This window comes from Lentzea nigeriaca, from assembly GCF_016907955.1.
Classification (GTDB): domain Bacteria; phylum Actinomycetota; class Actinomycetes; order Mycobacteriales; family Pseudonocardiaceae; genus Lentzea; species Lentzea nigeriaca.
The window spans coordinates 115344-159214 of record NZ_JAFBCX010000016.1 but is presented as its reverse complement, the minus strand read 5'-3'; the positions used below and the strand labels follow the sequence as shown (position 1 = coordinate 159214).

Genomic DNA, 43871 nt, shown 5'->3' with positions numbered 1-43871 from the left:
AGCCGGATCAAGAACCAGACACGGACCTGCGCTACGCTTCACCTGCGGAGTGCCTTCCTGTTCGGTGTATCTGATGTCTTCGCAAACACCAGTTTTCCTTACAGGACAGGCACTTCCGCGCGTTCAGGGGCGTGTCACCTCAAATCACGCGAAATTCCGAGGCTAGGGCCTGTATCGAGGTCCATGTTCGCGATAGCCGGGCCTGAGGCGACCCCTGGCGGCACGGCCGGACGGCCCACATACGACACCGGCATGCGGGCCGTCCGGCCGCACCATCAGAAACCACCTCAGGCGCGACTCTCATCGAACGGGACCTCGATACAGGCCCTAGGTCGTGATGAACTTCGTGGGGTCCGCGACCGGGGACTCGACGACCAGGTCCTTGTACTCGTCCTCGATGCCCTTGTTGTGGATCTGGATCGCCACCGGCGCCTCGCGGCCCGCGGGTTCCTTCTTGTCCTCGAACTTCAGGACTTCCTGCGCCTTGCACTTGGTCGCACCGTCGGGCAGCGGACAGCACGCCATGCGCGCGATTCCGGTGTCACCGTTGGCAAGGATCTCGCACTGCGCCCACTTCTTCACGTCCCAGTTCGGGTGCGGGTACTTCGTGAAGAGGCCCTTGCCGCCGTTGTTGTGGCCTGGCCGGTAGTCCCACGCGCCACCGTTGGGCGGCTGGAACTGGATCGCGCCGAGGCCGTTCAGCGGCGGGGTCTGGATCTTGCCCCAGATCAGCACGGTCGGCTTGTGGTTGCCGGACACCTGGCGCAGCTTGAAGATCCAGCGGAAGCTCTTGTACTGCTGCTTGTTGTAGTAGATCCAGCCGCGCGAGGCGTCTTTCTGGCTGTGGATCGCGCCGTTCTTGACGACGAACGCGTCCTTGGCGTGCATGGTCCAGCCGTCGAGGGTCTTGCCGTCGAAGATGGGCACCAGCACGGGATCCGCGGCCCGCGCCGGGGTCGTTCCCGCGACGAGCGCCAGCACGAAGGCAGCGACTATCCACAATGGACGACGAAACATCTGTTACCGTCCTCGGCTCCGAGGTTTTCGGCAGCGACGGTGCACTCACCGTAGAACCGAGTCATCGGAGGAGTCAACGGAATCGCGTGTTTCTGAAAACGGACAACCCCTAGCGCGACAACACCGCCCTCCAGAGCAGCCGAGCGAGTTCCGGGTGACAGATGTCGTTGTGGGCTCCGGCGATTCCGTCGATACGGCGGATCACCGACGTGCAGTCGACGTTGTGCACCTGCCCCCTGGTCAGTTCGCCGGGAGATCCGATGTTGTGGCCGTGGGCGTAGGTGCCCTGCACGCCGTGCGAGCCGATGCCGCCGTACTTCGGGTACTCGTCGAGGTCGATCTGACGGCCCGAGCGCGCGGCCAGCGGGTAGAAGCGGCCGATGGCGTAGTCGTGCGAGGAGGTCGTGACGATGATCGGACCGGGCACGCGGCCGAGCACGCCGCGGAAGTAGCCGGAGCCGGGCTCGCCGGGCAGCCGTTCCGCGAACGACCACAGCGACATCGCGCCCTGCACGAGCGTCAGCGTCGCGGGCTGCACGGCGTTCGCCATCGCGGTCGCGGTGATGCAGCCGAAGCTGTGGCCCATCAGGTGGATGCGTGCCTGAGGGGCGGCCTGGGCGACGTCGCGGGCGATCCGCGCCGCACCGCTCTCCCCGAAGACCTTCGCGCGGCGCTTCATCTTCCAGAACGTCAGGATCCGCAACGGCGACAGGATCCCGCCCAGCGCCGGGTCCTCCAGGCACGCCCGGTAGAGCTGCTCGGCGTCGAACGCCATCCCGTCCTCACCCGGCAGGTCCGGGACAGAGCTCTCCAGGTAGTCGTAGGCCTGCTTGACCGCGGCCGACATCCGGCACGGGTGCTGCCGCGCGGCTTCGACGATCGTGCGCACCGCGGCGGTGCGGCCGGCACCTCCCCCGAGGCGCTGAGCCTGCGCCTTGATGAACTCGTCGGACCGGACGTCCTCGTCGCCCCACGCCTTCGACGGCCAGTGCAGGCCGACGAGCAGGGCCTTGAAGCCGCCGGGAAGCCGGTGCGCCGCCTCACGTTCGGCGCGGCAGTCGGCCATGGTCCTCACCCACTGCCCGTACTGCTGCCGGGCGGCGGGCACATCGCCGTTCCACCCGTGGATGAAGAAGAACACGTCGGTGACACCGCGGCGGGCGTCGTACAGGACGTCCGCGCTGTCGCGCCCCCGCTCGTTGCCTGTCTCGTCGAAGCAGACGAGGTGATAGCTGATGTCGTGGCCTGGCACGGATTCTCGGGACATCGCGGATCACCACCACACAAAGAGCGCGCCCTACTGTTCTCCGGTTATCGGAACTGCGGCGGCTCATGTGTAGCCCCGGCGATCAGGAAAACCCGTTCGGACCAGGCGATTCACCCCGATTGCGCCGGTAGTGTCGTGCCGCGCGGACCCTGTTGCCACAGGCCGGCGAACACCACTCGCGGCGCGGGTGGTCCTTCACGAAGTAGAGCACGCAGCCCGGCGCATAACAGGCGCGCAACAGCACCCGGTTCTCGCCGGTGAAGAGCTCTACGGCCTCGGCGGCGATCGCGGCAAGCGCTTGCTGGGCGGGCGGCCCCTCACTTTCGTTGTCCCGCAACAGTTCCCCGTCACGCACCGCGAGCTGCGGCCACTGCCGCGCACTCTTCGCCGCACGGTTCACCTCGGCCACCGCGCGCTCCAGGTCACGATTCCGCGCGACCGCACGCGTGTCCTCGGTGAGCACGCCGGCGAGATCGCGGAGCGCCTGCCGCAGCGCGCGAAACGCCGCGAGGTCGGCCTGGTCCGCGGGCACGCCCAGGAAGTCGCGAAGCCCGCGGACCGTGGTCAGGTCGTCGTTCACCTGCGACCGGTTGGCCCAGATCGTGTTCATCAGCAGGACCGGACGGGGTTCGTCGGGGGTCAGCACGTCTAACGGTAACACAGGCTTGCATCCGTTAGGCTCGCGTTCTAACGTTTACAGCGTCGCCCAACCGTTGGAAGGACTCCTCGTGAACCTCGTCCCCCCGTTCGACGCCGACACCGCCCGGCTCAAGGTGCAGGCGGCCCAGGACGCCTGGAACACCCGCGATCCGGAACGGGTCGCCCGCGCCTACACGCCGGATTCGGTGTGGCGCAACAGGTCCGAGTTCATCCGCGGCACCGGCGAGATCGTCGCGTTCCTGACGAAGAAGTGGGAGCGGGAGCACGAGTACGTGCTGCGCAAGTCGCTGTGGGCCTACGGCGACAACCGCATCGCCGTGCGCTTCCAGTACGAGTGGCACGACGACGAGGGCCAGTGGTGGCGCAGCTACGGCAACGAGAACTGGGAGTTCGCGCCGTCCGGCCTCATGAGCCGGCGCGAGGCGAGCATCAACGACGTGCGGATCGCGGTCGAGGATCGCCGCATCGACCCGAATTCGACCAATGACCTCCCGACGGAGTAACGCGATGCATGTCGAGGCGCTGTGGCGCTATCCGGTGAAGTCGCTCGGCGGCGAACCGCTCCGGGAAGCCGAGTTCACCCCCGACGGCGTGGCGGGCGACCGCGTCGTGCACGTGCGGGGACCGCGCGGAGTCCTGACCGGACGCACCCGCTACGGCCTGCTCACCATCCCGGCGACGACCGGCGAGAACGGCCCGCTGGTCGACGGACACCCGTGGGACAGCTGGGAAGCCCACGCGCTGGTGCTCCCCCACGGCGGCAGGCTCACCCGCTACACCGGGCCGGAGCGGTTCGACGTGCTCAACGTCCTCGTGGCCACGGACGGCCAGATCGAGGCGGCCGGGGTCGACGTGCGGCGGTTGCGGCCCAACATCCTCGTCGGCGGTGTCGAACCGGGCGAGGAGGACGGCTGGCCGGGGCACGCGCTGGTGATCGGCGACGTCGTGATCGGCATGTACCAGAAGCGCGCCCGGTGCGTGGTCACGACGATCGACCCGGACACCGGCGAGCAGGACCTGGACGTGCACCGGCGGATCCGGCGCGAGTTCGGCGGGGTGCTGTGCCTGGACAGCTGGGTGGTCCGGCCGGGTGTGGTGAAGGTCGGCGATGCCGTCGAGGTGGTGCCGACCGACGAGCTGCCCAACCGCGTCGGCGGGTGGATCGTCGGGGCTCCTTACGCCGTTTGAGGTCCGCCGCCGTCTGAGGTCCCGAGTCGGCACGGAGAGACGTGGGTCACCGTACACTCCGGACCGTCGAGCGGACTGGGGATTGGGGGCCGCGGTGAGCGGTAGCAGGGTGCTGGTGGCAGGGGCGAGCATCGCGGGGCCCGCGCTGGCCCACTGGTTGCACCGGCGGGGAGCCGAGGTGACCGTCGTCGAGCGGGCTCCCGGCCTGCGCCCCGGCGGCCAGGCGGTGGACGCGCGCGGAGTGACCAAGGAGGTCATCCGGCGGATGGGGCTGGACGAGGCGGTGCGCGCCGCGTGCACCGACACCGCCGGCGCGCACACCGTCGACGCCGATGGCAACGTGCTGCAGACGTTCAGCGCCGAGGACGACGGTGGCGACGGGTTCATCGCGGACATCGAGATCCTGCGCGGAGACCTGGCCCAGGTGCTCTACGACGACACCCGCGCCGGCGTCGAGTACGTCTTCGACGACCGGATCGCCGAGCTCACCCAGGACGCGGACGGGGTCGACGTGACCTTCGCGAGCGGCGCCAAGCGGCGCTTCGACCTGGTGATCGGAGCCGACGGGCTGCACTCGGCGCTGCGCGCGATGGTCTTCGGGCCGCGCGAGCGGTTCGTCCGCCACCTCGGGCTCGTGCTGGCCTTCTACAGCGTGCCCAACGAGTTCGGGCTGGACCGCTGGTTCATCGAGTACCAGGAGCAGGGGTCGGGACGTTCCGCCGCCCTGCGCCCCATCCAGGACGCCACCAGGGGCATGGCCTTCTTCTCCTTCCCCGCGGCCGAGTTCGACGTCGACCACCGCGACATCGAGGGCCAGAAGCGCCTGCTGCGCGAGCAGGTGGCCGACCTGGGCTGGCTGACGCCACGCATCCTCGCGCACCTGGACGACGCGCCGGACTTCTACCTCGACCAGGTCGCCCAGGTGGTGATGGACCGCTGGTCGGACGGACGGGTGGGCCTGATCGGCGACGCGGCGTTCTGCGCGTCGCCGATGTCCGGGCAGGGCACCGGGCTGGCCCTGGTCGGCGCCTACCTGCTCGCGGGCGAACTCGCCGCCGCCAAGTGGGACCCCGTGGCCGGCTTCGCGGGCTACGAGGAGCGGATGCGCTCGTTCGTCGAGGCCAACCAGGAGATGGGCCGGCTCCACGTCGAGTTCCGCAGCGCCACGGGACCGGCCGCCGAGCCCGACGTGGAGGCGCTCATGCCGCTGATCGAACGTGCGCTCAACGGCATCGAACTGCCCGACTACGCCGGGGTGCCGGACTCCAGGGCCTGAGAGACTGTCTCACCGGGCTGTTCCGGCGCCGGCAGCGCAGCGCGGATCCTGGTCCTGCTGCAGGCCCTGGCCGATGCCGCTGGGCGGACTCGATCGCGCGGGGCGGAAGCCGCAGTCGATCCTGCTGACAGCCGGGCAGCGCGGCGACAGCCCGCAGTTCATCCCCGTCCTGCGAGGAATCCGGGTGCCTCGGCTGACCGGCTGCGGTTCGCAGGTGGCCCGTCAGGCGCCGGCGAGGGCGTCCTTGTGCGCGTCGACCCACTGTTCGAAGGTTTGCAGCTCGGGGTTGAGGCTGCGCACGAGGTCGAGGTCGCGTGCGGCGACGAACTGCGGCACCTCGGCGTAGTACTGGAACATGTTGCCGTTCTCGACGGCGCCGGGCCACGGCTGGGCGCGCAGGGCGTCGAAGGGGACGGGCACGTAAGTGACGTCCTCGCCGAGGGCCTTGCCGAGGACGGCCACCATCTGTGCGCCGGTCAGGTGCTCGCCGGCGATGCTCACGGTCCGGCCGATGAACTCCTGGCCGCGCTTGAAGATCCCGTAGGCGGTGCGGCCGATGTCCTCGACCGCGATGCCGGCCAACGGGCTCTCGCCCATCGCCAGGGGCAGGAACAGCCGCCCGTCCTGGTCCCGCTGGACCCTCATGAAGTTGGTGAAGTTCTCCCAGTAGAACGTGGTCTGCAGGAAGGTGGCCGGCACTCCGGCGTCGGTGAAGAACTGGTTGGCCTCCGCCTTCGCGTCGAAGTGCGGCACCTTGTAGCTGTCGAGCAGCGTCGGCATGCGCTCGTCGCTGAGCGGGATGTGCTCGCGGGTGTCCTCCAGCGTGGACCAGATCACGTGGCTGAGACCCGCGCTCTTCGCCGCGCCGGCCATGGTGGCCGCGTCCGACTTCTCCTTCTGCGGGGACGCGTGCTCCCAGAAGTTGGTCACCAGGTATGCGCCGTACGCGCCTTCGAATGCCTTGACGAGGCCGGCTTCGTCGCTGATGTCGGCCTCGACCACCTCGACGCCCAGTGCGGCGAGCTCTCGGGCCTTGTCCGAGGCGGCGTCGCGGGTCAGGGCGCGCGCGACGAACCCGCCGTCCGGGTCGGCGAGGATCGCACGCACGAGGCCGCCGCCCTGGGCGCCGGTCGCGCCGACCACCGCGATGATCTTCTGTTCGGTCACGGGTTTCTCCTGGAGTTCCGGGAACGATTTGGTTGATGTGTCATCCAAACTACCACCGAAGGTTAACGCGTCAACCAAGTCTGGCATGGATGTGACGAAGACCCGACGCGACCCGAAGTGGTTGACGCGTTAACCAAGTGCCGCGTACGGTCCGGTTAACGCATCAACCACTTCTCCCCAAGGATTCACCATGTCCATCGCCGCCGCCGTCCTCAGCGCCCTTCTGGCATTTGCCGCGCTCGGGGCGGGTATCCCCAAGATCACCCTGAAGGGCAGCGTGCCCGAGCTGCTGCAGGAGCACCTGGGAGTCAGCGCCTCGCTGACCCGGCTGATCGGCGTTGCCGAGGCCGCCGCCGCCGTGGGCCTGGTCGCGGGAATCTTCTGGCACCCACTGGGCATCGCCGCGGCGGCGGGCCTGGTGATCGTCTTCGCCGGAGCCGTGGTCTATCACGGCCGCGCGGGGGACTACGCCGACCCCAAGGCGCGCGGCGGGGCGATCGCTCCGATCATCCTCGGCCTGGTCTCGGTCGCCGCGATCGTCACCAGCGCGCTCTGACCCGGACCCCGGACGAAGGGCAAAGGACCACCGTCATGGAAATCGGCATCTTCGGCGTGGGCGACATCCACCCCGATCCGAACACCGGCCAGGCGCCCACCGAGTTCGAGCGCATCCACGCGATCACCCGGATCGCCAAGCACGCCGAGGATGCCGGATTCGACGTCTACGCCATCGGCGAGCACCACAACCCGCCGTTCATCAGCAGCGCGGACTCCACGCTGCTCGCCTACATCGCGGCGCGCACCGAGCGCATCACCCTGTCCACCTCGACCACGCTGATCACCACGAACGACCCGGTGAAGATCGCCGAGGACTTCGCCACGCTCCAGCACCTGGCGAACGGCCGGGTCGACCTCATGCTCGGACGTGGCAACACCGCCGAGGTCTACCCCTGGTTCGGCCAGGACATCCGCCAGGGCATCCCGCTGGCGGTGGAGAACTACGCCCTGCTGCGCCGGCTGTGGCGCGAGGAGAACGTGAACTGGAGCGGCCGCTTCCGCACTCCGCTCAAGAACTTCACCGCCATGCCCCGCCCTCTCAACGACACCCCGCCGTTCGTGTGGCACGGCTCCATCCGCAGCCCGGAGATCGCCGAACAGGCCGCCACCTACGGCGACGGCTTCTTCGTCAACAACCTGTTCATGTCGATGGACTACTTCAAGCAGTACGTCGACCTCTACCGGGAACGCTACGCACACCACGGCCACGGACACCCGGAGGACGCCATCGTAGGAGCCGGGGCGGCCGTCTTCGTCCGTCCCAACTCCCAGGACGCCTGGACCGAATACGCCCCCTACTACTACGGCCACCCCATCAACCAGGGCGCCGACATGGAACACGCTGTGGCCAACACGGGCCTGACCGTGGGAAGCCCCCAGCAGGTCATCGACAAGGTGCTCCGCTTCCCCAAGTACTTCGGCCGCACCTCACGCGTCCTGTTCGGCCTGGATTTCGGCGGCGTTCCCGAGAAGACCGTCCACGAGCAAGTCGACCTTCTCGGCGAGCAGGTACTGCCCGTACTGCGCCGCGAACTCGGCGAGGCGAGTGGTTCACGTGTCAACCATTTCGTATCATGGACTCATGGGTGACGGCGACTGGCTGAACGAGCGCGAGCAAAGGGCCTGGCGGGGGTTCATCGAGCTGGCAAACTTCCGTGACCAGTTCGGACGGGAACTTCAGGCCGAGACCGGGCTGTCGGGCGCGGACTACGCGATTCTGGTAAGCCTCTCGGAGGCTGCGGACGGCCGAATGCGCGCGATCGAACTGAGGAAGGCGATCAACTGGGAGAAGAGCCGGCTCACCCAGCATCTGAACCGCATGGCCAGCCGGGGCCTGGTCACCCGGGAACCCTGCCTCACCGACAATCGCGGCATCCAGGTCTCTCTGACACAGGCGGGCCGCGAGGCCATCGAGGCGGCCGCGCCCCGCCACGTGGGCCACGTTCGCCGCTGGTTCATCGATGCGCTCACCCCCGACCAGCTCGACACCTTCGCGGATCTCACCAAAGTCGTCCTGGATCACATCGCGGCGCAGGATCACACGGCGCAAGCAGACTCGGACTAGATTTGCCATAGGGTGCGTATTGCATTTCTCTCTCTTGTGGTGGGCACTATTTTCACCCGAACGAGGCTATTTCGTGCTTGAAAAGCAAGCAATAGCGTCAATGCCATGGCCACTGGCATTCCATCCACGGTGTACAGCAGGGATCTCGGCGACGAGCTTGGGAATACGAGAAGGCAATGCCGGTGGCGTTCGTCGACACCGATCTCGCGAAGGTGTTCGTGCAGGATCCCGGGGCCATCGTGCGCACCCGGCTGCTCTTCAACCGTCTGGATGAGGTCGCATTGGATCCGGAACAATCGCGGACGAGGCTGGCGGAGTACGTCAGCCCACCGCGAGAGGAACTCGATGACCCAGGAACGCGCATGGCGTAAGAGCAGCTACAGCGGTGGAACGGAGGACAGCAACTGCGTCGAGGTGTCGCTCGCCCAGGACGCGCTCGTGCGGGACTCGAAGAACGCGAGTGGTGACGTTCTCGCGTTCTCCGGTCCCGCCTGGCGTGCCCTGATCAGCTGGCTCTAGATGTTGCGCCGGTACTGGCCACCCACCTCGAAGAACGCCTCCGTGATCTGACCGAGCGTGCAGACGCGGGCGGCGTCCATCAGCACGGCGAACACGTTCTCGTTCGTCTGCGCGACCTCGCGCAGACGGGCGAGGGCCTTCTCTGCCTCGTCGCGGTGTGCCGCCTGGAACGCACGGGTGCGGTCGACCTGCGACTTCTTCTCCTCCTCCGTGGCGCGGGCGAGCTCGATCTTCACGACCTCGCGCTCGCCGCCCTCGGGCAGGAAGGTGTTGACGCCGATCAACGGCAGCGAGCCGTCGTGCTTGCGCTGCTCGTAGAGCATCGACTCGTCCTGGATGCGGCCGCGCTGGTAGCCGGTCTCCATCGCGCCGAGCACGCCGCCGCGTTCGGAGATGCGGTCGAACTCCGTCAGCACGGCCTCCTCGACGAGGTCCGTCAGCTCGTCGATGACGAACGAGCCCTGCAACGGGTTCTCGTTCGCGGACAGGCCCCACTCCTTGTTGATGATCATCTGGATGGCCATCGCGCGGCGGACCGACGACTCCGTCGGCGTGGTGATCGCCTCGTCGTAAGCGTTGGTGTGCAAGGAGTTGCAGTTGTCGTACAACGCGCAGAGAGCCTGCAGGGTCGTGCGGATGTCGTTGAAGTCCATCTCCTGCGCGTGCAGCGAACGGCCCGAGGTCTGCACGTGGTACTTGAACTTCTGCGAACGCTCCGCGGCGCCGTAGCGGTCGCGCATGGCCACGGCCCAGATCCGGCGGGCCACGCGGCCGATCACGCTGTACTCGGCGTCCATGCCGTTGGAGAAGAAGAACGACAGGTTCGGCGCGAAGTCGTCGATGTTCATGCCGCGCGCCAGGTACGACTCGACGTAGGTGAACCCGTTGGCTAGCGTGAAGGCGAGCTGGCTGATGGGGTTCGCGCCGGCCTCGGCGATGTGGTAGCCGGAGATCGACACCGAGTAGAAGTTGCGCACCTGCTGCTGGATGAACCACTCCTGGATGTCCGCCATCATGCGCAGCGAGAACTCCGTGGAGAAGATGCAGGTGTTCTGGCCCTGGTCCTCCTTGAGGATGTCGGCCTGCACGGTGCCGCGCACGTTCGCGAGCGCGTACCGGCGCAGCTGCTCGTACTCCTCGGCAGACGGCTCGCGGTCGTGCTCCGCGCGGAACTTGTCGACCTGCTGGTCGATCACCGTGTTCAGGAAGTACGCGAGGATCGTCGGCGCCGGACCGTTGATCGTCATCGACACCGACGTCGTCGGCGCGACGAGGTCGAAACCGTCGTAGAGCGCCTTCATGTCGTCCAGCGACGCGATGGAGACGCCGGAGGTGCCGATCTTGCCGTAGACGTCCGGCGGGGTGTCGGGGTCGCGGCCGTAGAGCGTCACCGAGTCGAAGGCGGTCGACAGGCGCGTGGCCGGGTTGCCCTTCGAGAGGTACTTGAAGCGGCGGTTGGTGCGGAACGCGTCACCCTCGCCCGCGAACATGCGCGCCGGGTCCTCGCCCTCGCGCTTGAACGGGAAGACGCCCGCGGTGTACGGGAAGAAGCCCGGCAGGTTCTCCTTGCGCAGGAACCGCAGCAGCGAACCCTCGTCGTCGTAGCGCGGCAGGCTGACGCGGCGAACCTGGTTGCCGGACAACGTCTCCCGCGTCAGCCTGGTGTGGATCTCCTTGTCCCGCACCTTGAACACGAGCTCGTCGCCGGAGTACTGCTCGCGGGTCTGCTCCCAGCCGCTCAGCAGCTCCACGGTGTCGCGGTCGAGTCTGCGCTCGGCCTCCGCCGCCAGTTCCGCGATGTCGGCGGTCGCCTTGTCGGCTGCCTCCAACGCCTTCTGCGCGGCGGTGAGCTGCGTGTGCGCACGGACCGCCTCGACCTGCTCGTCGGTCTTGCGGTGGTAGGCGCGCACGGTGTCCGCGATGTCGGACAGGTAGCGGGCACGGGACGCGGGCACGATCGTGGACGCCGACGTCGACGTCTTGCCGTTGACCTTCGCGAGAGCGCCTTCCTCCACGGCCAGACCGTGTTCGACGAGACCGTCGCGCAGGAACTGGTACAGCGCGGTGACTCCGTCGTCGTTGAACGTCGCGGCGGAGGTGCCGAACACCGGCATGTCCTCCCACTTGGCACCGAACGCCTCGCGGTTGCGCACCAGCTGCCGTGCCACGTCCCTGCGGGCGTCCTCGGCCCCGCGGCGCTCGAACTTGTTGATCGCCACGGCGTCGGCGTAGTCGAGCATGTCGATCTTCTCGAGCTGTGACGCGGCACCGAATTCCGGCGTCATCACGTACAGCGAGAAGTCCACGAACGGCACGATGGCCGCGTCACCCTGACCGATACCGGGCGTCTCGACGATGACCAGATCCGCACCGGACGCCTTGCACGCCACGATGGCCTGCTCGAGACCGTCCGGGATCTCACTGCCCGCACGGCGCGTGGCGAGCGAACGGAAGAACACGCGGTCGCCGTCGAGGCAGTTCATCCGGATGCGGTCACCGAGCAGCGCGCCACCACCGCGGCGCCGGGTCGGGTCGACGGCCAGGACGGCGATGCGCAGCTTGTCCTGCTGGTCGAGCCGGAAGCGGCGCACGAGCTCGTCCGTGAGCGACGACTTGCCGGAGCCGCCGGTGCCGGTGATGCCGAGGACCGGGACCTTGCGGGTGGTCTCGATGGTGTCTGCGACACCAGCCTCGATGTGCGTGATCGCGCGGGCGAGGGCCTCGTCCGCGCCCGTCAGCAACGCGTCGTGGCTGAACGGCTGGGTGAGCGCGTGGTCGCACTCCTCGATCATCAGGTTGATCATGCGCGCGAGACCCAGCGTCTGCCCGTCCTGCGGCGAGAAGATCCGCGCGACGCCGCGGGAGTGCAGCAGCTCGATCTCCTCGGGGACGATCACGCCGCCACCGCCGCCGTAGACCCTGATGTGGCCGGCGCCGCGCTCGTTCAGCAGCTGCACCAGGTACGAGAAGTACTCGACGTGCCCACCCTGGTAGGCGCTGATCGCGACACCCTGCACGTCCTCCTGGATCGCGGCGTTGACGACCTCCGCCACCGACCTGTTGTGGCCGAGGTGGATGACCTCCGCACCCTGCGACTGCAGGATGCGCCGCATGATGTTGATCGCCGCGTCGTGCCCGTCGAACAGGCTCGACGCGGTCACGAAGCGGACCGGGTTCACCGGCCGGTGCAGTGAGGTCGCCATGAGAATAGTTTGACTTCCTACTATCGGACGTGCAACCGAGGGTGGCTCACGTCTCTGCATCGAGCAAGACGTGAGCGGCTGTCCGTGATTCCATATGTTCGAGAAACGAAACTGCGCGTATCCGAGAATGCGTTCCAAATTCCCGCACTCCCATTCGGATGCGGCGAGCATGGTTCAACAGCACCGGCCACCTCTACGTGGACGGCCACCTCGGGACCGATCCCGGCTCCCGGCTGACCGGGCCGGACGCCGCCGGCACCAACGCCCAGCAGAACGCGGCGGTTAGCGGGCCGCGCCCCACTCGTGGGCCAGCGCGGCCGCCTCACCACGCGACCCGACCCCCAGCTTGTCCAGGATGTTGGCCACGTGGAACTTCACGGTGGACTCGCTGATGTGCAGGTCGGCCGCGATGTCGCGGTTGCGCCGGCCGCGCGCCAGCTGACCCAGGACCTCCAGCTCCCGTGCGCCCAGCACGGTCAGCGGGTCCTCGCGCGGGGTCTCCGGCGGCCCGAGTGGGATCTCGAACGTCACGGTCGTCCCCCAGCCGGGAATGGCGTCGATCTGCCCGCGGCCGCCGAGCGGCCCCAGACGTTCGGTGATGCGGCGCGAGTCAAGATTTCCGCAGGTCAACGTGCCGGGACCGTCGTCGCGCACGGTCGCGCGGAGTACCGTCGTGGCCACCTTCCAGCCGACGTGGACGCGGTGGACGCCGCGCTGGTCGTCGAGCATCGCGTGCACGGTGGAGCGGACCACGGCACGGGCGGTGGAGGCGACGTCGACGGGCAGCACGCGGTCGGCACCCTCCTCCGCGCCCGGTGTGCCCAGGTCCAGTCGCACGCCGGTGCCGCGCAGGACCCTGCGCAGCGACTCGGCGAGCCGGTCGAAGGCGTCACCCGAGCGTTCCTCCGAGAGCGACCGGTCGAGTTCGGCTCGCGAGCGCAGTTCGACCAGCGTGGTCACGGCGAGGTCGACGGCGCGGGTGCGGGCGGAGGCGTCGTCCGCGGAACGGTCGCGCAGCACGGCCAGCAGTGCGGTCAGCGCGGTTCCGTAGACGTCACCGAGGTCCGAGATCGCCACGGCACGGGCCGCCGCGGCCGCCCGCGACACGGCGAGCGTCGCCGGCACCGCCTCGTTGCGCAGGCCCTCGCGGTGCGCGGTCACCAGGTCCCACAACGCTTCGGCCGCCTTCAGGTGCTCCTCCGGCACCGGGGTGTCCTCAGTGCGCACGAGGACCATCAGCGGCGCCGGCTCGCTCGCGTCGCTGGACACGGCGAGCACGGGCACCTCCACACCGGCCATGACCGCCCTGCCCTGCCAGGTTCCCCGTGTGGGCACCAGCGGCCGCAGTGCGGCGAGGTCGGCGATGGAGACCGACGACCCCGGCGCGCCCGGTGACACGCCACGGACCTTGAACGGCGCGAACGAGCAGTTCGCGGAGAGCTCGGCGAGCGCCTGGTGGGGAACCGTCCCGGCGAACGCGGCGGACAGCCGCGGCAGCGTCTCGCTCAGCGGTGCCCGGATCACGTCTACGGCCGTCAACAGGTCCATGACCCCAACGTAGTCCGTGTGAGGCCCGAGGCGGCTAGCCGTTCGGCCAGGACGAACTAGCCGAAGTGATGGCCATGCCCTGGCCGCTCGCTCCCCAGGATGGAAACCACATCCGACAGAGGAGCGAGAAGATGAAGGCGATCACGTACACCGAGTTCGGCGGTCCGGAAGTCCTGCGCCTGGAGGACGTCCCGGACCCGCACGCCGGGCCCGGACAGGTACGGGTGAAGGTCGTGGCTGCCGGGGTCAACCCCATCGACTACAAGATCCGCAACGGGTGGATGCCGCAGCTGGCCCCCACGTTCCCGGTGATCCCCGGCATCGAGGCGGCCGGTGTCGTCGACGAGGTGGGCGAGGACGTCACCGGGGTCTCGGTGGGTGACGAGGTGCTGATCCAGGCCTTCACCGGCACCTACGCCGAGTACGCCCTGGCCACCGACTTCGTGCTCAAGCCCGCGGACCTCGACTGGGACACGGCCGCCGCGCTGCCCGTAGCCGTCGAGACCGCGAGTCGTGTGCTCGACGCGCTCGAGGTACGGGACGGCGAAACGCTGCTGCTGCACGGGGCCGCCGGCGTGGTCGGCGCCGTCGCGGTGCAGCTCGCGGTGGCCCGCGGCGCCACAGTCATCGGCACCGCCTCCCCCGGCAACCACGACTACCTGCGTTCCCTCGGGGCGATCCCGGTCGCCTACGGTGCCAGGCTCGCCGACCGGGTCCGCGCCGCCGCACCGCAGGGCGTCGACACCGTGTTCGACGCCGCCGGGCGGGGAGACCTGGAGGTCTCGATCGAGCTGCGTGGCGGCACCGACCGGATCGTCACGATCGCCGATCCCCGCGCCGCCGAGTTCGGCGTCCCGTTCTCCGCGGGAGGCCGCCCGTTCGACGCGGAGTTCGCCGAGTACATCCGCCTCGCCGCCGACGGCAAGCTCCAGGTGCGGGTCGCGCGGAGCCTCCCGCTGGAGGACGCGGCGAAGGCACAGGAGCTCAGCGCGAGCGGGCACGCCGGAGGGAAGCTGGTGCTGCGGTTGTCGTCGTGAGGCGATAATGACGCATGACTCAACGTGTCGCGGTGACCGGAGGCAGCGGCAAGCTCGGGCGTGCCGTCGTGGCCGACCTGATCGAGCACGGCTGGGAGGTCCACAACCTCGACCAGGCGACTCCCCCGACGCCCCAGGGCTGCGAGTTCACCCGCGTCGACCTGACCGACTACGGCCAGGTCGTGGAGGCGATCAGCGGGATCGACGACAGGTACGCCGGGCTGGACGCCGTGGTGCACCTGGCGGCGATCCCCGGCCCCGGCGTCGCGCCCAACGCCAGGACGTTCCACAACAACGTGACCAGCACGTACAACGTGTTCGCCGCGGCACGGCTGGCGGGCGTGCGCAACGTCGTGTGGGCGTCCAGCGAGACGGTGCTCGGGCTGCCGTTCGACACTCCCCCGCCGTACATCCCGATCGACGAGGAGTACGCGGGACGACCCGAGACGTCGTACTCGCTGGGCAAGCTGGTGGACGAGACGCTCGCCCAGCAGTTCTGCCGCTGGGAACCGGAGATGAAGATCATCGGTTTGCGGTTCTCGAACGTCATGGAGCCGCACGACTACGAGCGCTTCCCGTTCGACGCCGATCCGTTGGCGCGCAAGTGGAATCTCTGGTCGTACATCGACGCACGCGACGGTGCTCAGGCCGTGCGCAAGGCACTCGCGCACGACGCGACGGGCTTCGACGTGTTCATCATCGCCAACGCCGACACGTGCATGACGACGCCGAACGACGAGCTCGTCGCGAAGGTCTATCCGGGCGTGCCGCTCAAGAGGGAGTTCGGTCCTCACGAGACGCTGCTGTCGATTGAGAAGGCACGGCGGGTGCTGGGGTTCGAGCCCGTTCACACCTGGCGGTCGTGACGGACCTCGAGCCCGGCCGGCTCCTCCGCCGCCCGCGCCCTCGGCTGCACCTGACGCAGGTGGTTGAGGGCGCGGGCGAGCAGCAGCTCGGCCTGCTGTTCGCACCACCTGCGGCCACCTGCCTGCTCGACCCGGTCGGCCAGCTCGGAGGGTTCCGCGTCGGTCGCGTAGACGTCGATGCCCGCGTTGATCGCGGCGACCACGGGCAACGTGCGGCGGCGGTGCGCGAGGTCGTCGTAGAGCGGGCGGCCGCTCACGGGCGCGCCGCCCCAGATGGCCTGCACGTCGTCCACGTGCTTGCGGGCGAGACCTACGTCGTCGCCGAACTCCCTGAGGTGGTCGGCCTGGCTGCGGGACGCACCGGCGGCGAGGGCGCCTAGCTCGCACGCGCAGGCCGTCAGCGCCGAGTGCTTCGCCGCCGCGACGCCCAGATACTCGGCTATGTCGACGTCGTCCCGTTCGTCCATCTCGACGTCCTGGACGTAACCGTCCACAACGGACAGCAGTGCGGCGTTGAGGATCATCGCCTCGGGCTTGGCGAGTTGCCAGAAGGCGAGTGACACCAAGGTGTCCGCGGTCGAGACGACCCTGTCGTCGCCGAACTCCACCCACGCGCTCGGCTGGTGGTCACGGCTCAGCGCACGGGTCATCAGGTCCGCGTGCAGCGCTTCGTGCCGGTGGGCGAGTTCGAGCGCCAGCGCCACCTTGGTCGCTCGGGTGGCGTCGCCGATGGCGTCGGCGGCGAGCAGCGCGAGTGCGGCCGTCGAGAAGTCGGACCGGTGGTACTCGACGACCTCACGGGTCTCGTCGGGCAGCGTGGCGAGCGCGGCCGTGAGCGGCGTATCGATCATGGCGCGACTCCACGCCAGTACGTCCCGCGGCCGCGCCACCACGTCGATGCTCGTCATGCACTTCCTCTCAAAAGGCAGGAATGACGCTAAACCCGCAGCTCAGAGCTAGCGGCAGAATTGCCACCGTCGTGTTGAGAAGGGGCACGATCCGGCGAGCGCGACTAGGTTGATGTTGAACGGGTTGTCGCCAACATTCACCCGATGAGTAACCGTCGTTTTCCTGAGAGGCTGACCGTGCGTTACACCAAGCTCGCCGGCATGGACGTGTCCGAGATCTGCCTCGGCATGATGAGCTACGGAGATCCGTCGCTGGGGAACCATCCGTGGTCGTTGCCGGAGGAGGAGTCCCGGCCGTTCATCAAGGCCGCGATCGATGCCGGGATCAACTTCTTCGACACCGCGAACGTCTACTCGGCCGGTTCTTCCGAGGAGATCACCGGCCGTGCGCTGAAGGACTTCGCGCGGCGCGACGAGATCGTGCTCGCGACGAAGGTGCACGGCCGCATGGGCCGCGGCGCGAACGGCGCGGGGTTGTCGCGCAAGGCGATCTTCGCCGAGATCGACGCGTCCCTGCAGCGGCTCGGCACCGACTACGTCGACCTCTACCAGATCCACCGCTTCGACGGGACGGTTCCGCTGGAGGAGACGCTCGAAGCGCTGCACGACGTCGTGAAGTCCGGCAAGGCCCGCTACATCGGCGCCTCGTCGATGTACGCGTGGCAGTTCGCCAAGGCGTTGTTCACGCAGAAGCAGAACGGCTGGACGCGGTTCGTGTCGATGCAGAACCACTACAACCTCCTCTACCGCGAGGAGGAACGCGAGATGCTGCCGTTGTGCGCGGACCAGGGCATCGCCGTGATCCCGTGGAGCCCGCTGGCCCGCGGCCGCCTGACCCGTGACTGGGACGCCACCACCGCCCGCACGGAGACCGACGAGTTCGGGTCCACTTTGTACGTCGAGTCGGACCGCGCGATCGTCGAGCAGGTGGCGTCCGTGGCCGCCGCCCGCGGTGTGTCACGGGCTCAGGTCGCGCTGGCGTGGCTGCTGCGCAACCCGGTGGTCACCGCGCCGATCGTCGGCGTGACGAAGCCGCACCACCTGGACGACGCCGTGGCAGCGCTGGACTTCGAGCTCACGGACGACGAGGTGGGGCTGCTGGAATCGGCGTACGAGCCGCACCGCATCGCCGGGCACGCCTGAGGAAGGTCACGCGGGCTGCTCGCGGAGCTGGGCGAGCAGCTCGTTCTGGCCCACCAGCAACTCGGTCAGGATGCGTCTGGCGGCCCTGAGCAGGTCGGCCACGTCGGCACCGGCGAGGGCGTAGACGACCGTCGATCCCTCGCGGGTCGCCGTGACGATCCCGGATCTGCGCAGCACGGCGAGCTGGGCGGAGAGGTTGGACGGCTCCACCTCGATCTCGGCGAGCAGCTCGCGCACCGCCTTCGGCCCGTCCTGGAGCAGCTCCAGCACCCGGATGCGAACCGGGTGCCCGAGCATCCTGAAGAACTCGGCCTTCGCCTGGTACAGCGGAACGGGCACGGGGGTCACCGCACCCCGTGCTCGGCGGCCAGGCGCTTGAGGTTGGCGAGGTCGGCGCCGTGCACCTCGGCGGCGTACGCGTCCTGCCGTTCCACGGCCTGCCGCACGGCCTCCTCCGCCTGCTCGATGCGGGCGAGGAGGTTGTCCCTGAACTCGTTCACGGCATCACTACCTGTCGAATTGAAGAAGTCTTCAATTCGACAGGTTACCCCAGCTCGAAGACCTCGACGAAGTCCGGGATCCGGGCCCTGAGCGCGCCGGTCGCAAGTTGAGAGTTCCGCAGACGCGGAGATAGGCTCCGATTCGTGCCGAATCTGCGGATCAGCGAAGCCGCCGCGCTGCTCGGGGTCAGCGACGACACCGTGCGCCGGTGGATCGACCAGGGACGCCTGCAGTCCGTGGTGCTCGACAACGGGCGCAAGGGCGTCAGCGGGACGGAGCTCGCCGAGTTCGCCCAGCACATGACCGAGGTGGCCGAGCCGGGCACGACGGTCGCGGCTTCGGCGCGCAACCGCATGAAGGGCATCGTCACCCGTGTCCTCAAGGACGGGGTCATGGCGCAGGTCGACATGCAGGCCGGGCCCTTCCGCATCACGTCGCTGATGAGCCGTGAGTCCGCCGACGAGCTCGGCCTGGAGGTCGGCAGCGTCGCCGTCGCGTCCATCAAGTCCACGCACGTCGTCGTCGAGATCCCGGAGGCCTCGAGTTGAAGAGGGTGCTTGCGTTCGTGCTGCTGCTGGCAGGCTGCTCGACCGCGCAGCCGAGCCCGTCGACGCCGAACATCACGGTGTTCGCGGCGGCGTCGCTGACGGAGTCGTTCCAGAAGCTCGGCAAGGAGTTCGAGGCGGCGCACCCCGGCACGAAGGTCACCTTCAACTTCGGCGGCAGCTCGGCGTTGGCGCAGCAGATCAACCAGGGGGCACCCGCCGACGTGTTCGCGTCCGCGGCGCCCGCGAACATGAAGCAGGTGACCGACACCGGGGCGATCACGGCGGCGCCGACCACGTTCGCGAAGAACACGCTGCAGATCGCGGTGCCGCAGGGCAATCCGGGCAAGGTCACCGATCTCGCGGACTTCGCGAAGGCGGACCTGAAGATCGCGTTGTGCGCGGAGCAGGTGCCGTGCGGTGCGGCGGCGAAGAAGGTGTTCGCGGCAGCCGGCGTCACGGCCGCGCCGGACACGCTGGAGCAGGACGTGAAGGCCGTGCTGACCAAGGTGTCGCTGGGCGAGGTCGACGCGGCGCTGGTCTACCGCACGGACGTCAGGGCCGCGGGGGCGAAGGTCGAGGGCAAGGACTTCGCGGAGGCTTCCGGCGCCGTCAACGACTACCCCATCGCGCCGCTGGCCAAGGCACCCGCCGAGGCCAAGGACTTCGTGAACTTCGTGCTGTCGGAACGGGGTCGCGCGGTGCTGACCGAGGCCGGTTTCGCGGCGCCGTGAGGTCCAGGCTGCCGGTCGTCCTCGTCCTGCCCGCGATCGCCGGGCTCGCGTTCCTGCTCGTGCCGCTCGCGGGGCTGCTCGTCAAGGCGCCGTGGGCTTCCCTGCCGACTCAGCTCTTCAGCGCCGAGGTCGGGCAGGCGCTGCGGCTGTCGTTGGTCTGCGCGTCGCTCGCCACGGTCGTCTGCCTCGTTCTGGGGGTGCCGCTCGCGTGGTTGCTCGCGCGCGGCGACCTGCCGGGACGCGGACTGCTCCGCGCGCTCGTCACGGTTCCGCTCGTGCTGCCACCCGTGGTCGGTGGCGTGGCGTTGCTGCTGGTGCTGGGACGGCGTGGTGTGGTCGGTCAGCACCTCGACCAGTGGTTCGGGATCTCGTTGCCGTTCACGACGGCGGGTGTCGTGCTCGCCGAGGCGTTCGTCGCGATGCCGTTCCTGGTGATCTCGGTAGAAGGCGCGTTGCGGGCGGCTGATCCGCGGTACGAGGAGGCCGCGGCCACGCTCGGTGCGTCCCGCTGGCTGACGTTCCGGCGCGTGACGCTGCCGAGCGTCATGCCAGGAGTCGTTGCGGGGACAGTGCTCTGCTGGGCGCGGGCACTCGGCGAGTTCGGCGCGACGATCACGTTCGCCGGCAACTTCCCCGGCAGGACGACGACCATGCCGCTCGCCGTGTACCTGGCGCTGGAAACAGATCCGGACGCCGCGATCGTGCTCAGCATCGTGCTGCTGCTCGTGTCGGTGGCCGTGCTGGCCGGGCTGCGGGACAGGTGGATCCGCGCATGACCCTGCACGCCGAGCTCCGCGTCCAGCGCACCGGCTTCAGCCTCTCGCTCGACCTCACCATCGAACCGGGTGAGGTCGTGGCGTTGCTCGGGCCCAACGGCGCGGGCAAGACCACCGCACTGCGTGCCCTGGCGGGACTGGAGGCCGGGGGCGCCATCAGCCTCAACGGGTCCACTTGGGACGGTCTGCCCGCCGAAATGCGGCCTGTCGGCGTGGTTTTCCAGGACTACCTGCTCTTCGCGCACATGAGCGTGCTCGACAACGTCGCGTTCGGACTACGGGCGCGCGGCACCCGCAAGGCCGAGGCCAACGCCATCGCACTCCGCCGGCTGGACCAGGTGGGGCTTGCCGGCTTCGCTCACGTCAAACCCCGCGCGCTGTCCGGCGGCCAGGCCCAGCGCGTGGCCCTGGCCCGCGCCCTCGCCACGTCGCCTCGGCTGCTGCTCCTCGACGAGCCACTGGCCGCCCTGGACGCGAGCACCCGGTTGCGCGTGCGATCGGAGCTCGGCAGGCACCTCGCCGACTACCCCGGCCACACCCTGCTGGTCACGCACGACCCGCTGGACGCGATGGTGCTCGCCGACCGGCTCGTCATCCTGGAGAACGGCCGCGTCGTGCAGGAGGGCTCGCCGCGTGCCGTCGTCCGGCAGCCGCGAACCGACTACGTGGCGCACCTCGTCGGCCTCAACTTCTACCGGGGTGTCGCTCGTGGCACCGAGGTTCAGCTCGACGACGGCGGAACTCTCACCATCGCCGAACCCGCGGAAGGTCCGGTGCACGTGGTGTTTCCGCCGTCCGCGGTCAGCCTGTTCCCTTCGAAGCCCACTGGCAGTCCGCGCAACACCTGGCAGGCGACGGTGTCCGGCATCGAGCAGCACGCGCATACCACCCGCGTGGACCTCGACGGCTCTCCTGCCGTGCTCGCCGACATCACCACAGCGACAGTCGCCGAGCTGCGGTTGCAGCCCGGCGACGCGTTGTGGGTTTCGCTGAAGGCGACGGAGATCCACACCTATCCGCAGTAGGTCACGCGAAGCGCTCTGCCCCGTGATGGCCTTGCCGACGATCAGCGTGGTCATCTCGCGGGTGCCCTCGAACGAGTGGATCGCCTCGGCGTCGGCGAAGAACCGGGCGACGTCAGCTCGTGTTCGAGGTCCTTGATCCTGGCCGTTCGGATCATCACGTGACCAAGCCCGCCAGCTTCCTGGAGGCTTCCGACTCACCCCACCGGAACCCGATCCGCCGCGACAGCTCCACCGCCTCGCGGTAGGACGCCTTCGCTTCCTCCGCCCGGCCCGCCAGCTCGTGCACGATGCCGCGATCCAGCAACACCCCTGCTTCGATCTGCCTGTCCCCCACCGATCGCGCCAGCCGCAGCGCTTCCTCCGCCAGCTCAAGAGCGCGGTCGAGCGAGCCCATCTGCCGGTGCGCGTCGGCCATGTTCGCCAACGCGTGCAGCTCACCGGACCTGTCGCCGCACGCGCGGAACGTCGTCAAAGTCTGCTCGTAGCAAGCCACAGCCGCCTGGAGGTCGCCCCGTGCCGCGTGCACCAGACCGAGGTTGGTGCGCACGTAGGCCGCGCCCTGCGCGTCGGAAAGCTCCTCCCGCAACGTCAGCGACGCTTCGAGCGAGGTGACGGCGGCGGGCAGGTCGCGGCGGCGCCAGTGCACGATGCCGAGGTTGTTGAGCGTCACGGCTTCGAGCTGCCGGTCGCCCGACGAGCGGGCCAACGTGAGCGCCGCCGCCCAGTGCTGCTGCGCCTCGGCGAACTTGAAGCCGCGCTCGCAGGCCGCGCCGAGTTCCTTCAACGCCAACGCTTCCGCGCGCGTGTCGCCCAGGGACCGCGCGGCCTCCAGTGCGAGGGTGTTCAGCGCGGCCCAGTCCGCCACCTCGGAGCGGCGCCGGAAGTACCACGACAGACCGGCGGCGAACTCGATCGCGTCGGCGGGAGAAGCCTGGTGGGCGGCGGCGATCAGGTTGTCGCGTTCCTCCGCGAGCCAGAGGTCGGTCGGGTTGTCCGCCAACGCTTCCAGGTAGTGCTTGTGCAGGCGTTCCAGCGCCAGCGACCGTTCGGCCGACGACTCCGAGCCGCGGCACCGCTCCCGCGCGAACAGCCGCAGCAGGTCGTGCAGGGCGAAGCGGCCGGGCACCGGTTCCTCGACGAGGTGGGCGTCGACCAGCTCGGCGAGCAGTTCCTCGACGTCCGGCACGTCGGTCAGCGCCCGCGCGGCCGCGACGGAGAAGTCCGGGCCGTCGAGCAGGCCGAGCAGCCGGAAAACCCTTGCCACGGCCGGAGATCCGAGTTCGGCGTAGCTCACCTCGAACGCCGACCGCACCGCCACGTTGCCGACCCCCAGCTCCTCGAGGCGACGGGTTTCGTCGGCCAGCCGCACGGCGAGCGACAGCGCAGTCCACTGTGGACCGGCGGAGAGCCGGGCACCCGCGATCCGCAGCGCCAGCGGCGAACCTCCGCACCAGCGCAGGAGTTCCGTCGCGTCGTCGACCTTCCCGGCGACGCCCGTCAGCAGCTGCAAGGCGTCCTCCAGCGGCAGGGCGCCGAGCTTCACGCAGGAAGCGCCGTGCAGCGCGGTGAGCGGACGGCGTGACGTGATGAGCACCGCCGAGCCCGGCCCGGTGGGCAGCAGGCGGGTGACCTGGGCCGCGGTGGCAACGTTGTCCAGCACCACGAGCAGCCGGCGTGACGCCGTGAGAGAGCGGTAGCGCAGGGCTTCCTCGTCGCCGGGACGTTCGCCGAGCGCGCGCAGGAACTGGCTCAGGATCCGGTCCGACGCCCCGTCGGAGAGGTCGGCGTAGAGCTGGCCGTCCGGGAACTGCGCGGCGATCTCATGGGCCGCGCGCACGGCGAGGGCCGACTTGCCGATGCCCGCCTGCCCGGTGATCACGCACACCGCGACCCTGTCCTGCCGGGTCTGCGCCTTGACCAGGTTCAGCTCGCGCGATCGTCCCGCGAACGTGACCACGTCCGGCGGCAGCTGCCGGATCGCCGCCGCACCAACGGGTTTCGCGCGCAGGATCTCGGCCTGCAACCGCCGCAACGACTCACCGGGCTCGACGCCCAGCTCGTCCATGAGCACCCGGCGGCACTCCTGGTACGCCGCGAGCGCCTCGGCCGGCCGTCCAGCCCGGTGCAGCGCGACCAGCTGCTGCTCGCGCAGACGTTCGTTCAACGGATGTTCGCGCACCCACTCGTTGAGGTCCGCGACGATCTCGACGTGCCGCCCGAGATCGAGCTCGGCCTCGGCGCACTCGACCCGCGCGGCCAGCCGCAGTTCCTCCAGCTGCGCGACGACCCCGCGCAACAGTCCCGACGCCGCGAGATCGGCGAGCGCGGGCCCGCGCCACACCGCGAGGGCTTCCCGGTAGCGCTGCGGGGTGCGTTCCCCGCGGGCGACGTCTAGTAACTCGGTGAACCGGGTGAGATCGAGCTCGGCGGGATCGATCGACATCAGGTAGCCGGGCGCCCGCGACAGCAACCGCGAGCCGACGATCTTGCGCAGCTGGTAGACGTAGACCTGCAGATTCTTCAACGCGGTCTTGGGCGGGGCGTCGTCCCACAGCACGCTGATCAGCCGGTCGACCGACAGCACCCGACCCGGCTGAGCCAGCAGCAGCGCGAGCACGGCCCGCTGCTTGGGCGGCCCAAGGCTCAGGCGCACGCCATCGTCGGCGTAACACTCCACCGGCCCGAGCACCCGGAACTCCACAACTCCCGATCGTAACTACCGATCGCATACCGGACACATGTCACACGCCTTGACGTTTGATCCATGACGAGAACCTCACCGGCCTGGGTGGTGGCGCTCGGCGCTGCGCAACGCGCCGAGTCCCTCGACGCGACGCACGGCATGGTTCAGGAGCAGCCCGCCGAGGTGGTCGCGGTCGTCAACGCGTTCATCGCGAGCTGAAGAGCCGGTCCAGCGCCTTGCGGGCGCGGGCGGGGGCCGCGCTGTCGTGTTCGAGCTGCAGGAAGTGGTTGAGCGCCAGCATGATGCCGATGATCTCGTAGACCAGCTGCTCGACGTCGGTGTCGGCCGGCAGGTCGCCGTCGCTGATGGCGCGGCGGGTGTGGATGCGGAGGTCCCTGCGCCACAAGGCGTTCATGCCGGCCAGGGCGTCGCGCACGCGGCCGCTGCGGCCGTCGAACTCCGTCGTGGCCGCGGTGAAGAAGCAGCCGCCGGGCAGCACCTCGCGTTCCAGGTACGACACCCAGGCCTCGCAGACCGCCTTGAGGCGCGGCAGGCCGGACGGGAGCTGTTTGACGCGCTGCGGCACCTCGCGGGCGAAGACCGCCGCCGCCTCGTCGACCACCGCGAGTTGCAGGCCCTCCTTGGTGCCGAAGTGGCCCAGCAGACCGGCTTTGCTCATGCCCAGCTCGTCGGCGAGCCTGCCGATCGTCAGGCCCTCCAGGCCTTCCGCGGAGGCGATGGCGAGGCTCCTGTCGAGGATGCGCTGCCGCGTTTCGAGGGTGTCGGCGACAGAACGACGTGGGCTCACGCACACATCCTAACCTCTTTAGCTACCGATCGATCGGTTGCTATATTCGCCGCGTCGTCGCCTCGCCAAAGGAGCACACCTTGTCCGGATCCCGTGTCGTCGCGCTCGGGCACCACCAGCCGCAGCGCGTGCTGACCAACGCCGACCTGGAGAGGATGGTCGACACCAACGACGAGTGGATCCGCCAGCGCACGGGCATCGCCACGCGCCGCATCGCGGACGACGAGTCGGTCACCGACATGGCGGCCGCAGCGGCGGCCAAGGCCCTCGCGGCGTCCGGCCTCGAACCCTCCGACATCGGCCAGGTCATCGTCGCCACCTGTTCCGCGATCGACCGCTGCCCATCGATCGCCGCCCAGGTCGCGAACCGCCTGACCATCCCCGCCGCGGTCTGCTTCGACCTCAACAACGCCTGCGCCGGCTTCTGCACGGCACTCGCCACCGCCGACCACACGCTGCGTGCGGGCGCCGCCCGGCACGCGCTGGTCATCGGCGCAGAGAAGATGTCCGACCTCGTCGACTGGACCGACCGCGCCAGCTGCATCCTGCTCGGCGACGGCGCGGGCGCCGCGGTGATCAGCGCCGCCGACGACGCCGAGATCGGGCCCGTCACCTGGGGTTCCGACCCGACGCGCAACGGCGCGGTGCGGCTGCAGGACGCGTGGCAGCCGCGGTTCGCCCAGGAGGGCCAGGCCGTGTTCCGCTGGGCCACCAGCGAGCTCCCCGCCGTCGCGGCGCAGGCGTGCGAGCGGGCGGGCATCGCCACCACAGACCTCGCCGCCATCGTCACCCACCAGGCCAACCTGCGGATCATCGAGGCCATGACCCGCAAGCTCGACCTGCGCGACGACGTGGTGATCGCGCGCGACGTCGTGGAGTCCGGCAACACCTCGGCCGCCTCGGTGCCGCTCGCACTGTCCAAAATGGTCGAACGCGGCGACCTGCCGTCCGGTCGGCCGGTGCTGCTCTTCGCCTTCGGCGGCGGGCTCTCGTGGGCGGGCCAGGTCGTCACCCTCCCGTAGGGTCGTCGAACCGCTGGTGCGCCTCGTCCTGGGCAGCGAGGCTGGAACTCCTTCAGGCAACAGGCCGGTGTGGCAGCTCGGGAGCCCGCCGAGCCGCCACACCGTTGGTGACGCACGAGAAGGAGGTTCGCCCACCGGCGCGGGAACGAGCGCATCGCCGCGTGGCGTCATCGGTCCGCCACCTGGCCAACGCAGCGACGTCGGAGTTCGCCGTCCCCGCTTGCCCTGTGCCGGCGGGCAAATTCCTCCTGACCGGGTTAAGGCCTCGCGCGTCCTCCGCCCACTCGCACCATCTCCGGCCTCGACCGTGAATGCCGCCGCCGCTGCAAAGGCGGGGACATCGACGACGAGACGGACGGGGGAACCGATGATGCGTGGGCGGCGACTGGTTCGGGGACCGGGAGCGCGGTGGTGGGCTGGGCTTCCGGTGCCGCGGCGACCTTGGTCTCCTCGGCCGGCTGGGTCCACACCGTGAGGCTCTCCTGGACCGTGTTCTGGCGGAACAGTTCCGGGGTCTCGGTGATGATGCGGCCCGGCTGCTCCAGACCCACGATGCCGACGAGCTTGCCGTTGGCGATGAAACCCGTGAGTCCGTTCACGTCCGTGGTGTCGGTGCCCAGGACGGGCAGGCCGGCGCCCTGGACGCGCATGCCGTACTGCTCGGTCCAGAACCGCGGAACCGGCGTGTACGTCTTGGCGTGGTTGCGGCCCACCAACAGGTTCTCGGCGGCGGCACGGCCTCCTTCGACCGCGTTGAGCCAGTGCTCGACGCGGCGCACGGCGCCGTTGAAGCGCATGTTGGGCCAGCGGGCCACGTCACCGCAGGCCACGATGTTCTCGGCGCCGACCACGTGGTTGGTGGCGTCGCACAGCACGCCGTCCGAGATGTCCAGACCGGAGCCGCGCAGCCAGTCGACGGCCGGTGCCGCGCCGACGGCCAGCACCACGCAGGAGGCGAAGAAGACCTGACCGTCGGAGAGGTGGATGCCGATGCCGCCGGGCTGACGCACCCAGTGCTTGATGCCGACACCGGTGGCGAGCCGCACACCGTGGTGGATGTGCGCCTCGGTGATCTTCTTGCCGATCTTGTCGCCGACGACACCGCCGAGAAGCGCGGGCGAGCGCACGATCAGCGCGACGTCGCGGCCCATGTGACGAACCGAGCACGCGAGCTCGCAGCCGATGAAGCCACCGCCGATGACGGCGACGAGGCCCTGCGACTGCCGGATGTTCTTGCGGATCGCGACCGCGTCGTCCAGCGTCCGCAGCACGTGCACCCGCGGGTCGTGGCGCGGAGCCCCGCCCATCGCCCTGGCGTCGACACCGGTGGCGATGATCATGCCGTCGTACTTGATCTCCTCGCCGCCGGGGACCCAGACCGACTGCTTCTTCGGGTCCAGGTGCAGGGCCGGGGAATTGAGCCGCCACTCGGCGTCGAGGTCGCCGGAGAACGACAGCAGCGAGTCGTCGGGGTGCCATTCACCCGTGATGATCTGCTTGGACAGGCATGGGCGGTGGTACGGGAGGTGCCGCTCCGCGGACAGGATCGTGATCTGCCCGTCGAAACCCATCTCCCGAAGCCGTTCCGCGGAACGGACTCCTCCGAGCCCGCCGCCGACGACCACGATCCGTTCGCTCACTTCACTCGCTCCCTGATCTCGATAGCGCGCATCGGGCACGCGCGCTGTGCCGCTCTGGCCTGAGCGAAGTGCTCCTCCGGCGGGCGGCGGTTGTAGGTCAGGCGGTTGTCTTCGATCAGCTGGAAAACATCCGGGGCCTCCGCCTGGCAGGTGCCGTAGCGGTGGCATTTCTCGTTGTTGACGCTCACGTCCATCGCGTCGCCCTCGCCGACGCCGGGTTCCTTGCCGCGCTCGGAGTCGAGCATGCCGATGCGCATCAGCACCTCGGGCGGCAGGAAGCGGGCCAGGGCCAGGGTCGCGGTCGGGACGAGGACGGTGAGGCCGGCCAGCCAGAGAACGGACAGGTTTCCGTTCGCGATGGCGCCGAACCAGGAGTGGACCACGGTGGCCCCGACGACGATGTACGCCGTTTGATGGAACCTCAGCCACTTGCGGTAGAAGACTTTGTGCCGCATGGACGCCAGGATTGCGATCGCGGCCATGACCTCGAGTCCGATGATGCCGAGCGCATGCCGGAAGAGGCCGCCGTCGACGAACGGCAGCACCAGCTTGACGAAGCTGAAGGTGCCGGTCTGGATCAACGTGAAGGCGAACGCGTGGATGCTGCCGAACGCGATCGTCAGCGAGGCGAGCACCATGTGCCCGTTCTTCAGTCCCTCACGGCCGGTGAGCTTCTCGGCCCATCCGGTCGCGATGAGCACACCCCAGGACAAGGTGGCGCACATCATGACGTAAGCCAGCCTGGCAGACAGCTGGGCCATCTTCTTGACACCCGAGTCGAACTCGGAGGCCTGGGCCACCAGGAGCGGAATCTGGCTGGACAACAACTCTTCCTCCGGAAAGAACTTCTCGCGGGAACCCGCCCGGTCCTGTCGTGCAGGAGTGGACACTTTCAGGGCCGGGCGGGTGGGAACAGGTCCGCGTTGGAGTGCCTCTGACCTTGGGACACCACCTCCGTTTCCCGTTGTCTAACGGGTCTTGCTGAACTACCGCACCGGTCGTCGCGGGCGGAGTACTCGGAGCAGGAGGACCGTGAGAACGGCTCCCGCGGCGGTGACCGAGATGATCACCCACATGTTGGGCCCCTCGTTGGAGGCCAAAGTCGCGTTGATGATGCCGCCGGCCGGCTGGGGCTCCGCGAAGGACGAGTCGCCTGCGAGTCCCGTGCTCTCCAGCAACGTCATGTGCTTCATCACCACGTCGATGCCGGCCTGCGCGAACCCGCGGATCACGTCGTTGCGGGTCTGCGTGCGCACCTTCGCGATGAAGTTGAAGACCTGGCCGTGCGCGGCGCGCAACCTGGCGACGAACGCCTGGTCGAACGCGTCTCCCTCGAGACCGTTCAGCTCGTCCATCCACGACTGCTGCGAGGGGTTCGGCACGTCGGGGGTGGTCAGGTTGAACTGGGCGGCCGTCTTCTTCGTCAGGTTGTCCAGCATCATGTGGTCGAGCATGATCATCTTGCCGATCTGCTTGACCCGTGCGTTCGACGCCTTGGTGGCCGTGAGCTCACCCATGGGCATCTCCCACAGGCCTGCCTGACGCACCTTGTTCAGCAGTTCCCGGTCGTTCGCGGTCAACGGACCCGACGGGGTGTCCTGCACTCCACCGGTGTCCGCAGGTTGAGCAAGAGCTGCGAACGGAGCGGCGAAGAAGAGGAACAACATCGCCAAGACGGTGGCGAGGGCTCTGGTCATCGTCTTGATGTCCTCGATGTTCAGGGGAAGTCGGTAGGGGGCTGGAGATCAAGCAGTGGGCTCAGTAGCCGGGCGCCGCCGACGTCGGCGTGGACTGCGGTGTCCCACCGGCCGGCGAAGTGGGGGACGGGCTCGGCGTGCTGCTGCTCTTGTTGCTGTTGTTCTGCGCTTTCCCGCCGGTGATCTTGGCTCCGTTCGGGGCGACGACCCACCAGGTCCCGCCCTTTCCCTGGCCCTTCATGTCACCGGCCGCCTTGTCCTCGGCGTAGGTGTACATCGGAAAACCGGCGATGGTGAGCTGCTTGGTGCCGTCCGGCCTGGTCAGGACCCCCATGGAGATCGGGTCCACCCCGGTCGCCATCGGCGTCTTGTCCGCGAGGACCGGCTTCCAGGCCTTGAGGCACTCACCCTCGCAGTTGGACTTGGACGGCTTCGGGGTGTCCTTGTCGAAGCGGTAGAGAGGGAGCCCGTCGGCATCGGTGACGAACCAGCCCATCTGGTCGTTGTTCGCGATGAAGTACATGTTCGCGCCGCTCAGATCAGCGGGTTTCGCCTGCAAGCCGCCGGTTGCCGCCCCGCCGGGAGGGGTCGAGGTGCTGCCACACGCCGTGAGGCTGATAGCCAGTGCCGCCAGGGCGGTGATGGCTGGTCCACGTCGCATCGGCAGGTCCTTTCTCGGCTGGGGTACCGAGGAGTACGGACACGATCCGGCAACGGTTCACGAAGTTCGTGAGGAATATTTGCCTCTCGACTTGAGACGGTTCATGGGGCAAGGATGTCCCCCGTGGCGCGGCATAGACGTCAACGTGAGTTAGACGAACAATCACCAAGACCGGGATCCCTCGAGGAAGAGTTGATCCGTCGGCTGTACGAGGAATTCGGCAGTGCCCTGCTGGGACACTGCATGAGGTTGACGGGCCATGATCGTCAATGGGCCGAGGACATCGTGCAGGAAACCCTGGTCAGGGCATGGCGCAACGCCGAGAAACTCGAACGTGACCCCGTGCTCTTGCGATCGTGGTTGTTCACGGTGGCAAGGCGGTTGGTCATTGACGACAGACGAAAGAGAAGCGTCCGTCCGCAGGAGTTCGAACTGACCCCTTCGGACGAATCGCCATCGGGTGGCGAGGAGGATCGCACCCTCGCTGCGATCGTCGTCGCCGAGGCGATGAACGGTCTCTCCGAGGAGCACCGGGAGGCTATTCTCGAGACATATCTGCGGGACCGCACCGTCGGTGAGGCCGCGGCGGCACTGGGTGTGCCACCGGGAACGGTCAAGTCGAGGGTGTACTACGCGCTCCGTGCGTTGCGGCGTGCGTTGCACGATCGGGGAGAGACGCGGTGACAACGGCACCAGATCACCTCGACGTCGCCGCCTACGTGCTCGGCATCCTCGATGCCGATGAGGTGGAGGCGTTCGAGAACCACCTGACGGAATGTCGCAGGTGCGCTCTTGACCTGCGCGATTTCGCGGTGGTGCCGGACCTCATCGACGAGGCCGACGCGGGCGGAATGCTGCGCGGAACAGCTCCGGAACGCCCGGACGGCAAGTCGGTGCGGGTCATGCTCGACGCGGTCGCGGCACGCAGGAAGCGCAGAAGGTGGTTCGTCGCCCAGGGTGTCGCGGCCGCCGCCGCCGGCATCGTGGCGGTGACGGCCGTCGTCACGACGCTGGTCGTGCGCGGCAGCGACAACGGGTCCAACCAGGCCGCACCTCCCAACCCCGGCACGACGACGTCGCAGACGCGGGTGGCGAACAACTCGACGGACTCGTCGATGAAGGTGCAGCAGCAGGACCCGAACAGCGGTGTCTTCACCAAGATCACCGCCTCGGACGAGCCGTGGGGCACCTCGATGGACATCGAGGTCAGCGGCATGACGGGCCCCACCAAGGGGGCGCTCGTCGCGGTCGGGCGCGCGGGTCGCGTCGCCCAGGTCACGTCCTGGTACGCGCCGGAGCCGGTCGCGGGCGACAAGAAGACCATCCGGCTCCAGGCCAACGTGGCCATGCGCTGGCACGAGATCGCGACGTTCCGGATCCAGGACGAGAACGGCAAGGTCCTGCTCGAGGTCGTCGCGTCCTGACACTTCCCGACACCAGCCCACTGCCCCTGCCGGATCCGTGAGATCCTGTGGGGGCAGTTGTCGTTTTCGGGGAGGCAGTGCACGTGGCGATTGGCCCGTCAGCGGTCGAGCGTTGGCTCGATCTGTCCACAGAGGAGCTGCGCGCTCAGGTCAAGCAGCTCGTGTCCGCCCGGCTACCGGGTGATCACGCTGTGTGGCAGGCGATCCGGCGTCATCCAGCGCTCGTTCCACGCGTCCGCGGTGTCCTCTCCGGACTCGCCGCGACGGCGGCGGGCAGCAAGGACGAGGCCATGCAGAAGGTCTGGATCTCCAAGGCGCGCGCCGCGCTGGACCAGACCACTCCGGCGGTCGTCAAGACCGCACGCAAGCCCGTGGTGAAGGAGGATCCGGTCGCGGAACCGGAACCCGTCATCGAGCTGAAGCAGCCGGAGCCGCAACAGAAGCAGCCGCCCAAGCCCGCACCGACGATGCTCTTCCAGGAGCCGAGCTAGTGCCGCGGCACCAGCTCGCGATGAACGACGCATTGGTTCACCTGAGGTGGACGAATGCGCCGTTCATCGGTTGGGCGTGCCACGAGACACCCGTCTGAACGGCGAAATACGAGGCAAAGGCTGGAGGCCGCGGCACTCATGGTCGTCTTCGGATCGCTCATCTCCATCTCGGGATTGCTGATCCTGCTGTTCCGCAACGCGAGCCTGGGCGGGCTCAGCCCTGCCGTCGTCGGCTGGGTGATGATCCCGCTCGGGCTGGTGTTCGCCGTGCTGGGCGTGCTGCGCAACCGGCGCAAGCGCGCCCAGAAGGGCCCCGGCCCTGTCGGCAACCCGATCCAGCGTGCGAAGGCGCTACCGCGGCTGTGGAGGGCCTGGCGCAGCGGCCTGTACCCCCAGCTGCCGCGCAGCCAGGTGATGCTGTGGGCGGTGGCGCTGGTGTACCTGGTGTCGCCGATCGACCTCGTGCCGGAGTTCCTGCCGGTGATCGGGGTGACCGACGACGCCGGTGTCCTGGTGTGGCTGCTCAGCAGCCTCTCGATCGCCTCAGGGGCCTACCTGGGCTGGGAGAAGGACCATGGCGACCCGAGTCGCGGGATCGAGTCCCCTTGAGGCCTCCTCGCGCATGATTTCGGCCAGGCCGGGCGAAGTCTCGGTCACCGGTCGAAATCCGAGGCGTTCGTAGTAGGGCGCGTTCCACGGCACGTCCCTGAACGTCGTGAGCGTCAGCGCCTGCCCGCTCCGCCGGACGTGCTCGATGAGCGCCGCGCCGATTCCCTGGCGCGCGTGCGAGGGGTGCACGCTGATCTGGTGAACGTGCTTCGCGCCGTCCACGTCGCCCACCGCGATGAACGCGACCGGCACTCCCCGATCGCCCACCGCGACCCACACTTCGTGTTCTGCCAGTGCTTCCAGCGACATCGGGTCGTCGTCGGCGATCTCGGGCATGCCGACGTCCCTGAACGGTTCACCGGACGCGTTTTCGATCTCCTGGAGGTACGGGAGTTCGGCTGGTTGGGCGAGACGGATCAACACGCCCGCCATCCTGGTAGGTCGGACGCGAACCCTGCACCTGAATAACGTTAAAGTCCGACCTGATGCGAACCAGAACCGTGCGCGTCCTCCTGGTCGAGGACGACGATGGCGACGCCCTCCTCGTCGAGGCCCTGCTCGAAGAGGCGAGGGCGCCGTTCATCCTGACGCGCGCTCGCTCGCTCGCCGAGGCGGAGCGCCTGCTCAGCGATGCCGAGTGCGTGCTGCTCGACCTCGGCCTGCCCGACTCTCAGGGCCTCGACAGCCTGCACCGGCTGCTGAGCAAACCGGACGCGCCGGCGATCCTCGTGCTGACGGGGCTGAACGACGAACGCGAGGGCATCGACGCGGTCTCGGCCGGTGCGGAGGACTACCTCATCAAAGGTCAGGTCGACGGCGAACTGCTGCTGCGCGGTGTCCGGTACGCGGTCGAACGGCGGCGCGCGGACGACGCCCAGTTCCAGCTGCGCGAGGCGAAGCTGCTCGCCGCGGAGCGGTCCCGCCTCGAACGCGGCCTGCTCCCTCCCCCGCTGCTCAAGAGCTCCGACCTCGACATCGAGGTCCGCTACCAGCCCGGCGGGCAGCGAATGCTGCTCGGCGGCGACTTCTACGACGCGGTGGGCCTGCCGGACGGCTCGGTGCACGCGATCATCGGCGACGTCTGCGGCCACGGCCCGGACGAGGCCGCGCTCGGTGTCTGCCTGCGCATCGCCTGGCGTGCTCTCGTTCTCGCGGGCGAACCTCCGGAGAAGGCGCTGCGGACCCTCGACCAGGTGCTCGTCGCGGAACGGCACGGCGAGGGCATCTTCACCACGGCCTGCGTGGTCACCGTGGCACCGGACAGACGGTCGGCGCGCTACTTCCTGGCCGGGCACCCCGAGCCGTTGCTCGTGGTGGGCCAGCAGATCCTCGACCTGCCGCAGTCCAAGATCGGCGTGCCGCTGGGCGTGCTGCCGGACTACGCGTGGACCGGTGTGGACGTGCCGCTGCCGCCCGGCTGGCAGCTCGTCTGCTACACCGATGGCCTGATCGAGGGCCGGGTACCCGGTGAGAGCGATCGGCTCGGCGTCGAGCGCCTGTGCGACATCCTGCGCGGACACCTGCGGCGGGGCTCCGACTGGCTGGACCCTCTGATCGCGGAGGTGACGGAGCTCAACGGAGGGGAACTCGACGACGACATGGCAGTGCTGCTGCTGAAGGACCCCAGGTGAAGCTGACGGAGAAGCTGCCTGCGAGCAGGCTGCTGGTTGCCATCGTCGCGATCCTGCTGGCCATGACCGCCGCGGCGATCGCCTCGACGGTCGTCGCGCTGGACTCGCTCTCCGACGCGCGCAAGCAGTCGATCGAGCGGATCGCGCCGGCCGAACGCAGGGCGAAGGACCTGAGTCGCGCGTTGCTCGACCAGGAGACCGGCGTGCGCGGGTACGCGCTGACCGACGGGCAGGACTTCCTCAGGCCGTACCTCGACGGGCAGACCTATCAGACGCAGGCCGAGCAGGCCGTGCGCGACCTCGTCGGCGACGTCGGCGGCCGGGTGAGCCGCATCGACGAGCTCTCTCGGCAGTGGCGGGAGCAGTACGCGGAACCCGTGATCGCGGGCGTCCGCCAGTCCGGTCCCGGCACCACGCCCGCACAGGCCATCGACCGCGGCAAGACCATCTTCGACCAACTCCGCATCGAGCTCGACGCGCTGCAGGTCGACATCGGCGAGCTCGGCGAGACCGCACGCCGGGACGTGGACCACGCGGCGAAGGTCGTGCTGTGGCTGGTGATCGGCATGGGCGTGCTGCTGGTCGCGGTGATCGGCGGACTGTCGTTGCTGCTGTACCGCCTGCTGGTCGAACCGCTCGCGGAGCTGGCGGCGCAGGTCCGGCAGGTCGCGTCCGGCGACTTCGAGCACGAGATCGACGCGCACGGGCCACGCGAGACAGTGATGCTCGGCGAGGACGTCGACGCCATGCGCCGCCGGATCCTGCACGAGCTCGCCACGCTGGACGCCGCTTCCGCCGAGCTGCAGCGGTCGAACTCCGAGCTGGAGCAGTTCGCCTACGTCGCCTCGCACGACCTGCAGGAGCCGCTGCGCAAGGTGGCGTCGTTCTGCCAGCTGCTGCAACGACGCTACGGCGGCAAGCTCGACGAACGCGCGGACCAGTACATCGAGTTCGCCGTCGACGGCGCCAAGCGGATGCAGGGACTGATCAACGACCTGCTGGCGTTCTCCCGCGTCGGCCGCATCACCCGCGAACGCACGCTGGTCGACCTCGGCGAGGTCGTGCGCCAGGTCGTGGACAGCTTCTCCGAGCGCATCGAGGAGACCAACGCCCACGTCGTGGCCGACAACCTGCCTTCCGTGCGAGGTGAGGCGACTCTGCTCAGCGCGGTGTTCCAGAACCTGATAAGCAATGCCTTGAAGTTCCGGGGCTCCGCCGACCCGTTCATCAACATCGAGGCCGAACGCGACGGGGACATGTGGCAGTTCTCCGTGCACGACAACGGCATCGGCATCGAGCCGGAGTACGCTGACCGGATCTTCATCATCTTCCAGCGTCTGCACCCGAAGGACGCCTATCCGGGCACGGGCATCGGGCTCGCGATGTGCCGGAAGATCGTCGAGTACCACGGCGGGACGATCTGGCTGAAGACCGATGTGGACGCCGGCACGACGTTCCAGTTCACACTGCCCGTCGCCCCAGAAGACTTGGTTGAGGAAACGCATGACTGACCCATCGTTGAACGTGATCGACGTCCTGCTCGTCGAGGACGACCCAGGCGACGCGCTGATGACGCAGGAGGCCTTCGAGCACCACAAGATCCGCAACACGCTGCACGTGGTGAAGGACGGCGTCGAGGCGCTGGCCTTCCTGCGGCGCGAGGGCGAGTACGCCGACGCACCGCGGCCGGGCCTGATCCTGCTCGACCTGAACCTGCCCCGCAAGGACGGCCGCGAGGTGCTGGCCGAGGTCAAGGCGGACGCGGACCTGCGGCACATCCCGGTGGTGGTGCTGACGACGTCGGACGCGGAGGAGGACATCCTGCGCAGCTACAGCCTGCACGCCAACGCCTACGTCACTAAGCCGGTGGACTTCGAGAGGTTCATCGAGGTCGTGCGTCAGATCGACGACTTCTTCGTCACCGTGGTGAAGCTACCCCGATAGGATTCACCGCAGCGATCACTCCTGCGCTGAAGTCGAGGCAGGACCGGCAGATCCGCGTGCCTTCGCGCTCGTGGACCGGCTTGGTCTCCCCGCAGAACGAGCACTCGCCGGGCTCGCCGACCTGGGCGGATGCGATGCAGACGTCGCAGATCATCGTGCTCGGCCCGGCCATCATCTTGTCGACCTCGTCGCCGCGGCGACCGCAGAACGAGCACAGCTCGGTGCGCTTCGAGTGTTCGACGATCTGGTGCACGCGCTGATGGCTCATCTTCAGCGCTTCCGCGATCTCGCGCATCGACCCGCCGGCCCGGTGCAGGCGCAGCACGCTGTGGTGGTAGACGGCTTTGGCGATGTCCGCCTGATCCTGTGCGGCCGCGGCGGCGGTGCCCGCCTTGCGCGCCGCCGCCAGCAACTCCTCGTCCAATGTCATGCGTCTAGGGTAGCTAGACGCGTCTAGGGTGTCTAGACAGTAGGTCAGTCGACGCTTCGGACGATCAACGGATCGTCGTCGGCCTGGACGACCCACTCCTGGTCGTCTCGTGGTTCGGGGACGACAGGCGCCCAGAGCCCGTCTCCGCCAGGCCTGTTGCTTGCGTTCGGCGCAGTCATGCTTTTTGGCTACCCGTTTGCGCGGAACGTATGCCGGACAACATGGTCGTGATGGCGTCCATGATCCGCGCGGTCGCCTCGTCCAGCACCTCGGCGGTCAGCTCGAGGTCGTAGAGGTCGGACAGGTCGACCGGCGCGCCCGCGACCACCTCGACCTTCTTGCGCGGCAACAACCTCGGCAGGATCGTGCCCTTCGGCAACAGGTCCTGCGTGCCCCACTCGGCGACCGGGACCACGGGCACCTGGCTCTCCAGAGCCATCCGCGCGACACCGGACTTCCCCTTCATGGGCCAGTTCCCGGGATCGGTGGTGAACGTGCCCTCGGGGAACACCATCACGCACTCCCCCGCCCGCAACGCTTCCACGGCGGGCTTCAGGGCTTCCGATGCTTTGACCGTCCCGCGTTCGACCGGGATGTGACCACCGGAGCGCATGACCCAGCCGATCACCGGTGTGCGCCACAACGACGCCTTCGCGAGAACGCGCGGCACCCGGCCGGACATCAGCGCGAACACCACGGCGGCAACGGTGTCCGCGTTCGACAGGTGGTTGAACGCGAGGATCACGCCGCCGTTGCCCGGCACGTGGTGCCTGCCGCGCACCCGCAGGCGCACGAACAGCACGACGATCGGCCACAGCACGTCGATCGCCAGCGAGAACCAGAATCCCCTGCCCCTGCGGGGCATCTTCCAGGTCCAGGCGGCCAGCCCAAGCGGTGTCACGTCTGATATTCGAGCACGCCGGCGTTCACCGTTCTGGTCAATTCGCCACGTTCGACCAGGACGTCGAGATGCGCGGCCGTCTCACCGATCGCGAGCACCTGGTTGAACATGTCGAGATCGTCGAACCGGCGCTGGCGGCGGGTCCAGCCGATCTTGCGCGCGGTCTCGAACGCGCTGCCGCTCACGGCCCTGAGGACCTCCTCCAGGCGCTGTTCGTGGTGGTGCAGCAGTTCGTCGACGCGGGCGTGCGAGCTGTCCGTCACGGGGCCGTGGGCGGGCAGCAGCCGCAGGTCCGGCAGCTCGCGGGTGAGCCGCAGCGACGTCATGTAGTCGCCGAGCGGCAGTTCGGGCCGCAACGGCTCGAAGCCGATCGACGGCGTGATGTGCGGCAGCACGTGATCGCCGGAGAACAACACCTTCGCGGTGTGGTCGACGAACACGACGTGGCCGCGGGTGTGGCCGGGCGTCGGGACGACCTCCAGCTTGCGGTGTTCGAGGTCGACGGTGCTGCGGACGAGCCACTCGTCGGGCTCCTCGTAGTCGCGCAGGGCGTCGTCGCGGTTGACGTGGTGCATGATCTTGATCCACGTCTCCGCCAGCTCGCTCGCCCCCCATTTGCGCAGGTCGGAGACGTGCTGATCCTCCTGCCCGTGCAGGATGTGCCGCAGTGACGGCTGCTCGCCGAGGCCGAGCCCGATCTTGGCGCCGAACAGGCGGCGCAGCGACACGGCCATGGTGAAGTGGTCGCGGTGCACGTGCGTGACGAGGAATCGGCGGATGTCCTCGAAGCCCTTGTCCAACGTGCCCAGCGCGGCCTCCAGCTGGTCGCGCGCCTCGTCCAGCGCCCAGCCGGAGTCGACCATGACGAGACCGTCGCCGTCCTCGATCGCGTAGACGTTGACCGCGCGCAGCCCGTCGTTCGGCAGGGGCAGTGGGATGCGGTGCACTCCTGGTGCCACCTCGAACGCGCCCGGTTCACTCCACACGCCCGCTCACCTCATTGTTTAGCGCTGGCAAGTAATTCCTACCGGACGGTAACACGGTATTCCGGGTGCTTGTCGATGTACTTGGCCACGAACGGGCAGAGCGGCGAGACCTTGCGGCCACGGGCCTGCGCGTCGTCGAGCGCGAACTTCGCGAGCTGGGCGCCGAGGCCCTGACCGGCGTAGGCCTCGTCGACCTCGGTGTGCACCAGCGCGATGACGTCGCCGATGAGCCGGTAGGCGAGCTGCCCGGCCAGCCGACCGTCGACGCGGAGCTCGTAGCGGTTGTCTGTCTCGTTGTTGGTGACCACGTCAACCATCTTGCCGGGAACACTGGAAAAATGGCGCGAATGGACGTCTACCTGCTGATCCTGGGCGACCACCTGCCCAACCCGTGCACGGGCGAGGAGGTGTCCCAGGCCGACCGCCTGCGGGCGATGGTCGAGCAGGCGGTGGTGGCCGAGGAGGCGGGCTTCGCGGGCGTCGCGATCGGCGAGCACCACTTCACCCGCTACATCGTGTCGGCGCCGGACCTGCTGCTCGCGGGGGTCGCGGCGCGGACGTCCACGTTGAAGCTCTCCACCGGCGTGACGCTGCTCGCGCACCGCGACCCGGTGCTGGTCGCCGAGTCGCTCGCCACCCTGGACGTGCTGTCGAACGGCAGGGCCGAGCTGATCGTGGCGCGCGGGGTCGACCAGCAGACCGACGCGGCGTTCGGGGTGCGGCCGGGTGAGCTGCGCGAGCGGTTCGAGGAGCACCTGCGGTTGCTGATCAAGCTCCTCGAGGAGCCCGCGGTGAGCTGGGACGGCCGGTTCCGCGGGCCGTTGAGCCACGTGACGACGACGCCGCGGCCGGTGCAGGCGCCGCGGCCGACGGTGTGGATCGGGTCGGGGTCGGCCGTGTCAGCCGATCTGGGCGCGGAGCTGAAGATGCCACTGATGCTGCCGTCGACGTTGCGGGATCCGTTGATCTACGCGGAGGTCGTGCAGCGGTTCCGGGAACGCTTTCCCGGCGGACGGGTCGGTGTGCCGAGCCATGTGTTCGTGGCGCACGAGAACGCGCGCGAACGGTGGCGGCCGCACCTCGCCGAATACGCGCGGTTCGCGGATCCGTGGCGCGGGGACGGCGACATCGACGTGGACGCGATCATGGACGGCGCCGCGGTGTGCGGGACGCCGGACGAGGTCGCCGAGCGGCTGAACTCGTTGGCGGAACAGCTGTCCATCGACACACACCTCGTGATGGTGGACATCGGCGGGCTGCCGCACGAGGCGGTCGTCGAGACGATCCGCCTGTTCGGCGCGGAAGTGCTGCCGAAACTTGTTTAACGCGAGCGGTGCCAAGGATTAACACACGTCCGCCAGGATTGTCGTGTGGGCATCACGGTCATCGGCATCACGCATCCAGGTCAGGTCGGGGCGCTCCCCGGCGGCACGAACGTGCTGGTGCTCGCCGATGACGGCACGTACGCCGACGAGTTCCTCGACACCGACTTCCGTGCGCATCAGCTGGTGGTGCGCGCACACGGGCGCGGGTCGGCTTTCTTCGGGGTGGCGGACAAAGCCCGTGAGTTGGGTGCGGACCGGGTCCTCTTCGGGGGTGCGCACGACACCGCCGCCTCTTTCACCGCCGGAGAGGATCCCGTGCTCGTGCTGGGCGTGCGGCCGCCGGGCGGCCCGATCGCCTGCAACGCGGCGTTCCTCGAGTGGCTGGACCGCTGGCCCCGGCCTGCCCGCGCCTACCGCGACGACGTGGACCACTGGCTCGCCGAGAACGCGTTGCGGGAAGGCCTGCGCGTCGAACTGGTTTCATGGCGAATGGAACCAACCGTCCCAATGCGACGGAAGTTGTCGGCCTAGTCACCGGAAGTCGGAAGACACTGTCCCGTCTGTGAAATACCGTTTCCTCCGCACCGCATTCGCGCGCGTACGCAGTGCAGCTGAGAGTTCTCTCAGCGTGGCGGCGGGGGACGGGTTGCCGGGGTTAATCTCAGGGTCATCTCAGTGGAAGACCTGACCCTTCGGTGTGCCCGTGTCGCCGAAGATGGTGCGCACGAGACCCACAGGAGGGGACAGACAGTGAGCGCGTCCGATGGAGTCGCGGCAAGAGCCGTTGACGTGTGGAAGGAATACGGGTCCGGCGACGCCGCCGTGACCGCGCTCGCGGGGGTGAGCGTCGAGCTGGAGAAGTCCCGGTTCACGGCGATCATGGGGCCGTCGGGCTCGGGCAAGTCGACGTTGATGCACTGCCTCGCGGGGCTTGACGACGTGACGCGGGGCGAGGTGTGGATCGGTGACACGTTGGTCACCGGCCTGAAGGACCGCGGTCTCACCGAGCTGCGGCGCGACAAGGTCGGCTTCATCTTCCAGCAGTTCAACCTGCTGCCGACGCTGACGGCGGAGGAGAACATCACGCTGCCGCTCGCGATCGGCGGCAAGAAGGTCGACCGCGCGTGGTTCGACGTCGTCGTCGACACGGTCGGGCTGCGCGACCGGCTCACGCACCGGCCGACGCAGCTGTCGGGTGGTCAGCAGCAGCGCGTGGCGTGTGCGCGTGCGCTGGTGTCGCGGCCGGACGTCGTGTTCGCGGACGAGCCGACCGGCAACCTGGACTCGCAGTCCGGTGCGGAGGTTCTGGGGTTCCTGCAGCGGTCCGCGCGTGAGTTCGGGCAGACGATCGTGATGGTCACGCACGACCCGAACGCCGCGTCGTACGCCGACCGCGTCATCTTCCTCAAGGACGGTCTCATCGTCCGGGAGCTGCTGTCGCCGTCGGCCGAAGAGGTTCTCGACACGATGAAGCACCTCGACGAGCCAAAAATCGAACACAGTGCGGTGCCGCATGTTTAAGGCCACTCTGAAGAGCTTGCTGTCACGCAAGCTCCGGCTGGTGCTGTCCGCGCTCGCGGTGGTGCTGGGCGTGATGTTCGTGTCCGGTTCGTTCGTCCTGACCGACACCCTTCAGCGGTCCTTCACCGACATGTTCTCCACGATTTACTCCAAAGTGGACGTTTCGGTGGCGCCCAAGAAGGAGAAGGGCAAGGAGCCGGTACTGCTGACGCCCCAGGCCGTCGCCGACGCGAAGTCGGTTCCCGGTGCGGCGGAGGCCCACGGTCTGGTGCAGGGCTCTGCACGACCGATCGGCAAGAACGGCAAGGTGCTCACCACCTCCGGCGCTCCGCGGTTCGGCTTCGGCTGGACCGGGCTGGGGCAGGAGGAGATGCGTGACGGCCGGGCGCCGCGAGCTGACGACGAGGTGGTGCTCGGCTCGTTCCTCGCATCGACCGGTGGCTTCAAGGTGGGCGACGAGATCGGCCTGCTCACGTTGGAGCCCAAGAAAACCTTCAAGGTCGTCGGCATCTACGGCTACCCCGGTGGCCGTGACTCGATGGGCGGTGAGCTGTCGACGGCGTTCACCGAGCCCGTCGCACAGCAGTTGCTGCTGGGCAAGAAAGACGTCTTCACCGAGATCAGGGTCACCGCTGCGAACGGGACGTCCAAGGACGCGTTGCGCGACGCCGTCGCGGCGAAGATGGGCTCCGGCTACGAGGTGAAGACCGGCGCCACGCTCGCGAAGGAGCAGGCCGACCAGATCAACGAGGGCCTGAAGTTCTTCAACTACGTGCTGCTCGGGTTCGCCGGCATCGCGTTGTTCGTCGGCATCTTCATCATCCTCAACACGTTCTCCATCATCGTCGCCCAGCGCACCCGTGAACTCGCGCTGCTGCGGTCGATGGGTGCTTCGCGCGGCCAGGTGATCAGGTCCGTGGTGCTGGAGGCGTTCGTGATCGGTCTGATCGCCTCGATCATCGGCCTCGGGGCGGGCATCGGCGTAGGTGCGTTGCTGGCCACCATCTTCAGCAAGATCGGCGGCGGCAACCTGCACCTGGCCGGCATCGGTGTGCCGATGTCGGCGGTGATCTCGGCCTTCGCCGTCGGCCTCGTCGTCACCATCGTGGCGGCGGTCATGCCCGCCCTGCGGGCGTCGCGGATCGCGCCGGTCGCGGCGATGCGCGAGGCGGCGACGCCGGACCGGCCGCTGACGAAGGTCACGGTCACCGGTGCGCTGGTGGCCGCAGCGGGTGGCACGGCGCTGGGCTTCGGTTTCAGGCAGGCGTCGCTGTCGTTGATCTTCGGCGGCATCCTGGTGGCGTTCGTCGGCGTGGCGCTGCTGACCCCGCTGCTGTCCAAGCCGATGGTGTCGTTGATCGGCCGGCTGCTGTCGTGGTCGATGCCGGGTCTGCTGGGCCGCCGCAACTCCGCGCGCAACCCGCGCCGGACCGCGATCACCGCGGCCGCGCTGATGGTCGGCATCTCGCTGATCACCGGTGTGAGCGTGGTGCTGACGTCGGCGACCAAGTCGATCGAGAAGCTGGCCGCTGGCCAGATCCAGACCGATCTGATCATCTCCGGCGAGGGCCAGATGGAGGGCATGCCCGCGACGTTCAAGCGGGACGTGCTGACGAAGGTCGAGAACACCGAGGGCGTCAGCTCGGCGTTCGGCTGGGCCTCCGACGGCGTGCTGCAGGGCGAGAACCAGATGTTCGCGATCGCTCCGACGGACGTGTCCGCGATGAAGACGATGTTCGGCCTCAAGCCCAAGACCGGCGACATCGCGCCGTTGAAGGAAAACCAGATCGCGATGCCGGAGGACCTCGCGTCCGAGAAGGGCTGGTCCGTGGGCAGCACGGTGAGCCTGCAGCTCGCCAAGGGTGAGCCCCGCACGTTCACCGTCGGGTTCATCTGGGCCAAGACCCAGGTGCTGCAAGGCGCCGTGGTGCTGCCGGAGTCGGCCAGCGAGGACTTCCGGTCCAACCAGATCGGCCAGGCGTTCCTGCAGGTGAAGCCGGGAGCGTCGGTGGCGGACGTGCAGAAGCGCATCGAGCCGCTGTTCGCCGACAACCCGGAGATCTCCGTGCAGGACCGCAGCGCGTTCGTGAAGCAGACGACCTCGCAGTTCGACACGGTCCTGCTGATGATCCAGATCCTGCTGGCGCTGGCGATCCTGATCGCGGTCCTCGGCGTCATCAACACCCTGGCGCTGTCGGTGATCGAGCGGACCCGCGAGCTGGGTCTGCTGCGGGCCATCGGCATGCGGCGGTCCCAGGTGATGCGGATGATCACCGTCGAGTCGGTGGTGATCTCGGTGTTCGGCGCGGTGCTCGGCCTCGCGGTCGGTGTGGCGCTCGGGCTCGCGACCGTGCAGGCGTTGAAGGACCAGGGCATCTCGGAGATCGGGTTCCCGTGGATGACCATGGTCCAGTACCTGGTCGTGGCCGCGGTCGTCGGTGTGATCGCGGCGATCCTGCCCGCGATCCGCGCGGCTCGGTTGAACGTGCTGCACGCGATCGCTTACGAGTGAGGGCGCACGAGTCGTGACCAGGTTCGCACCAGCCACGACTCGTACGCCTCGATCGCCTGCTCCGTCCTCCTGGTGAGCAGCGCG

Annotated in this window: 48 protein-coding genes; 28 read left to right on the top strand and 20 right to left on the bottom strand. The window is 68.6% G+C overall.

All coding sequences use genetic code 11. From position 1 onward, the window contains the following. Positions 1 to 327: 327 nt before the first annotated feature. From JOD27_RS36815 to JOD27_RS36805, 3 genes are all read right to left on the bottom strand, one after another. Entirely contained in the window at positions 328 to 1002 is a 675-nt protein-coding gene (locus tag JOD27_RS36815) for a 3-keto-alpha-glucoside-1,2-lyase-like domain-containing protein (RefSeq protein ID WP_239570596.1), read from the bottom strand. A 124-nt stretch (positions 1003 to 1126) separates the two neighbouring features. Continuing rightward, positions 1127 to 2284: a hypothetical protein gene (locus JOD27_RS36810; RefSeq protein ID WP_204766951.1), complete on the bottom strand. Its 1158-nt coding sequence runs from the start codon at positions 2282 to 2284 to the stop codon at positions 1127 to 1129. 82 nt (positions 2285 to 2366) lie between these two features. After that, positions 2367 to 2930 (bottom strand): CGNR zinc finger domain-containing protein, encoded by a 564-nt coding sequence (locus JOD27_RS36805; RefSeq protein ID WP_307830547.1) that lies wholly within the window; start codon positions 2928 to 2930, stop codon positions 2367 to 2369. A gap of 82 nt (positions 2931 to 3012) precedes the next feature. Between JOD27_RS36805 and JOD27_RS36800 the strand changes: the two genes are divergently transcribed. From JOD27_RS36800 to JOD27_RS36790, 3 genes are all read left to right on the top strand, one after another. Further along, positions 3013 to 3447 (top strand): nuclear transport factor 2 family protein, encoded by a 435-nt coding sequence (locus tag JOD27_RS36800; RefSeq protein WP_307830546.1) that lies wholly within the window; start codon positions 3013 to 3015, stop codon positions 3445 to 3447. Positions 3448 to 3451: 4 nt separating this feature from the next. Continuing rightward, positions 3452 to 4132: an MOSC domain-containing protein gene (locus tag JOD27_RS36795; RefSeq protein WP_204766949.1), complete on the top strand. Its 681-nt coding sequence runs from the start codon at positions 3452 to 3454 to the stop codon at positions 4130 to 4132. A gap of 94 nt (positions 4133 to 4226) precedes the next feature. Continuing rightward, positions 4227 to 5408 carry an FAD-dependent monooxygenase gene (locus JOD27_RS36790; protein ID WP_204766948.1) on the top strand — a complete coding sequence of 394 codons (1182 nt, stop codon included), beginning with the start codon at positions 4227 to 4229 and terminating at the stop codon, positions 5406 to 5408. 222 nt (positions 5409 to 5630) lie between these two features. On the opposite strand, the gene JOD27_RS36785 is transcribed toward JOD27_RS36790, so the two are convergent. Next, positions 5631 to 6575 (bottom strand): NmrA/HSCARG family protein, encoded by a 945-nt coding sequence (locus tag JOD27_RS36785; protein WP_204766947.1) that lies wholly within the window; start codon positions 6573 to 6575, stop codon positions 5631 to 5633. A 190-nt stretch (positions 6576 to 6765) separates the two neighbouring features. Here JOD27_RS36785 and JOD27_RS36780 point away from each other — a divergent pair, with 190 nt between their 5' ends. The 5 genes from JOD27_RS36780 (at position 6766) to JOD27_RS36760 (ending at position 9216) form a co-directional block, all read left to right on the top strand. Beyond that, positions 6766 to 7131: a DoxX family protein gene (locus tag JOD27_RS36780; RefSeq protein WP_204766946.1), complete on the top strand. Its 366-nt coding sequence runs from the start codon at positions 6766 to 6768 to the stop codon at positions 7129 to 7131. Between the two features lie 35 nt (positions 7132 to 7166). Then, the gene (locus JOD27_RS36775) at positions 7167 to 8222 is read left to right on the top strand and encodes a CE1758 family FMN-dependent luciferase-like monooxygenase (RefSeq protein ID WP_204766945.1); all 1056 of its coding nucleotides are present in this window, start codon (positions 7167 to 7169) and stop codon (positions 8220 to 8222) included. Next, positions 8215 to 8697: a MarR family winged helix-turn-helix transcriptional regulator gene (locus JOD27_RS36770; RefSeq protein WP_204766944.1), complete on the top strand. Its 483-nt coding sequence runs from the start codon at positions 8215 to 8217 to the stop codon at positions 8695 to 8697. The genes JOD27_RS36775 and JOD27_RS36770 overlap by 8 nt, the downstream gene beginning before the upstream one ends. Before the next feature lie 122 nt (positions 8698 to 8819). Then, a complete protein-coding gene (locus JOD27_RS36765; RefSeq protein ID WP_307830551.1) occupies positions 8820 to 9068 on the top strand; it encodes a Scr1 family TA system antitoxin-like transcriptional regulator in 249 nt (82 codons plus the stop codon). Further along, on the top strand, positions 9043 to 9216 hold the full coding sequence (locus JOD27_RS36760) for a DUF397 domain-containing protein (protein ID WP_204766942.1): 174 nt from the start codon (positions 9043 to 9045) through the stop codon (positions 9214 to 9216). The genes JOD27_RS36765 and JOD27_RS36760 overlap by 26 nt, the downstream gene beginning before the upstream one ends. Here JOD27_RS36760 and icmF read toward each other — a convergent pair. Both icmF and JOD27_RS46265 read right to left on the bottom strand, forming a co-directional pair. Further along, the gene (gene icmF, locus JOD27_RS36755; protein WP_204766941.1) at positions 9213 to 12419 is read right to left on the bottom strand and encodes a fused isobutyryl-CoA mutase/GTPase IcmF; all 3207 of its coding nucleotides are present in this window, start codon (positions 12417 to 12419) and stop codon (positions 9213 to 9215) included. The two genes, JOD27_RS36760 and icmF, sit on opposite strands and share 4 nt — an antisense overlap. A gap of 282 nt (positions 12420 to 12701) precedes the next feature. Next, the gene (locus tag JOD27_RS46265; RefSeq protein WP_204766940.1) at positions 12702 to 13967 is read right to left on the bottom strand and encodes a helix-turn-helix transcriptional regulator; all 1266 of its coding nucleotides are present in this window, start codon (positions 13965 to 13967) and stop codon (positions 12702 to 12704) included. Between the two features lie 131 nt (positions 13968 to 14098). On the opposite strand from JOD27_RS46265, the gene JOD27_RS36745 reads away from it, so the two are divergent. Further along, complete coding sequence (locus JOD27_RS36745) at positions 14099 to 15004, top strand: NADP-dependent oxidoreductase (protein WP_204766939.1); 906 nt, start codon at positions 14099 to 14101, stop codon at positions 15002 to 15004. 32 nt (positions 15005 to 15036) lie between these two features. Then, on the top strand, positions 15037 to 15870 hold the full coding sequence (locus JOD27_RS36740) for an NAD-dependent epimerase/dehydratase family protein (RefSeq protein ID WP_204766938.1): 834 nt from the start codon (positions 15037 to 15039) through the stop codon (positions 15868 to 15870). Here the strand turns inward: JOD27_RS36740 and JOD27_RS36735 are convergent. After that, complete coding sequence (locus JOD27_RS36735; RefSeq protein ID WP_204766937.1) at positions 15852 to 16778, bottom strand: polyprenyl synthetase family protein; 927 nt, start codon at positions 16776 to 16778, stop codon at positions 15852 to 15854. The genes JOD27_RS36740 and JOD27_RS36735 overlap by 19 nt on opposite strands. Before the next feature lie 177 nt (positions 16779 to 16955). Between JOD27_RS36735 and JOD27_RS36730 the strand changes: the two genes are divergently transcribed. Continuing rightward, positions 16956 to 17921, top strand: coding sequence for an aldo/keto reductase (locus JOD27_RS36730; protein WP_307830550.1), 966 nt, complete (start codon positions 16956 to 16958; stop codon positions 17919 to 17921). Between the two features lie 6 nt (positions 17922 to 17927). Here the strand turns inward: JOD27_RS36730 and JOD27_RS36725 are convergent, their stop codons facing one another. Together JOD27_RS36725 and JOD27_RS36720 are read right to left on the bottom strand one after the other, a co-directional pair. Further along, on the bottom strand, positions 17928 to 18260 hold the full coding sequence (locus tag JOD27_RS36725; RefSeq protein WP_204766936.1) for an ArsR/SmtB family transcription factor: 333 nt from the start codon (positions 18258 to 18260) through the stop codon (positions 17928 to 17930). A 5-nt stretch (positions 18261 to 18265) separates the two neighbouring features. After that, a complete protein-coding gene (locus JOD27_RS36720; protein ID WP_204766935.1) occupies positions 18266 to 18421 on the bottom strand; it encodes a hypothetical protein in 156 nt (51 codons plus the stop codon). A 144-nt stretch (positions 18422 to 18565) separates the two neighbouring features. Between JOD27_RS36720 and JOD27_RS36715 the strand changes: the two genes are divergently transcribed. From JOD27_RS36715 to JOD27_RS36700, 4 genes are read left to right on the top strand one after another with little or no spacing between them, the layout of a single operon-like run. Continuing rightward, positions 18566 to 18970 carry a TOBE domain-containing protein gene (locus JOD27_RS36715; RefSeq protein WP_204766934.1) on the top strand — a complete coding sequence of 135 codons (405 nt, stop codon included), beginning with the start codon at positions 18566 to 18568 and terminating at the stop codon, positions 18968 to 18970. Beyond that, a complete protein-coding gene (gene modA / locus JOD27_RS36710; RefSeq protein WP_204766933.1) occupies positions 18967 to 19701 on the top strand; it encodes a molybdate ABC transporter substrate-binding protein in 735 nt (244 codons plus the stop codon). The genes JOD27_RS36715 and modA overlap by 4 nt, the downstream gene beginning before the upstream one ends. Further along, positions 19698 to 20477, top strand: a complete 780-nt coding sequence (gene modB, locus JOD27_RS36705) for a molybdate ABC transporter permease subunit (protein WP_307830545.1) — start codon at positions 19698 to 19700, stop codon at positions 20475 to 20477. Before modA ends, modB begins: the two co-directional genes overlap by 4 nt. Beyond that, positions 20474 to 21502, top strand: a complete 1029-nt coding sequence (locus tag JOD27_RS36700) for an ABC transporter ATP-binding protein (RefSeq protein WP_204766932.1) — start codon at positions 20474 to 20476, stop codon at positions 21500 to 21502. Before modB ends, JOD27_RS36700 begins: the two co-directional genes overlap by 4 nt. Before the next feature lie 154 nt (positions 21503 to 21656). Here the strand turns inward: JOD27_RS36700 and JOD27_RS36695 are convergent, their stop codons facing one another. Next, a complete protein-coding gene (locus tag JOD27_RS36695; RefSeq protein ID WP_204766931.1) occupies positions 21657 to 24203 on the bottom strand; it encodes an AfsR/SARP family transcriptional regulator in 2547 nt (848 codons plus the stop codon). 63 nt (positions 24204 to 24266) lie between these two features. Between JOD27_RS36695 and JOD27_RS36690 the strand changes: the two genes are divergently transcribed. Beyond that, entirely contained in the window at positions 24267 to 24404 is a 138-nt protein-coding gene (locus tag JOD27_RS36690; RefSeq protein WP_204766930.1) for a hypothetical protein, read from the top strand. On the opposite strand, the gene JOD27_RS36685 is transcribed toward JOD27_RS36690, so the two are convergent. Continuing rightward, positions 24391 to 24993 (bottom strand): TetR/AcrR family transcriptional regulator, encoded by a 603-nt coding sequence (locus JOD27_RS36685; protein ID WP_204766929.1) that lies wholly within the window; start codon positions 24991 to 24993, stop codon positions 24391 to 24393. The two genes, JOD27_RS36690 and JOD27_RS36685, sit on opposite strands and share 14 nt — an antisense overlap. Positions 24994 to 25073: 80 nt before the next feature. On the opposite strand from JOD27_RS36685, the gene JOD27_RS36680 reads away from it, so the two are divergent. After that, positions 25074 to 26015 (top strand): beta-ketoacyl-ACP synthase III, encoded by a 942-nt coding sequence (locus JOD27_RS36680; RefSeq protein ID WP_204766928.1) that lies wholly within the window; start codon positions 25074 to 25076, stop codon positions 26013 to 26015. 257 nt (positions 26016 to 26272) lie between these two features. Here the strand turns inward: JOD27_RS36680 and JOD27_RS36675 are convergent, their stop codons facing one another. The 4 genes from JOD27_RS36675 to JOD27_RS36660 form a co-directional block, all read right to left on the bottom strand. Continuing rightward, positions 26273 to 27655 carry an NAD(P)/FAD-dependent oxidoreductase gene (locus JOD27_RS36675; RefSeq protein ID WP_204766927.1) on the bottom strand — a complete coding sequence of 461 codons (1383 nt, stop codon included), beginning with the start codon at positions 27653 to 27655 and terminating at the stop codon, positions 26273 to 26275. Continuing rightward, a complete protein-coding gene (locus JOD27_RS36670; RefSeq protein WP_239570585.1) occupies positions 27652 to 28479 on the bottom strand; it encodes a 4Fe-4S domain-containing protein in 828 nt (275 codons plus the stop codon). Before JOD27_RS36670 ends, JOD27_RS36675 begins: the two co-directional genes overlap by 4 nt. Before the next feature lie 162 nt (positions 28480 to 28641). Further along, positions 28642 to 29352, bottom strand: a complete 711-nt coding sequence (locus tag JOD27_RS36665) for a DUF4142 domain-containing protein (protein ID WP_204766926.1) — start codon at positions 29350 to 29352, stop codon at positions 28642 to 28644. Between the two features lie 61 nt (positions 29353 to 29413). Beyond that, positions 29414 to 30013, bottom strand: coding sequence for a hypothetical protein (locus JOD27_RS36660; protein ID WP_204766925.1), 600 nt, complete (start codon positions 30011 to 30013; stop codon positions 29414 to 29416). A gap of 114 nt (positions 30014 to 30127) precedes the next feature. Here JOD27_RS36660 and JOD27_RS36655 point away from each other — a divergent pair, with 114 nt between their 5' ends. The 4 genes from JOD27_RS36655 to JOD27_RS36640 all read left to right on the top strand — a co-directional run bounded on the left by JOD27_RS36655 (position 30128) and on the right by JOD27_RS36640 (position 32537). Then, complete coding sequence (locus tag JOD27_RS36655; RefSeq protein WP_030468711.1) at positions 30128 to 30697, top strand: sigma-70 family RNA polymerase sigma factor; 570 nt, start codon at positions 30128 to 30130, stop codon at positions 30695 to 30697. Further along, positions 30694 to 31437, top strand: coding sequence for an anti-sigma factor family protein (locus JOD27_RS36650; protein ID WP_204766924.1), 744 nt, complete (start codon positions 30694 to 30696; stop codon positions 31435 to 31437). Before JOD27_RS36655 ends, JOD27_RS36650 begins: the two co-directional genes overlap by 4 nt. Positions 31438 to 31520: 83 nt before the next feature. After that, positions 31521 to 31928, top strand: coding sequence for a hypothetical protein (locus JOD27_RS36645; protein ID WP_204766923.1), 408 nt, complete (start codon positions 31521 to 31523; stop codon positions 31926 to 31928). 138 nt (positions 31929 to 32066) lie between these two features. Then, complete coding sequence (locus JOD27_RS36640) at positions 32067 to 32537, top strand: YkvA family protein (RefSeq protein ID WP_204766922.1); 471 nt, start codon at positions 32067 to 32069, stop codon at positions 32535 to 32537. Here JOD27_RS36640 and JOD27_RS36635 read toward each other — a convergent pair. Next, on the bottom strand, positions 32472 to 32957 hold the full coding sequence (locus tag JOD27_RS36635; RefSeq protein ID WP_204766972.1) for a GNAT family N-acetyltransferase: 486 nt from the start codon (positions 32955 to 32957) through the stop codon (positions 32472 to 32474). The genes JOD27_RS36640 and JOD27_RS36635 overlap by 66 nt on opposite strands. Before the next feature lie 65 nt (positions 32958 to 33022). On the opposite strand from JOD27_RS36635, the gene JOD27_RS36630 reads away from it, so the two are divergent. Genes JOD27_RS36630 through JOD27_RS36620 form a run of 3 tightly spaced genes read left to right on the top strand, consistent with a single transcriptional unit; the run spans position 33023 to position 36112 of the window. Next, positions 33023 to 34168: a PP2C family protein-serine/threonine phosphatase gene (locus JOD27_RS36630; protein WP_204766921.1), complete on the top strand. Its 1146-nt coding sequence runs from the start codon at positions 33023 to 33025 to the stop codon at positions 34166 to 34168. Continuing rightward, on the top strand, positions 34165 to 35679 hold the full coding sequence (locus tag JOD27_RS36625) for a sensor histidine kinase (RefSeq protein ID WP_307830544.1): 1515 nt from the start codon (positions 34165 to 34167) through the stop codon (positions 35677 to 35679). The genes JOD27_RS36630 and JOD27_RS36625 overlap by 4 nt, the downstream gene beginning before the upstream one ends. After that, positions 35672 to 36112, top strand: coding sequence for a response regulator (locus JOD27_RS36620; RefSeq protein WP_204766920.1), 441 nt, complete (start codon positions 35672 to 35674; stop codon positions 36110 to 36112). Before JOD27_RS36625 ends, JOD27_RS36620 begins: the two co-directional genes overlap by 8 nt. Here JOD27_RS36620 and JOD27_RS36615 read toward each other — a convergent pair. From JOD27_RS36615 to JOD27_RS36600, 4 genes are all read right to left on the bottom strand, one after another. After that, positions 36087 to 36542, bottom strand: coding sequence for a MarR family transcriptional regulator (locus tag JOD27_RS36615; protein WP_204766919.1), 456 nt, complete (start codon positions 36540 to 36542; stop codon positions 36087 to 36089). The two genes, JOD27_RS36620 and JOD27_RS36615, sit on opposite strands and share 26 nt — an antisense overlap. Before the next feature lie 175 nt (positions 36543 to 36717). After that, positions 36718 to 37443, bottom strand: a complete 726-nt coding sequence (locus JOD27_RS36610; RefSeq protein WP_307830543.1) for a lysophospholipid acyltransferase family protein — start codon at positions 37441 to 37443, stop codon at positions 36718 to 36720. Beyond that, positions 37440 to 38429, bottom strand: coding sequence for an MBL fold metallo-hydrolase (locus JOD27_RS36605; RefSeq protein ID WP_204766918.1), 990 nt, complete (start codon positions 38427 to 38429; stop codon positions 37440 to 37442). The genes JOD27_RS36610 and JOD27_RS36605 overlap by 4 nt, the downstream gene beginning before the upstream one ends. Positions 38430 to 38467: 38 nt before the next feature. Then, the gene (locus JOD27_RS36600; protein ID WP_204766917.1) at positions 38468 to 38737 is read right to left on the bottom strand and encodes a GNAT family N-acetyltransferase; all 270 of its coding nucleotides are present in this window, start codon (positions 38735 to 38737) and stop codon (positions 38468 to 38470) included. Positions 38738 to 38767: 30 nt separating this feature from the next. Between JOD27_RS36600 and JOD27_RS36595 the strand changes: the two genes are divergently transcribed. From JOD27_RS36595 to JOD27_RS36580, 4 genes are all read left to right on the top strand, one after another. Further along, positions 38768 to 39754 carry an LLM class flavin-dependent oxidoreductase gene (locus tag JOD27_RS36595; protein WP_204766916.1) on the top strand — a complete coding sequence of 329 codons (987 nt, stop codon included), beginning with the start codon at positions 38768 to 38770 and terminating at the stop codon, positions 39752 to 39754. Between the two features lie 45 nt (positions 39755 to 39799). Next, positions 39800 to 40285 (top strand): hypothetical protein, encoded by a 486-nt coding sequence (locus JOD27_RS36590; protein ID WP_204766915.1) that lies wholly within the window; start codon positions 39800 to 39802, stop codon positions 40283 to 40285. A gap of 258 nt (positions 40286 to 40543) precedes the next feature. After that, on the top strand, positions 40544 to 41275 hold the full coding sequence (locus JOD27_RS36585; protein WP_307830542.1) for an ABC transporter ATP-binding protein: 732 nt from the start codon (positions 40544 to 40546) through the stop codon (positions 41273 to 41275). A gap of 16 nt (positions 41276 to 41291) precedes the next feature. Then, on the top strand, positions 41292 to 43787 hold the full coding sequence (locus tag JOD27_RS36580; protein ID WP_239570579.1) for an ABC transporter permease: 2496 nt from the start codon (positions 41292 to 41294) through the stop codon (positions 43785 to 43787). Positions 43788 to 43871 lie beyond the last annotated feature (84 nt).

What these genes read in the sequence shown, in the direction of transcription:
- JOD27_RS36810 (WP_204766951.1), bottom strand. Translation starts at nt 2,284, where the DNA reads ATGTCCCGAGAATCCGTGCCAGGCCACGACATCAGCTATCACCTCGTC.
- JOD27_RS36795 (WP_204766949.1), top strand. Translation starts at nt 3,452, where the DNA reads ATGCATGTCGAGGCGCTGTGGCGCTATCCGGTGAAGTCGCTCGGCGGC.
- JOD27_RS36780 (WP_204766946.1), top strand. Translation starts at nt 6,766, where the DNA reads ATGTCCATCGCCGCCGCCGTCCTCAGCGCCCTTCTGGCATTTGCCGCG.
- JOD27_RS36775 (WP_204766945.1), top strand. Translation starts at nt 7,167, where the DNA reads ATGGAAATCGGCATCTTCGGCGTGGGCGACATCCACCCCGATCCGAAC.
- JOD27_RS36770 (WP_204766944.1), top strand. Translation starts at nt 8,215, where the DNA reads ATGGGTGACGGCGACTGGCTGAACGAGCGCGAGCAAAGGGCCTGGCGG.
- JOD27_RS36760 (WP_204766942.1), top strand. Translation starts at nt 9,043, where the DNA reads ATGACCCAGGAACGCGCATGGCGTAAGAGCAGCTACAGCGGTGGAACG.
- icmF (WP_204766941.1), bottom strand. Translation starts at nt 12,419, where the DNA reads ATGGCGACCTCACTGCACCGGCCGGTGAACCCGGTCCGCTTCGTGACC.
- JOD27_RS46265 (WP_204766940.1), bottom strand. Translation starts at nt 13,967, where the DNA reads ATGGACCTGTTGACGGCCGTAGACGTGATCCGGGCACCGCTGAGCGAG.
- JOD27_RS36745 (WP_204766939.1), top strand. Translation starts at nt 14,099, where the DNA reads ATGAAGGCGATCACGTACACCGAGTTCGGCGGTCCGGAAGTCCTGCGC.
- JOD27_RS36735 (WP_204766937.1), bottom strand. Translation starts at nt 16,778, where the DNA reads ATGACGAGCATCGACGTGGTGGCGCGGCCGCGGGACGTACTGGCGTGG.
- JOD27_RS36700 (WP_204766932.1), top strand. Translation starts at nt 20,474, where the DNA reads ATGACCCTGCACGCCGAGCTCCGCGTCCAGCGCACCGGCTTCAGCCTC.
- JOD27_RS36690 (WP_204766930.1), top strand. Translation starts at nt 24,267, where the DNA reads ATGACGAGAACCTCACCGGCCTGGGTGGTGGCGCTCGGCGCTGCGCAA.
- JOD27_RS36665 (WP_204766926.1), bottom strand. Translation starts at nt 29,352, where the DNA reads ATGACCAGAGCCCTCGCCACCGTCTTGGCGATGTTGTTCCTCTTCTTC.
- JOD27_RS36660 (WP_204766925.1), bottom strand. Translation starts at nt 30,013, where the DNA reads ATGCGACGTGGACCAGCCATCACCGCCCTGGCGGCACTGGCTATCAGC.
- JOD27_RS36655 (WP_030468711.1), top strand. Translation starts at nt 30,128, where the DNA reads ATGTCCCCCGTGGCGCGGCATAGACGTCAACGTGAGTTAGACGAACAA.
- JOD27_RS36640 (WP_204766922.1), top strand. Translation starts at nt 32,067, where the DNA reads ATGGTCGTCTTCGGATCGCTCATCTCCATCTCGGGATTGCTGATCCTG.
- JOD27_RS36630 (WP_204766921.1), top strand. Translation starts at nt 33,023, where the DNA reads ATGCGAACCAGAACCGTGCGCGTCCTCCTGGTCGAGGACGACGATGGC.
- JOD27_RS36620 (WP_204766920.1), top strand. Translation starts at nt 35,672, where the DNA reads ATGACTGACCCATCGTTGAACGTGATCGACGTCCTGCTCGTCGAGGAC.
- JOD27_RS36615 (WP_204766919.1), bottom strand. Translation starts at nt 36,542, where the DNA reads ATGACATTGGACGAGGAGTTGCTGGCGGCGGCGCGCAAGGCGGGCACC.
- JOD27_RS36595 (WP_204766916.1), top strand. Translation starts at nt 38,768, where the DNA reads ATGGCGCGAATGGACGTCTACCTGCTGATCCTGGGCGACCACCTGCCC.